Consider the following 57,521-nt stretch of genomic DNA (forward strand, 5'->3'; position numbering starts at 1 on the left):
GGGGGGGGGGGGGGGGGGGGGGCTTACTTGTACTTGTCGGCGACCTTCTGGGCCAGGTCCTGACCCTTGTCGAGGGCCTCCTTGACCGTCTGCCTACCGGCGATCGCGGCGCTCACTTCCTGCGAGACCTGCGTCCCGAGGTCCGTGAACTCCGGGATGCCGACGAACTGGATGCCGGGCGCCGGCCGCGGCTGCAGACCGGGGTTCTCCGGGTCGGCGTTCGTGATCGCCTGGTCGGTGACCTTGTAGAACGAGGCCGCGGCCTGCTGGTACTTCGGGTTGTCGTAGAGCGACTGGCGCTTGCCCGACGGCACCTTGGCCCAGCCGAGCTCGTTACCGACGAGCTCCTCGTACTTCTGGCTGGACGCCCAGGAGATGAACTTCCAGGCGTTGTCCTGGCGCTTGCTGGCCTTCTGGATCGCCCAGGCCCAGGTGTAGAGCCAGCCCGAGCTCTTGGTCTTGACGACCGGCGCCTCAACGTAGGCCAGCTTGCCCTTGACCGGCGAGTCGTCGGCCTCGAGCGAACCGGCGGCCGACGTGGCGTCGTACCACATCGCGGTCTTGCTCTGCTGCATGTTGTTCAGGCACTCGGTGAAGCCGGCCTGCGGAGCACCGGACTCGCCGTGCTTCGTCACCAGGTCCACGTAGAACTGCGTGGCCTGCTGGAACTCCGGCGCGTTGACCTTCGGGGTCCAGTCCTTCTCGAACCAGGTACCGCCGAACGTGTTGACGACGGTGGTCAGCGGCGCGAAGACCTCACCCCAGCCGGGCAGACCACGCAGGCAGATGCCACGCATGCCGGGCTGCGCGTTGTCGACCTTCGCGGCCAGGTCGGCGACCTGCTGCCAGGTCGGCTTCTCGGGCATCGTCAGGCCCTTGGCCTGGAAGACGTCCTTGCGGTACATGAGGAACGACGACTCACCGTAGAACGGCTCGGCGTAGAGCTTGCCGTCCTCGGCGGTCAGCGACTTCGTCATCGAGCCGAGGATGTCGTCCTGCTTGAACGCGGCGTCCTTGGAGACGTAGTCGTCGAGCGGGGCGAGCCACTGGTTCTTCGCGTACGACGGCACCTCGAAGTTCGAGATCGTCGCGACGTCGTACTGACCGGCCTGGCTGGAGAACTCCTGGCTGATCTTGTCGCGGACGTCGTTCTCCGGCAGCACCGTGTAGTTGACCTTGATGCCGGTCTCTTTGGTGAAGTTGTCCGCGGTCAGCTTCTGGATGTCGAGCATCTGCGGGTTGTTGACCATCAGGACGTTGACCGTGTTGCCGTCGCTCGACGTGCCACCGCCGCCGGCGCCGCTACAGGCGGACAGCGCCATCGACGCGAGGACAACAGCCGATACCGAAGCAACTACTCTGCGTAATGGCAATGCGCCTACGCGAGCCACGAGCGCCTCCGCTGGTGCAATAGGGGGTTGAGTACTACCGAGGGAATTACTGGGAGTCAGGGTCCGGTTGCGGGGACCCCGAGATCGAGGATCTGGACGCGCTGCGGGTCCGCCGTCGCCGCGACGTCACCCGCCGTGGACGCCAGGAGGCACGCGGCGGTGCCCCATGAGACCGCGGTGCGGAGTCTCAGCGCCGGGTCCGGGCCGCCGGCGAGCCAGCCGGCCAGGAGGGCGTCACCGGCCCCCGCCGTGTTCACCGGGGTCACCGGTGGAGCCACGCCGTGCAGTGCGTTCTCGGCGTCCACCCAGACCGCGCCGTCCGGCCCGAGGCTGACCAGGACGCCACCGCCGGTGTCGGCGGCCAGCGAGTGCGCGGCGTCGAGCGCGGCCCGGACGAGCGGCCGCCCGCCGGGCGGGAACGCGCGGGCGGTGAGCTCGGCGAGCTCCTCGACGTTCGGCGCGAGCAGGTCGGGGCCCGCCTCGGCCGCGGCGACCAGCGCCGCACCGGACGCGTCCACCGCGGTCTGCGCGCCGGAGCGGCGTCCGGCTTCGACGACGCGGCCGATCAGCTCGGCCGGGGTGCCCGGTGGGAGCGAGCCGCTGCAGACGACCCAGTCGGCGCCGAGCGCGAGGTTCTCGACGGCGGCGACCAGCGCGTCGGCGTCCGCGGGGGTGAGCGGATGGCCGGGCGCGTTGACCTTCGTGGTGCGGCCCGGTTCGAGCAGCGTCACGTTGGTGCGGACCGGGGTGCCGGTCGGGACGATCCGGTGCGTGAGACCCTCGGCGTCCAGCAGGGCGTTGAGCTGGGCGCCTTCCGGGCCGCCGGCGGGAAGGACCACACCCGTGCGGACGCCGGCCGCCAGCAGCGTCCGGGCGACGTTGACACCTTTGCCGCTGGCCTCGAGCGTGTCGGTGTCGGCGCGGTTGAGTTCGCCGAACCGGATACCCGCCAGCGCGTAGGTGCGGTCCAGGCTGGGGTTGGGCGTGACGGTGAGGATCATGCGCGGATCACCTGCGGCCCCAGCACGGAGTAGCGCTGCGCCTCCACCGCCGACAGGCCGGTGTCGGTGACGATCGTCTCGAAGTCGGCGACCGAGGCGAACCGGCAGAAGCTGTTCACGCCGAACTTGGTGTGCACGCCGGCGAAGACGCGCCGCCGGGACGCCCGGACCACCTGGGCCTTGACGTTCGCGACCGCGGGGTCGGGCGTGGTGAGCCCGTACCGGCGGGAGATGCCGTTCGCGCCGAGGTAGGCCAGGTCGATGACGAACCCGGAGAGCATCTGGGTGGCCCAGTGGTCGACGGTGGCCAGCGTGCGGCCCCGGACCCGGCCGCCGAGCAGGTAGACGGTCGTCTCCGGCTTCGTGGCGAGGTGGCTGGCGACCGGGATGCTGGCCGTGATGACGGTGAGCGGACGCCCCGGCGGTAACGCCTCCGCGACGAGCTGGGGTCCGAAGCCCTCGTCGATGAACACGGTCTCGGCGTCACCGAGGAGCTCCACGGCCGCGACCGCGATCCGGCGCTTCTCGGGCACCCGCAGCGTCGCGCGGTTGGCGAGGTTCGTCTCGAAGCCCGCGCTCTCCACGGGGTAGGCGCCGCCGTGCGTGCGGCGGACCAGACCGTGCTGCTCCAGCAGACGCAGGTCGCGGCGGACCGTCTCGGGCGCGACCGCCAGATCGGCGGCGATGTCGCTGACGTCGACCCGCCCGTCGCTCCGGGCACGGGCGAGGATGTGGTGTTGGCGTTCCTCAGCACGCATCCCCGGCCTCCTTTGGCGACTGCCCCGGCGGTCCGTTGCCGGGGCTGTTCTCGGTCTTGTGACCTGTTTAACACCTCCATTTAATGGCTCCAACAGGTTGAGTGGGCGGAATGCCGCCCGTTCCTGCCCGGATAACAGGATGGTCTCTTTGCTGGCCAGCCGCTGAGCAAGCGCTCTCAGGCGCCGGAGCGCCTGCCCGAGTCGGGGTTTTGTGATGCCCGTATGACGCCCGTCCGACTAAAACGGGCACCAGGCCGACCCGGGCACGATCACTCCCCGGTGATCGTTCCGCCCGCCGACCGCCCGGTGGACATCGAACCCATTCCGGCACTGGGTGACATTTCTCCGGCACCCCTCTCGAGCCTTCGCCGTAAGGTTTTCGGGAAGCACGTCGGAACGCTCGGTGTGACGGCGGTAACAAGGCTCTCGGCGCCGAACCGGAAGCCGAGAAGACTGACATACCGACGTAGCATCGGGAACAAAGTCCGGCAACAAGCTGCACCGCTCCCCGAGGTGTGGCAGAGGAGGACAGCCGAGTGAGCAAGCAGGTCCAGCGGTTGGACCGTGTGGTGATCCGGTTTGCCGGTGATTCCGGTGATGGGATGCAGTTGACCGGTGATCGGTTCACCTCGGAGACCGCGTCGTTCGGCAACGACTTGTCGACGCTGCCGAACTTCCCGGCCGAGATCCGGGCGCCGCAGGGCACGCTGCCGGGGGTGTCGTCGTTCCAGGTGCACTTCGCCGACCACGACATCATGACCCCCGGTGACCGGCCGGACGTGTTGGTGGCGATGAACCCGGCGGCGTTGAAAGCCAACCTGCCGGATCTGCCGCGCGGGGCGACGATCATCGTGGACACCCACGACTTCACCAAACGCGCCCTGGCCAAAGTCGGATACGCGGTCTCGCCGCTGGAGGACGGGTCGCTCGAGGCCTACCACGTGCACTCGCTGGAGCTGACCGACCTGACGTTGCAGGCCGTCGAGGGCCTGGGGCTCTCACGCAAGGACGCCGGGCGGGCGAAGAACATGTTCGCCCTCGGGTTGGTGTCCTGGCTGTATTCGCGGCCGGTCGAATCCACGGTGGGGTTCCTGGAGAAGAAGTTCGCCACCAAACCCGACGTCGCGCAAGCCAACGTGGCGGCGTTGAAGGCCGGCTGGAACTACGGGGAGACCACCGAGGACTTCTCGGTCACCTACGAGGTGAAACCGGCCCCGATGCCCTCGGGGACCTACCGCAACATCTCCGGCAACCTCGCCATGGCCTACGGGTTGCTGGCCGCCGGGCAGCGCGCCGGGCTGCCGTTGTTCCTGGGTGCCTACCCGATCACCCCCGCCTCCGACGTGCTGCACGAACTGTCGAAGCACAAGCGGTTCGGCGTGCGGGCGTTCCAGGCCGAAGACGAGATCGCCGCCATCGGCGCGGCCCTGGGTGCCTCGTTCGGCGGGGCGCTCGGGATCACCACCTCCTCGGGCCCGGGTGTCGCGCTCAAATCCGAGACCATCGGCCTGGCCGTCTCCCTGGAACTGCCGCTGGTGGTGGTCGACATTCAGCGCGGTGGCCCCTCCACGGGGTTGCCCACCAAGACCGAGCAGTCGGACCTGCTGCAGGCCATGTTCGGGCGTAACGGGGAGGCGCCGGTGCCGATCGTGGCGCCCCGCTCGCCCAGCGACTGTTTTGATGCCGCGATCGAGGCCGCCCGGATCGCGATCACCTACCGCACGCCGGTGTTCGTGCTCTCCGACGGGTATCTCGCCAACGGCTCCGAGCCGTGGCAGGTGCCGACCGTGGACGCGCTGCCGGATCTGGGCACGGAGTTCGCCACCGAGAAGAACCACGGCGAGGAGTTCTGGCCGTACCTGCGTGACCCGGAGACCCTGGCGCGGCCGTGGGCGATCCCGGGCACCCCGGGGCTGGAGCACCGTATCGGCGGCATCGAGAAGGCCGACGGGTCGGGCAACATCTCCTACGACCCGGCCAACCACGACCTGATGGTCCGCACCCGCCAGGCCAAGATCGACGGCATCGCCCGCTCGATCCCCGCCCTGGAGGTCGACGACCCGTCCGGCGACGCCGACGTGCTGGTGCTGGGCTGGGGCTCCACCTACGGCCCGATCGGCGCCGCGGCCCGCCGGGTCCGCAAAGCCGGGATGAAGATCGCGCAGGCCCACCTGCGCCACCTCAACCCGTTCCCGGCCAACCTCGGCGAAGTCCTGCGCGGCTACCAGCGCGTGGTCGTCCCGGAGATGAACCTCGGGCAGCTCGCGCTGCTGCTGAGGGCGAAGTACCTGGTCGACGTCGTCTCCTACAACCAGGTCCGCGGGCTCCCCTTCCGCGCCGAAGAACTGCAAGAAGTCCTCACCAACGTCATCACGCAGGCCGCCGGCACCACCGACACGGCCGATGAGATTGGGATCACCCGATGACCGAGCCCCAGCTGCCCTCCGAGCGGCAGGTGGACGAAGGCCGTGCCCCTGAGGCGCTGCAGTCCCCCAACCGTCGCGTACCGGCCGCCAAGGCCGGCACCGTCGCGCTGGACTTCCCGTCCCTGCGGCTGGTGCCCAAGACCGACACCCCGCAGAAAGCCGGCGACTTCAAAACCGACCAGGAAGTCCGCTGGTGCCCCGGCTGCGGCGACTACGCCATCCTGGCCGCCGTCCAATCCTTCATGCCCCAGCTCGGCCTCAAGCGCGAAAACATCGTGTTCGTCTCCGGAATCGGCTGCTCCAGCCGCTTCCCGTACTACATGAACACCTACGGGATGCACTCCATCCACGGGCGCGCCCCGGCGATCGCCACCGGCCTCTCCACCAGCCGCCCCGACCTCAGCGTCTGGGTCGTCACCGGCGACGGCGACGCGCTCTCCATCGGCGGCAACCACCTCATCCACGCCCTGCGCCGCAACGTCAACCTCAAGATCCTGCTCTTCAACAACCGCATCTACGGGTTGACCAAGGGCCAGTACTCCCCCACCTCCGAGGTCGGCAAGATCACCAAGTCCACCCCCATGGGCTCGCTGGACTACCCGTTCAACCCGGTCTCGCTGGCGTTGGGCGCGGAGGCCTCGTTCGTCGGGCGCGCGATCGACTCCGACCGCAAGCAGCTCACCAGCGTCCTGCAGGCCGCGGCCGAGCACGAGGGTTCGGCGCTGGTGGAGATCTACCAGAACTGCAACATCTTCAACGACGGCGCCTTCGAGCTGCTGAAGGACAACGCCACCAAGGACGACTGGACGATCCGCCTGGAACACGGCCAGCCGCTGCGGTTCGGCACGGAGAACGAGAAGGGCGTCGTCCGCGACGCCAACGGCAACTTCGAGATCGTCGACGTGACCCCGGACAACGAGAACACCCTCGTGGTCCACGACGCCCACGTCGACAACCCCGCCTACGCGTTCGCGCTCTCCCGCATCTCCACCCAGGACCTGCGTTACACGCCGGTCGGGGTGTTCCGCTCGGTCAAGCGCCCCACCTACGACGCCGAGATGGCCGCCCAGCTCGACACCGCCCAGGCACGCGGCGGCGCCGACCTCCAGCAGTTGCTCCACGGCAACGACACCTGGACCGTGGCGTAGAACTCACGTGATCGGGCGGTCGCAACCGCGACCGCCCGATTAACGTGGGATTACGTGACTGATCAGCGACGTGGGCTGCTCTTCGGAGTGGCCGCCTACGGTGCCTGGGGCATCTTCCCGCTCTACTTCCAGCTGTTGAAGCCGGCCGGTGCGCTGGAGATCCTCGCCCACCGCATCATCTGGTCGCTGGTCACCGTCGGCGTGCTGATCGTCCTGCTCCGCCGGTGGCGCTGGTTCCGCACCGCCGGTGCGCGGACGCTCGGCCTGCTGACGCTGGGCGCGGTGTTGATCGCGGCGAACTGGTACACGTACATCTACGGCGTCAACTCGTCCCGGGTGGTCGAGACCGCGCTGGGGTACTTCATCAACCCGCTGATCTCGGTGTTGCTCGGCGTCGCCGTGTTGCACGAGCGGCTCCGGCGGACGCAGTGGGTGGCGCTGGCGATCGGCGCGATCGCGGTCGTGGTACTCACCGTCGACTACGGGCGGCCGCCGTGGATCGCGATCACGCTCGCGTTCAGCTTCGGGATGTACGGGCTGATCAAGAAGATCGTCGGGGCACCGGCGGTGGAAGGGCTGGCGACCGAGTCGCTGGTGCTGCTGCTGCCGGCGCTCGGGTACGTCACGTGGCTGACCTGGCGGGGTGACGCCCAGTTCGGGCACGTCAGCGCCGGGCACACCGTGCTGATGGTGCTCTCGGGAGCGCTCACCGCCGGTCCGCTGCTGGCCTTCGCCGCGGCGGCGAACCTGGTGCCGCTCTCGACCATCGGGCTGCTCCAGTACCTGACGCCGACCCTGCAGTTCCTGCTCGGCGTCACGGTGCTCGGCGAGCACATGCCGCCGGCCCGCTGGGCGGGCTTCGCGCTGGTCTGGGTCGCCCTGATCGTGTTCAGCGCGGAGACGCTGGCCACCGCACGCCGAACGTCCGCCCGGCAGCGTGCCGCCGCGAAGGTCTAGCCGGCCAGCACGAGCTCCATGTTGAGGGCGGCCGCCACCGCTACTCCCTGTGCGGCCGCGGTGATCACCTGGGCCTGGAGGTCGGTGACGTTGCCGGCCAGCCACAGCCCGGGCACCGTGGTCGCACCCGTCGGCTCGGCCGGATAGGTCATACCCACCGCCTCGCCCATCGGATGCGCCACCGGCTTCAGTCCCAGGTCGTCCAGCACCGGCGACGAGGCCACCATCCGCGGGCCCACGACGATCGCGTCGCACCCGACCGACCGCCCGTCGGCCAGCCGCACGCCTCGCAACCGGTCGTCGTCGACCTCCAGCCGGTCGACGACGCCCGCGACCACCGCGATCCCGCGGCCGGTGAGCAGCGCCGCCTGCTCGGGCGCCGGAGCTTCGGTGGTGTGCGTCAGCAGGACGAGATCGTCGGTCCACTGCCGGAACAGAATCGCCTGGTGAACCCCCATCGGACCGCTGGCCAGCACCGCGATGCGCCGTCCGCGGATCTCCCAGCCGTGGCAGTACGGGCAGTGCACCACGTCCCGGCCGAACCGCTCGCGCAGTCCGGCGACGTCGGGCAGCTCGTCGGTGAGGCCGGTCGTGACCAGTAGGCGCCGGGCCTCGATCACGTCACCGTCGGCGAGCGTGACCTGGAACCCGTCCCCGCTCGTGCGTGCCGCTACCGCGCGGCCGGGCCGTACGGAACCGCCGTACCGGGTCACCTCGTCGCGTCCGGCCGCGAGCAGGTCGGCGGGGCTGACGCCGTCCCTGGTCAGGAAGTTGTGAACGCCCGCAGCCGGTGCGTTGCGCGGGTGGCCGTCGTCGATCACGACCACCGAGCGCAGCGAGCGGGCGAGCGTGGTCGCCGCACTCAACCCGGCCGGTCCGCCACCGATCACCACGACGTCGATTCGTCCATTGTGGGGCTGTGTCATGTAACCGATAGTGAGCGTGCTCTCGAGCGCCTTGCAAAGAATCTTGCCGATCGGGAAGGTGCGGGGATGAACGCGGACCCGGACGTCGGCGCACGGTTACGGAGCCTGCGGCGGGCACGGCAGCTCACGCTCGCCCGGCTCGCCGGGCTGACCGGGATCGCCGAGAGCACCCTGTCCCGCCTGGAGAACGGCCGTCTCCAGCCGACGCTGGCGCAGTTGCTGCCGCTGGCCCGGGTGTACGACCTCGGTCTGGACGAGCTGGTCGGGCTGCACCGGCCGCGGACCGAGGGGGTGATCCATCGCCACGGCGCGACGTTCGTGCCTCTCAGTAACCAGCGAGGTGGGATCCGCGCCTACAAGATGTTCTCCCCGGCCCGGGAGACCCTCCTCGAGCCCGATCCGCGCACCCACGAGGGTTTCGCCTGGGTGCACGTTCTGACCGGCCGGTTGCGGTTCGTCCTGGGCCGTGGGGACCTCGTACTGACCGCGGGCGAATCCGTCGAGTACGACACCAGCCTTCCGCACTGGATGGGGCACGCCGACCTCGACCCGATCGAGGCGCTGCTCCTGTTCGGGCCACAGGGCGAGCGCACCCGCCTACGAGCCCGCACCCGCACCTTGACGCGGCCCTAGGCCACCGCGTCGGCGTGGAGGGCCCGTTCGCGTTCGGTCTGGCCGGCGACCAGCGGGCCGACGTCGAGGATCAGGGCCACCTCGCCGTTGCCGAGTATCGTCGCGCCGCTGATGTACTTCGCCCGCGCGAACAGGGGCCCGAGCGGCTTGATCACGGTCTGGAACTCGCCCATCAGCGCGTCGACGACCAGCCCGGTGCGCTGACCGGACTGCTCGACCACGACGACGCTCTGCCGTCGCGCCGGCTGCCCGTCGATGTCGAACATCGACCGCAGCCGGATGAACGGCAGCACCTCCCCGCGCAGGTCCATGACGTTGCGGCCGGCCTCGGCGACCGGTAGTTCGACGCACTCGGTGACCCGGTCCAGCGGCACGATGAAGAACCGCGACCCCACCCCGACCAGGAACCCGTCGATGATCGCGAGCGTCAGCGGCAACCGGAGCCGCATCGTGGTGCCGACGCCGACCTCGGTCTCCACCTCGATCGTGCCGCGCAGCGCGGTGACGTTCTTCCGGACGACGTCCATGCCGACGCCCCGGCCGGACAGGTTCGACACCGCGGCCGCCGTGGAGAACCCCGGCTCGAAGATCAGCTCGTAGATCTCGGCGTCGGTCAGCGCGGCGCCCGGCTCCACCAGGCCCCGCTCGATCGCCCGCTCCAGGATGCGGTCCCGGTCGAGCCCCTTGCCGTCGTCGGCCACCTCGATCACGATGTTGCCGCCGTCGTGGAACGCGTTGAGGCGCAGCGTGCCGCGGGCCGGTTTGCCCCGCCGGAGACGCTCGGCCGGTGACTCGATGCCGTGGTCGAGCGAGTTGCGCACGAGGTGGACCAACGGGTCGCCGATGCGTTCGACGAGCGCCTTGTCGACCTCCGCGTCGCCGCCGGTCACGATCAGGCCGACTTCCTTGCCCAGCTCGTGGCTCACGTCGCGCACGACCCGCTCGAAGCGGCGGAACGTCGTCCCGATCGGCACCATACGCAGCGACAGCGCGCTGTCACGCACCTCCTCGACCAGGCGCATGACCTCGCTCTGCGCCTCCGCCATCCCCGCGCGGTCGTTGCCTTCGTCCAGGCACACGACGCCGGCGCTGGCCTGGGCGATCACGAGTTCGCCGACCAGGTTGATGAGCCGGTCCAGCCGCGCGGCGTCCACCCGGAGCGTCTGGGTGTCCTGCTGGGCGCGGGTCTCGCCGCTCCGGCGCTGCTTGCGCAGTGCGGCGTCGACGACCTGGCGCGGAACGATGTTGAGCTCGACGAGGATCTCGCCGAGCGGCACCATCGTGTTGCTGCCCCGGGAACGCTCCTGCTGGAGGTTCATCGCGTCGGTGATCTCGCGCTCGGTGGCGGCGCCGCTGCGGATCAGGATGTCGCCGATCCGGTCGCTCTCCGGCAGCGTCCCGATGAGCCGCACGTACGAGTCGACCTGGGCGTCGCCGGGCGTGATCCGGATGTCGCTGTCCTCGCGGACGAACTCGAAGACGCTCTCGATGTCGGCCTTGGGCACCGAGGTCTCGTACTCCACCTCGAAACCGAGGTAGCAGGTCTCCGGGTCCATCTCGTCGAGCGCCGGCAGGTCGTCGGAGACGACGGTCAGGTTGGTGATCGTGCCGACCGTGGACAGGTAGCGGATGAACGCGAGCGGGTCCATGCCGTTGCGGAGGCTGTCGGGGCCGAACCGGAGGCCGAGGTGCCAGGCTTTCTCCTCGTCGGCGAGCGGCTCCGGCGCGGGCGCGGGCGCCGCCGTCCCGGGAGCGTTCCCGGGCAGGAACGGCTCGAGGCGGCTCAGCAGCACCGCCCCGGTGCTCAGCTCCTCCGGTGTCGCGTCGGCCCGGCCGTGCGCGACCGCCTCGACCAGGCTCAGGATGTGGTCGCCGCACGGCAGCAGCGCGCTGACCAGGTCCGGGGTCACCGACAGCTCGCCCTGCCGCACCAGGTCGAGCAGCGTCTCGATGACGTGGGTGAACTGCACCATGTGGTCCAGGCCGAACAGGCCGGACGAGCCCTTCAGCGTGTGGATCGCCCGGAACAGCGAGTTGACGCTCTCGGCCTCGACCGGCGTCTCCTCCAGGCGCAGGATGCCTTCTTCGACGTCCTGCACGAGTTCCCGCGCCTCGGTGATGAAGATGTCCAGGGACTCGTCTTCGAAGCTCATCGCAGCTCCGCGTTCAATCGGGTGAATTCGAGCAGGTCGCGGACGACCGGGCTCGGGTCGGACAGCGTCGCGTCCGCCCGCCGGGCGGCCAGCAGCAGCTGCAGCCCAGCGGTGTCGACGTCGGACACCGCGGACAGGTCCAGCTCGAGACCGGTCCCGGCCTGCAGGTAGGGCATCAGCCGCTCGCGGGTCTCGGCGGCGGTGACGATCGTCAGTTCGTCGCCCAGTTCGAGCCTGGTCACGGCGCGATCAGCTTCTGCACGGCCGCCAGCATCTGCGGCGGCTGGAACGGCTTGGTGACCCAGGCCTTGGCGCCCGCGGCCTGCGCGGCCTTCTTCTTGTCCTCCTGCGACTCGGTGGTCAACATGATCACCGGCGTGAACTTGTACGCCGGGAGCTTCTTGACCTCCTGGACGAACGTGATGCCGTCCATGTTCGGCATGTTCACGTCGGAGATGATCAGGTGGACGCGCTGACCGGTCAGCTTGGAAAGCGCGTCCTTGCCGTCGACGCCGGCGATCACCTCGTACCCGGCGCCCTTCAGCGCGATCGTGACCACCTGCCGCACGGAGGCCGAGTCGTCGACTATCAGGATCGTCTTTGCCATGGCTGTGCCTCCTGGAGCTGGGCCCCCGTCAGAAGAACGTGATCTCGGATTCGCGCTGTACGACCGCACCGCCCGACTCGTGCGCCAGGCGCTCCTCCTCCATCGTGTAGTCGGCGGCCAGGGCGTCGAGCAGGCCTTGGGCGTCCAGCGGAAGCGGCTCACCGGACTCGGTCGTCGGGACGTCCGCGACGACCGTCGGTAGCTGCGCGATGTTGTCACGCAGGTGTTCGAGCACCTGGCAGAGCCGGTCCTGGAACTGGAGCTCGACGAGCGACGACGCGATCTGCGCGCGGATGCCGACGGCCGCGGACTCGAGTTCCCCCGACGACTGCTGGAATCCGGCCACCACCGAGTGCAGGTCCTCGAGCACCTCGTTGACGTCGCCGTTGGCCTGGCTGACGGCGAGGTCCTCCCGCTCGGCGCCGTCCTGGGCGTTGGTGATCACCGAGTCGATCGCGGCCCCGATGCCGGCGACCTTGTCGGTGATGCGGCTGCTGGTGTCGAGCGACCGCTCCGCCAGGTGGCGTACCTCGAGCGCGACGACCTCGAACGCGGCACCGGCCTCGCCGACGCGCACGGCCTCGATCGCGGCGTTCAGCGCCAGCAGGTGGGTCTGCGACGCGATCGCGGTGACCTCGTCGGCCATCTGCTTGAGCTCGCCGGTCAGGTCGTCGAGCGTCCGGAGCTCCTCCAGCGCCTGCCGCTTCATCGCCACCGCGTTGTCGAGCGTGTTGACGACGTCGCCGAGCCGCTCCCGGCTGCGGTCGAACACCGCGGCCGAGTCGCCGTGGAGCACTCCGGCGGACGAGTCGAGCACCGTGTCGAGGTTGTCGACGATGCCGGCGAACTGTTCGGTGACACCGCTGATCGCGGTCTCCATCTGGGCCCGCGACGTGTCCACCTGCGCCGACCAGACCGGGGCCACGGCACCGGCGAAGTCGACGACGCTGCGGTGGAACTCGTTCGCGGCGCTGGATGCGGGGGGCGCCTCCCGCGCGTTCAGCCGCTTCCCCACGGGTACGCCGACGCCCAGCCCGACGACGAGCGCGGCCAGCGCGATCAACCACTCAGCCATGTTTGTGGATCACCTCCGGGATCGCGGAGAGCGGTGCCTCCCGGTCGGCCGCGCCCAGCAGCACGGCCTCGTGCGGCATGCCGTACACCAAGCTGGTGGCCTCGTCCTGCGCCACCGTGTGCGCACCGGCGTGACGCATCTCCAGCAGGCCGCGGGCGCCGTCGTCGCCCATTCCGGTCATGATGATGCCGAGCGCGTTGCGTCCGGCGGCCTTCGCCACCGAGCGGAACAGCACGTCCACCGAGGGCCGGTGCCGGTTGACCAGCGGTCCGTCGAACACCCGGACGCGGTACTGCGCGCCGTCGCGACGCAACTCCATGTGCCGCCCGCCGGGGGCGACGAGGGCCCGCCCGGTGAGCACCCGGTCCCCGTCGACGGCCTCGGACACCTCGACGTCGCAGAGACCGTTGAGGCGGGCCGAGAACGCGGCCGTGAACTTCTCCGGCATGTGCTGCACGATCACGATCCCCGGGCAGGTCACGCGGAGGGCCGTGAGCACCACCTCGAGCGCCTGGGTGCCGCCGGTGGACGTGCCGATCGCCACGATCCGGTCCGTGGTCGTCGCGAGCGAGCCGGACGCCGCGGGCGGCGCTCCCACCGCGACCGGCTGGCGTACCGCACCGCGGACGTTGCTCGCGGCCGCCGCACGCACCGCCGCGACGATGTCGCCGCCCTCGTCCTGGATGAACTGCTTGAGCCCGCTGGTCGGTTTCGGGATCACGCTGACCGCCCCGGCCGCGAGCGCGTCCATCGTGGTCTCCGCGCCGCGGGTGGTCATCGTCGAGCAGATCACCACCGGCGTCGGGCGGGTGGCCATGATCTTCTTGAGGAACGTGATGCCGTCCATCCGGGGCATCTCGAGGTCGAGCACGACGACGTCCGGCCAGCTCTTGTTCATCCGTTCCAGCGCGAAGATCGGGTCGGAGGCCGCCCCGATGACGTCGATCTCGCCGCTCTCGGCCAGCCGCGCGGTCAGCGCCTGCCGCACGACGGCGGAATCGTCGACGATGAACACGCCGATCCGGGGCCTGCTCATGCCGTCACCTGGTCACCGACGGTGTGGGCGGAGTGCTTCATCCAGACGCCGCCGTCGGCGAGGTCGAACAGGATGTGACGCGCGCCGGTGCCGCCCAGATGCGTCGCCGTGACCTCGAAGCCGTGGTGCTCGAGCAGTTCCAGGCCGATGTCGATGTTCTGCTGGGGAATGTCCACCGCGCGCTGGCTGCGGGGGAACTGGTTGCCGCCGCCGAACATCTTGACCTGGTACTCGTGCGGCAGCGTGTTGGTGCGCCGCAGCTCGCGGAGGAACAGCTCGATCGCCTCGTCGGCGTAGCGGCCGGAGAGCTCGCCCGGCACCCGCGCCCGGCGGCGGGGATTCATGTAGTGGCACATGCCGCCGATGTGCAGCCGCGGGTGCCACATCGAGATCGAGATGCACGACCCGAGCAGCGTCCGGATCCGCGTGCCTTCGGACGCGAAGCAGAAGTCACCCGGATTGAGGATCACGTCGTCCGCTCTAAACATCGATGGGACGTCGGTAAACCGAGGGTTCGACCAGTTGGAGCCGCGACGTGACGCCCTTGAGCGTCTCGGACAGGCTGACGATCAGGTGCCCGCCCGGTTGGAGCATCGCCTCCAGCCGCTCCAGCAGCGCGATCTTCGTGTCGGCCCCGAAGTAGATCATCACGTTGCGCAGGAAGATCACGTCGAAGCGCCCCAGACCCTCCAGGTTGTCCATCAGGTTGGCGCGCACGAACGTCACCCGGGCCCGCAGCTCGGGGGCGATCGCCATCTGGCCGGTGTACTCCTCCCGGCCCTTGCGGCAGTACTTGCGCAGCAGCGGCAGCGGGATGCGCTCGGCCGCCGCGATCGGGTAGAGGCCCCGCTGCGCGCTGGCGACCACGCGCGCGGACACGTCGGTGCCGACGACCTCCCACGGCGTGCCCGGCAACGCGTCGGCCAGCACCATCGACGCGGTGTACGCCTCCTCGCCGCTGGAGCTGGCCGCGCTCCAGAGCCGGAACGGCCGGCCGGCCGGGTGCTGGGGCAGCACCTGCTCACGCAGGAAGTCGAAGTGGCGCGGCTCGCGGAAGAAGAACGTCTCGTTCGTGGTGAGCAGGTCGATGGCCTGGTGGATCTCCGGCTCCTCCGGCCGGGTCAGCAGGTCCAGGTACTCCCGGTACGACGAGAGGCCGAGCTGTCGCAGCCGCTTGTCGAGCCGGCCCATCACCAGCGTCTCCTTGCCCGATGACAGCCGGATGCCGGTGCGGCGCAGCAGCAGGTCGCTGATCTCCGCGAACTCGGCGCGGGTGATCGGCTTCGGACGGTTGTCGGTGAGCGTCATGACGCCTCGGCCACCGCGTTCTGCAAGTTCACCATGTCGGCGATCGACAGCACCCGGCTGACGTCGAGCACGATGACGAAGTCGTCGCCCGCGCCGTCGTCGCGCTTGGCCATGCCGCTGATGTAGTCGGCGCGGATGCCTGCCCCGAACGCGGGCGCCGGCTCGATCTCGTCGTCGGCGAGCCGGACGACCTTGTTGACGACGTCGACGAGCACGCCGATGTCCTGGGTGGACTCGGAGGCCTCGTCGTCGTCGGTGGCCGTCGGCGTCGGGATCCGCACGATGATGATGCAGGTCCGGCGCGCGATCGTGGTCACGCCGCGTCCGAAACGGATCGCCAGGTCGATGACCGGCACCACACGTCCGCGCAGGTTGATCACACCGCGGATGAAGTCGGGCATCATCGGCACCGGCGTGAGCTGGCGGTGCTCGAGGATCTCGGTGACGTTGAAGATGTTCAACGCGTACATCTCACCGTTGAGCGTGAACCTCAGGTAGCGGTCGGACCCGGCGGCGCTCGCCCCCGGACGCGGTTCGGTCTGCGTGCTGCTCACCGCTACCTCCGCTCAGAACCGGTCGAATTTGCTGTCGTCGACGTCGGAGGGCCCCGACCCGACCGGCAACGCACCCGCGGGGGTGAGCCGGGCACTGCCGGTGCTGCGCTTCGGCGTGGCGTAGGTGCCGCCGCCGTAGCTGACCACCGGTGGGCGGCGGCGCGCGTTCGACGTCTGGAAGAAGCCCATGACCTCCTGCAGCTGCGCGGTCTGGGCCGACATCTGCTCCGCGGTCGCGGCCAGCTCCTCGCTGGAGGACGCGTTCGTCTGGGTGATCTTGCTGATCTGGCTCATCGCGGTGTCGATCTGGCGGATGCCGGACGTCTGCTCGCTGCTGGCCGCCGCGATCTCCTGGACGAGGTCGGAGGTCCTGGTGATGCCGGGCAGGATCTCCTGGAGCAGCTGACCGGCGCGCTCGGCCGTGTGCACGCTGCCGGCCGCCAGTTCGCTGATCTCGGCCGCGGCGACCTGGCTGCGCTCGGCGAGCTTGCCGACCTCGGTCGCGACGACCGCGAAGCCCTTGCCGTGCTCACCGGCGCGGGCGGCTTCGATCGTCGCGTTGAGCGCCAGCATGTTGGTCTGGAACGCGATGTCGTCGATGATCGAGATCTTGCTGGCGATCTGCTTCATCGCGTCGACGGTCTGCAGCACCGCGCTGCCGCCCTCGGTGGCGTCGGCGGCGGCCTTGGTCGCGATGCCCTCGGTGACCCCGGCGTTCTCGCTGTTCTGGGAGATGCCCGCACCCATCTGCTGGATGCTCGCGGTGGTCTCCTCGACGCTCGCGGCCTGCTCGGTGGCGGCCTGCGACAGCGACTGCGACGCGCCGCTGATCTGGCTGGACGCGCTGTTGAGCTGGTCGGTGGACTCGATGACGGTGCCGACGGTCTCGGACAGCTTCTCCAGCGCGCTGTTGAGCGCACCGCCCATCTGTCCGACCTCGTCCCGGCTGTCGACCGCCAGCCGCTGGTCGAGGCGTCCGTCGGCCAGACCGTCGAGTACACGGACGGTCTCGCGCAGCGGGCGGGAGATCGAGCGGGTGATCAGCTGCACCACCAGGAACGTGGCGACGAGCGCGACGACGATCAGCCCGATCGTCAGTATCCGGGCGCTGGCGTAGGCGTCGGCGGACGCGTCGAGCTTGGCTTTCGCGTCGGCGTCCTGCAGCGCCACGAGCTCGTTCAACGCGGTGATGAGCGTGTTCGCCAGCGGGGTCGTCGTCGACTTCCGGTAGGCGAGGAACTCGGTGTACTGGTTCGCCGCGGCGAGCGGGATGGCCCGGTCGGTGAGCGCCTTCTGGTAGGCCTGCCAGGCGTTGACGAATGCCGCCCGTTCGTCGGCGCCGCTCCCGACCTCGGTCTCGGTGAAAGCGGCCCAGGCCGCGTTCACCTCGCCGAGCGACTTCTCGGTCGCGGCCTTCTGCTCCTGGGTGTCGGCGGGCGTCTGGGCCACGGCCAGGTTCAGGACGTCCCGGCGCACGTCGGCGACCTTCGTGTTCACCGTGTTGATCAGCTGGATGTTGCGCAGATTGTTGCTGTAGAGCGATTTGAGCCGGTCCTGGGTCTGGCCGAGCTGGACCAGCCCGTACAACCCGACCGCCAGGAGCAACACGCACACGAGCGCTGCGAGGGACCGCAGCTTCCATGCAACCGGAAGGTGCCGGAAAGCAAAGCCGCCCGAGCGGCGCGCTTCGACAGACGTCTCGGCCATTACTGAGCTCCTCCATCGTGATCCCGCGTCGCATCCCCCCATCGGCTCCGGTGTCAATCGCCTGAGTCGTTCGGAGCAGTTCGGGAGCAAAAACGTTGTCACCTCTCAGTAACATTGTTACTGTCGAACGCATGGACACTTGGACCGTGCTCGACGGCACCGCCACCGCCACCCTGCGTGCCTCGCTCGACGCCACCGGCACGCTGCGCGCCGACCCCGCGCAGGACGTGTTCGGCTGGCACCGGTCGGCGCCCGGCTGGTGCCGCGGGGACGCGTGCATCCCGAACTTCCGCGCCGCCGGGCTCGAGACCGGCGACGGGCTCGACGTCGCCGCGTTCGCCGAGCTGGCCGGGCTCGTGGTGGCCGTCGACCCGGCGGCGCGGGCCCTGGCGACCGCGCCGGACGCCGTGGCTCGCGGACGGGCGCTGACCGGCGCGTACGCACCGGAGCTCACCCTGCCGTCGGTCACCGGTGAGCGGGTGGCCCTGTCGTCGCTGCGGGGAACCAAGGTCGCGCTCGTGTTCTGGGCGTCGTGGTGCGGGTGCCGGTACGACCTCGGCGCCTGGCAGGAGCGGCACGCCGAACTGGCGCCGTACGGGTTCAGCGTCGTGACGATCGCACTCGACACCGACGTGGCGGCCACGGCACCGTGGCACGCCGAGGCCGGGACCACCCACCCGGCGCTCGTCGACGTCGACGGAGCGGCTGCCGACGCGTTCGACGTCGTCAACGTGCCGACCGCGGTGTGGCTCGACGAGGAGGGCCGGATCGTCCGCCCGCAGGACTCGCAGACCGCGACCGACACGTTCCGCGACTGGAACGGGTTGAGCGCGGAGGCGTCCGGGGAGGCGCTGCGCCGCTGGGTGCGCGACGGAGACGCCGGCCTCACCCCGGAGCAGGTCCGGGAGCACCTGCGGCTGCCGTCGCAGGCCGACCAGCGTGCCCGCGCGGAGACCCGGCTGGCCGGGTGGCTCGCCGCGAACGGGCACGCCGAGGCGGCCGAGCACCACTTCGCGCTGGCCGCGGAGGCCGCGCCGCACAACGTCGCCCTGCGCCGGGGCGCGATGCCGCAGCGGGGCGTCGACCCGTTCGGGGACGAGTACTTCCGACTGGCGGCCGCGCTGGCCGACGCCGGGGTCCCCCTCCACCGGCCCCTACCCTGATCGTGATGACCACGGACACGCCGTACCGGCGCGCACAGGCGGCCGGGCAGGAGGCGCTGCGCCGCACGGTGCTGGACGCGGCGAGTGCACTGCTCGTCGCCGAGGGGCCGCAGGCGCTCACCATGCGCCGCATCTCCGGCGAGATCGGCTGCTCGACGACGGTGCTCTACACGATGTTCGGCGGGAAGGACGGCCTCGCCGAGGCGCTGTACCGGGAGGGGTTCGCCCGGCTGCGGCGCCGGCTGGCCGAGGCCGTCGACGCCGCCGGCGACGACCCCGCGGACCGGTTGGCCGCCACCGGCCGGGCCTACCGGGAGAACGCGCTGGCCGAGCGCGCGTACTACGGCGTGATGTTCGGTCAGGCGATCCCGGGCTTCACCCCGTCCCCCGAGGCCGTCGCGGAGTCGAAGCACGCGTTCGACGTCCTCGCCGACGCGGTGGCGAGCCTCCGCGAGCGAACCGGCGCGGCCGACCTCGGGCCGGTGGACGCCACCGATCTGCTGTGGGCCACCGCGCACGGCGTCGTCAGTTTCGAACTGGCCGGTCACTACGCCGACGAGGCGACGGCCGCGGCCACCTACCGGGCCGCGCTCACCGCGGTGAGCACCCATCTCGGACTGCGGTGAGCTCACGGACGTATCGGTCCACTTTCACCGAACGACCAGATCGTTTCGCGTCCGGGCCTACCGTGTTCTGCGAAGGATGCCATCCACGGGAGGCGCATTGCGCGCGGGATCGGTGATGCGCCGCGGTTCGGAAAGCACCGGGCGCACGGAGTCACGGCGGCGCGGACGGCGCCGCCGTCAGGTGACGATCGCGATCGTCGCGGTCGCGGTGCTGCTGGCCGGGATCGCTGTCGTCCTGGTCCGGACGCTCGGCGACGAGACCGAGCGGCCGGCCGAACGCGCGTCGAAGCGGTACGGGTTCACCACCGACGACGGCGCGGCCTGGGCGCCCGAGGCCGGGCAGCTCACGATGACGAAGCGGGGCCGGGCGCACCAGATCGGGATCCGCTTCCGGTTCCGGACGGCCGCGGCGATCGAGCGGCTCGACGGCTACGGCCTGGAGCTGCGGCTCACGGTCCGCACGGTCGGACCGTGCGGGGCCGCGCAACGGTGGACGGGCGCGGACTCCTCGACGGGCGTCACCGGCTTACCGGACGACACCCAGCCCTACCTGGCTGTCGGCGAGGGACAGACCTGCACCGAGACGCTGGTGCGGATCGGCGCTCTGCACCCGGAGCACTTCTCCCCCGGCCGCGACTACGCGCTCACGGCCCTGGTGCCGGCCGGCTCGGCGGCGGCGAGCGGCGCGACGCTGACGATCGCCCGGCGCGACCGGGTGGAGTGCGCCGGCTCCGGGGAGGGCGTGGCCCCGGCCAACTGCGTGACCGGCACGGTCGCGTCCGACGGGGAGAACGTCGAGGAGCTGGTCAGCGCCGACCACGGCTGGGCGTTCGGCGGCTCGGGCTGCCGTCGCTGGTACACCGACGCCACGACGAGCTTCCCGTGCCTGCCCGACGAGGGCGCACGCATCATGACGCTCGGCGACAGCATCACCTCGGGCGCGATCGGCGACCACACCTGGCGGTACTGGGCCTGGCAGCGGCTCGACCCGGCGTCGCGGCCCACCTGGGTGGGCAGCAGGACCGAGACGTGGACCGGCGACTACGCGGTGCCGCACACGCAGTGGGGCAGCCGGCACGACTCGCAGGCCGGCGTCGCCGCGTCGACGGTCGTCGGCTGGGTGCCCGGCCTGATGCGGTCGGAGCGACCCGACCTCGTCCTGATCGACCTCGGCACGAACGACACGCTGGCGATCCAGGGCTCCACCGCCGCCGACGCCGCGGCCAGCCTGGACCGGATCGTCGCCGAGGTGCAGGAGGCCAACCCGCGGGCCCAGATCCTGCTGGGGCAGCCCGACGGGCACCGCGAAGTGGCGCCGAACGTCATGGCCGAGCTCGCGGTGCGCCTGGCCGGGGTGGCCCAGGCCCGCACGACGAGCGACTCGCTGGTCAGCGTCGTCGACCTGCGCTCGGGCTGGAAGCGTGACCTGCACACCTGGGACGGGACGCACCCGACGCAGGCCGGCGAGTTCTTCATCGCGAGCCGGTTCGTCAACCAGCTCGCGCACACGTACGCGTACGGGCGGGTGTTCGGGCCGGTCCCCGGGCCGCCGGTGCCGGCGACGCCGAAGGACGTCAAGGCACTGGCCCAGAACGGCGCCCTCCTGGTCGCCTGGCAGCGGGTGCCGCAGACCGCCGAGTACCGCGTCTACCTGCGCGACTCCACCGCGGGCGGAGAGTTCGAGCTGGCCGGACAGGGCTCGCGCGACCTGCAGTGGGGCCGCCAGGGGCTGATCCTGGGACACCAGTACGACTACTACGTCACGGCGGTGTCGTCCGGACGGGAGAGCCCGCCATCGACCATCGGATCGGTTCGGGCTGTGTGACCCAACACGTTGGTTAGCGCTTCGAACAATTCAGGTGTTCGCTGGGACGCGTGCCCGAACTGTCCCGTCGTCACCGACTCGCCGTCCTCGCGACGTGTTGTCTCGCCCTGTTCCTCGTCGGGCTGGACAACACGATCGTCAACGTCGCCCTGCCCTCGCTGGGCCAGGAGCTCGACGCGCCGCTCTCCGGCCTGCAGTGGACCGTCGACGCCTACCTGGTCGTGCTCGCGTCGCTGCTGCTGCTCGCCGGCTCGATGGGTGACCGGTTCGGTCGTCGCCGGGTGTTCCAGACCGGCCTGGTGCTGTTCACGCTCGGCTCGCTGCTCTGCAGCCTGGCCCCGAGCCTGGGCTGGCTGATCGTGTTCCGCGGCCTGCAGGCGATCGGGGGCTCGATGCTCACGCCGGTCGCGATGTCGATCATCACGAACACGTTCACCGACGCACGCGAGCGCGCCCAGGCGATCGGCGCCTGGGGTTCGGTGGCCGGGATCAGCATGGCGCTCGGCCCGCTGGTGGGCGGCCTGCTCGTCGACACGATCGGCTGGCGGTCGATCTTCTGGATCAACGTGCCGGTGGGGCTGATCGGGGCGTTGCTGACGCACCTGATCGTGCCGGAGTCGAAAGCCGCCGTGCCGCGACGGTTCGACCCGGTCGGCCAGGTGCTGGTCGTGGTGGCGCTGGCGTCGGCGACGTACGGGCTGATCGAGGGCCCGACGACCGGGTGGGCGTCGGTCGAGATCCTCGGGCTGCTGTGCCTGGCCGCCGTGGCCGTCGCCGCGCTGGTGTTCTACGAGCGACGCCGTGAGCAGCCGCTGATCGACGTCCGGTTCTTCCGCAGCGTGCCGTTCGCCGGTGCGAGCGTCGTCGCTGTGCTGCACTTCGCGGCGCTGGCCGCGCTGCTCTTCCTGAACACGCTCTACCTGCAGCAGAACCGGGGCTACTCGGCGCTCGCGGCCGGTGCGCTGACGCTGCCGCTGGCGTTGGCCGCCGTGGTGGCCTCACCGCTGGCCGGACGGCTGGTCGGGCGGATCGGGGTGCGGGTGCCGATGATCCTGGCCGGCGCGGCGGTGCTGGTCGCCGGCGTGCTCCTGTCGTTCCTGAGCGGATCGACGCCGCTGGTGCTCCTCGCGGTCGCCTACGCGGTCTTCGGCCTCGGGCACGGGCTGGTGAACACGCCGATCACGAACACCGCCGTCTCGTCGATGCCGAAGGCGCAGGCCGGGGTCGCCTCGGCGACGACGTCGGCGGCCCGTCAGATCGGCCAGGTGCTCGGCGTCGCCGTGGCCGGGACGCTCACCGCCGGGGCCGCCGCCCAGGACCCGGGGTTCGCGGAGGCGACCCATCCGGCCTGGTGGCTGGTCGCGGTGATCGGCGCGGTCGTGGCCGGCACCGGGGTGCTCACGACGACCCGCTGGGCCTCGCGCACCGCGGCACCGGACGCTCCGGTGCCTATTGCGGCCTGACGTGCACCACGTCGCCGGCGGCCACCGCGGTGGTGCCCACGATCAGGCGACCTTCTTCGTCGATGTCGGTGGCGGTGCCTTCCAGCGTCTGCCCGGCCGGGAGCGAGACGCGTACCTCCTGCCCCAGCGTGTCGCAGTGCGCCCGGTAGGCGTCGCGCAGGCTGTCCCCGGCTCGCCACGCGTCATACCGCGCGGCCAGCTCGTCCAGGATCGCCGCGAGCAGCACCTCGCGGTCGAGCACCGGCGCGCCGGCGAGCGCCAGCGACGTCGTGTCGGGGCGGTCCGGCGGCAGCTCGTCGGCGGTGAGCGTCACGTTCAGCCCGATGCCCAGCACCACGGCATCCCCGGTGGCCTCGGCGAGGATGCCCGCGGCCTTCTTGCGGTCGGGGCCGACCAGCAGGTCGTTCGGCCACTTCAGGCGGGCCTCGACGCCCGGCAGGGCCGCGACGCACGCGACGCCGGCCAGCAGCGGCAGCCACCCCCACCGCTCCCGCGGCACCTCCATCGGCCGCAGCAGCACCGAGAACGTCAGCCCGGCGCCGGGCGGGGACGTCCACGTGCGCCCGATCCGGCCGCGCCCGGCGTCCTGCGCCTCGGCCACCAGCACCGTTCCCTCCGGCACCCCGCGGGCGGCGACCAGGTCCGCGTTCGTCGATCCGGTGCGTTCGACGACCTGCACGTCGCGCCAGAACGGAGCCCGAATACGTTCCCGCAACGTTGCACGATTCAGTGCGTTCCTACCGTTGTCCACACCACGCACCGTAAAGAGTGATCCACGCCTTACTTCACTCAACCACCGAAGAAACTGCTTTAGGCTCGCCAACGCGCCGCTGCGGAGGAGGGCACTCAACGATGACTCTCGAAGCCACCCAGTCGTCGGACCCGGTCGACGGTCCGGACATCCACACGACGGCCGGCAAACTCGCCGACCTGGAACGACGGGTGGACGAGGCGGTCCATTCCGGGTCCGCCCGCGCGGTCGAGAAGCAGCACGCCAAGGGAAAGAAAACCGCGCGCGAGCGCATCGACGCACTCCTCGACGAGGGTTCTTTCGTCGAACTCGACGAGTTCGCCCGGCACCGCTCCACCCAATTCGGCCTGGAGAAGAATCGCCCCTACGGCGACGGCGTGATCACCGGTTACGGCACGATCGACGGCCGCCAGGTGTGCGTGTTCAGCCAGGACGTCACCGTCTACGGCGGCGCGCTCGGCGAGGTCTACGGCGAGAAGATCGTCAAGGTGCAGGACCTCGCGATGAAGATCGGCTGCCCGATCATCGGCATCAACGAGGGCGGCGGCGCACGCATCCAGGAAGGTGTCGTCTCGCTCGGCCTGTACGGCGAGATCTTCCAGCGGCACGTGCTGGCCTCCGGCGTCATCCCGCAGATCTCGCTGATCATGGGCGCCACCGCCGGCGGGCACGTGTACGGCCCGGCGCTCACCGACTTCGTGATCATGGTCGACCAGACCTCGCACATGTTCATCACCGGTCCCGACGTGATCAAGACCGTCACCGGCGAGGAGGTCTCGTTCGAGGACCTCGGGGGCGCACGCACCCACAACACGAAGTCCGGCAACGCCCACCACATGGCGGCCGACGAGGACGACGCGCTGGAGTACGTCAAGTCGCTGCTGTCGTACCTGCCGAGCAACAACCTCGACGAGGCGCCCGCGTACGAGGACTCCGGCGCGCCGGACGGCGAATTCCTGGACGAGTTCATCCCCGACTCGGCCAACCAGCCGTACGACATGCACCGGGTGATCGAGGCGATCGTCGACGACTCGGAGTTCCTCGAGGTGCAGGCGCTGTTCGCGCCGAACATCCTGATCGGCTTCGGCCGGGTCGAGGGCCGTCCGGTCGGCATCGTGGCCAACCAGCCGATGCAGTTCGCGGGCACGCTCGACATCGACGCCTCCGAGAAGGCCGCGCGCTTCGTGCGGTTCTGCGACGCGTTCAACGTCCCGGTCATCACGCTCGTCGACGTCCCCGGTTTCCTGCCCGGCACCGGCCAGGAGTGGGACGGCATCATCCGCCGCGGAGCGAAGCTGATCTACGCCTACACCGAGGCCACGGTGCCGAAGGTCACGCTGATCACGCGCAAGGCGTTCGGCGGCGCGTACGACGTCATGGGCTCCAAGCACCTGCGTGCCGACCTCAACCTGGCCTGGCCCACCGCGCAGATCGCGGTGATGGGCGCCCAGGGTGCGGCGAACATCGTCTACCGGCGGGAACTGACGTCGATCGACGATCCCGAGGAGCAGGCCGTCCGCCGCCAGGAGCTGATCGCGGAGTACGAGGACACGCTCTTCAACCCCTACATCGCGGCCGAACGGGGCTACGTCGACCAGATCATCCGGCCGTCGACGACCCGCGTCCAGATCGCACGGGCACTGCGTATGCTGCGCGGGAAGCGGGACACGTTGCCTCCGAAGAAGCACGGCAACATTCCGCTGTAACGCTGTGCGCGCAGAACTTGCCGCATGGTTGCTCCGCACCGGACGATGGGGACGTGATGACCACCCAGGACGACGAGCCGGTTATCCGGGTCCTTCGAGGCGTGCCCACGGCTGAGGAACTCGCCGCGCTGGTCGGCGTGCTCGCGGCCCGGTCCACGGCGGTCGCCTCGCCTCCGCCGCGTCCGCGTGAGCTCTGGGGCAGACAGGAAGCACGGATCGGTGCGCCGCTCGTCGCGGGTCCGGGGGCGTGGCGCGCCTCCGGGCTCCCACGATGAGCCTTTCGATCCGACCACTCCGGCGGGACGACGTCGAGGGCTGCCTGCGGGTCATCGCGTCCCTGCCTCGCTTCTTCGCGGTCAGCGACAGCGCGGCGGCCTCGGCCGAGCCGCTCGACGTCGAGCCGGAGAAGGTGGGCGCGCACCGTCCCAAGGTCGGCGCGGCGCGGAGTTCGCACCGGGTCACCGCGTCCCATCCCGTCCGCCCGGCCCGCGGCCGGCACGGGATCCCCGACGAGGAGGACGAGCCGGCGCCCGGCGGTCGGAGCATCGCCCAGGCCGCACGGGACCTCGGTACGCAGGGTGGTCTGGTCGCGCTCGGCCCCGGCGGCGACGTGATCGCGTTCCTCACCTGGAAGCGGCACGGCGACAAGGCCGCGGAGATCACCTGGATGGCCGTCCACGCGGCGCTGCGGCACCGTGGGGTGGGTACGACGCTGGTGACCCGCCTGGAGCGTCTGCTCGCCGCGCAGGGGTTCCAGAACATCTCGGCGATCACGTCGGCGTCGTCGCACACGTACGAGCCCACCCGGCAGTTCTGGCGTGGCCGCGGGTACGCGCCGGTGCTGCAACTCGAGGACCTGTGGGAGACCGATGTGGCGCTCGTGCTCACGAAGTCGCTGACACCGTGACGCGCCTCGTCCTGGCGTCGCAGTCACCGGCCAGGCTCGCGTTGCTGCGCGCGGCCGGGTTCGCGCCCGAGGTCGTGGTGTCCGGTGTGGACGAGTCGGGCGCCACCGGAACGCCCACCGAGATCAGTCTCTCGCTGGCCCAGCTCAAGTGCCGCGCGGTCGTGGCCACGCTGTCCGCTCCGGACGCCGTCGTCGTCGGCTGCGACTCGGTGCTGGAGATCGACGGGGTGGCCTACGGCAAGCCCAAGGACGCCGCGGACGCGATCGCGCGCTGGCAGTTGATGGCCGGGCGCACCGGCGTGCTGCGCACCGGCCACTGTGTCGTCTTCGACGGCCGGGAAGTCTCCGCCGTGGCCTCGACGACGGTGCGGTTCGCCAGCCCGAGCGGGGACGAGATCGCGGCGTACGTCGCCAGCGGCGAGCCGCTGTACGTGGCCGGGGCGTTCACGATCGACGGACGGGGCTCGATCTTCGTCGACGGCATCGACGGGGACCACACGAACGTCGTGGGGCTCTCCCTGCCGCTGTTCCGCCGGCTGCTGGCCGAGCTGGGCCTCAGCGCGGTCGAGCTCTGGGGCTGATCACCACCACTCCGGCGATCGCAACCAGGAAGAGCGCGGGCACGACGAGGAACGCGCCGTGCGGGCCGACCAGGTCGGCCAACGCGCCCAGGGCGAACGGACCGCTGCCGACCGCCAGACCGGCCGCGTAGGACGCGTACCCGGCGGCGCGGTCGGGCTGGCCGTCCGACGCCTGCATCGCGAGATCCATCGCGAGCGGGTACGTGGGGCCGAGGCCGAAACCCAGGATCGCGAGGCCGACGATCGCGACGACCGGTGACGTCGTCACCCAGAAGACGGCCCCGCCGATCAGGGCGATGCCCAGCGCCGGGAGGAGCAGCACGGCGCCCGGGGCGCGGGCGGCCGAGACGGCGCCGACGATCCGCCCACCGCACATCCCGCCGACGACCGCCGTCACCGCGGCCGTGGCGAGCGCCGCCGTCGAGCCGGTGCGGTGCCGCAGCACATCGGACGCCCACAGGGTGGTCGCGAACTCGGCCGCGATGCAGCACAGCATGATCACCCACGTCACCCAGAACCGCCTCGGCAGTCGCGCTTTCCCGACGGCGGGAGTCTCGACGGCGGGGGTTCCGGCGGCGGGGGTTCCGGCGGCGGGGGTTCCGGCGGCGGGGGTTCCGGCGGCGGGGGTTCCGGCGGCGGGGCTTCCGGCGGCGGGGCTTCCGGCGGCGGGGCTTCCGGCGGCGGGGGGTGGCGGGCCGGGGTCGGGCGGTTGATCGGTGGCGGTGGGCAGGCCGGTGGCGGTCGCGCGGGCGAGCACGGCGATCACGGCGGCCAGCACGCTGGCCACGAGGAGGGCCGGCCGCCAGCCGAAGCCCTGGTCGAGGGAGAACCCGATCGCCAGCGGAGCCACCAGCCCCACACCGCAGGCGATCGCGTTGCCCTCGGTGAGCGCGGCGCCGGAGAACGCGGGCCCGTGGATGCTGAGCAGCGTCGGCGCGATGCTGTTGACCAGGATCGCGCCGACCGTGCCGATACCGAGCGTCGCCGCGATCGTCACCACCGGCACCGACGGCACCACCGCCAGCACGACGATGCCGAACGCCAGCCCACCGAGCGCCGTCCACAGCGTCCGCGCACGCCCGATCCGGCGGGTCAGGAACGGGTACAGTGCGCCGGCCGCGAGCGCACCGACGGCGAGCGCGGTGCCGTGCAGGCTCGCCACCGCCCGGCTGGTGCCCTGTTCGTCACGCAGCAGCGGCACCACCGGCCCGAAGCCGTAGATGAACCAGCCGTAGAACCCGAGGACGGCGTAGACGAGATAAGTAGCCCGGGTCCGCGTCACTGCACCCAGCCTACGGTGGTTCCATGACGCACCGAAACGAGTGGATGCCGGAGGAGTTGCACGACTACACGATCGCGATCGGTCCGCCGCTCGACGACGTGGCGCGGGACCTCATCGCCGAGACCGGCGAACGGTTCCCCGGTCCGGCCCAGATCCAGATCCCACCGGAGCAGTCCGGGTTCCTCACGCTCGTCACGCAGCTGGTCGGCGCGCGCTCGGCGCTCGAGGTCGGCACGTTCACCGGCTTCTCGTCACTGGCCATCGCCCGCGGCCTACCCGCCGACGGGCGCCTGCTCTGCCTCGACGTGAACGAGGAGTGGACGTCGGTGGCGCAGCGGTACTGGGAGCGGGCCGGGGTAGCCGACCGCATCGACCTGCGGATCGGCCCGGCGCTCGACTCCCTGCGCGCGCTACCGGCGGAGCCTTTCCTCGATCTGGTGTTCCTGGACGCCGACAAGGAGAACTACCTCGCGTACTGGGAGGAACTGGTGCCGCGGGTGCGCCCCGGCGGGGTGTTGCTCGTCGACAACGTGTTCTTCCACCTGTCGGTGCTCGAGGAGGCCCCGACGCGGCCCGGCGGAGCGGCGGTCAAGGCGTTCAACCGCCGGGTGCGCGACGACCCCCGGGTGACGCACGCCGTCCTGCCGCTGGGCGACGGCGTGACGATGGCAAGGCGCGTGTCTTCGGAGTAAGTGTCGGTACGTGTCGATACCGTAACTACATGCGGATCGCGCTGGGGTTGGTAGCGGTAGTCACCGTGCTGGCAGTGACGGGCAGCGGTCCGGGGCCGGCGCCGGTCCTGGCCGCTGACACCGAGGTCACCGCGGGCGCCACCGTCGAAACCGAACCGGTGGCGCACTCCGGCGACGCCGCTGACGACCCCGCGTTCTGGTTCGACCCGAACGATTCGTCGCGCTCGATGATCGTCGGCACCGACAAGAAGGGCGCGCTGGAAACCTACGACCTCGCCGGCAGGCGGCTCCAGCGCATCCCGAACGTGTTCCCGAACAACGTCGACGTGCGCGGCAACGTCGTGGTGGCCGCCGACGACGACACCGACGAGGGTGTGCTGCGCATCTACCTGGTCGATCCGGCCACCCGGCGCCTGTCGTCGGCCGCGGTCGTCCCCACCACCGTGACCGCGCACGGCGTGTGCATGTACCGCTCCCCCAAGACCGACAAGCTCTACGCGTTCCCGAACGCGGTGTCCGGCCGGGTCGAGCAGTGGGAACTGACCGTCCGCGGCTCGAAGGTCACGGCGAAGTCCGTGCGGTTGTTCAACCTCGGCCGGGCCGTGGAGGGCTGCGTCGCCGACGAGGCGTCCGGCGCCCTCTACATCGGTCAGGAGAAGGTCGGCATCTGGCGCTACGGCGCCGAGCCCGACGCCGGCCGCACCCGCACCCTCGTCGACGGCGCCCGCCCCGAACGCGACGGCCACATCCAGGCCGACGTCGAGGGCCTGGCCATCGCCGGTGACCGGCTGTACGCGTCCTCCCAGGGCAGCAGCGACTTCACCGTCTACGGCCGGATGGACAACAAGTACCTCGGGCGCTTCCGCGTAGCGAACAGCGGCGGCGTCGACGGCTGCCAGGACACCGACGGCATCGACGCCACCAGCCGCCCCCTGGGCCCGGCGTTCCCGACCGGCATGTTCGTCTGCCAGGACGGTTACAACGTGCAGGGGTCGTCGGTGCAGCGCCAGAACTTCAAGTTCGTGCCGCTCGACCGAGTGGTCCAACCCATCGGCGAACAACCGATCCCGTATCCCTGACCGTGGCCCCTGATACGCAAGTGATTAACCGTGGGTCACCGACTCCAGCTACTCCACTGTGTTGTTTCCACAAAGTCTGGCCAACCACCCTTCATTCCGCGTAGGTTACGCTAGCTTTAGGCGAATAGCGTGGTACGGAGGATCGCGAATGACCGAACCGCTCTCTGATTTCGACTCCGAACTGGTGGATGTTTCCGGGTTAGATCTAAGCCTCAACGGCCTGGAAGGTTCAGTACTGGACATCGCGCTGGCACGGCTAGATCGGGAAGCGATGCAGCGGGAGCAAGCGACGACAGGGTTCAACTCGAGCATCTGACGAGCTCGGGTACCGATCAGAGTCGGTAACGTTCCGGGGGCCGACGTATGCGCTCGATCGACAGCGAAGTACGCGCGCGGCCGGAATGGCCGCTCGATATCCTCGACGTTCGAGGCTTGATCCGGAACGGCTGGCGCCCGACTCCGATCACCCACTACGTGCTCAAGATCAACAGCCGCTGCAATCTCGCCTGTTCCTATTGTTACATCTACGAGAAGGGCGACGAGAGCTGGCGGGCACGCCCGCGGCGAATGTCGGAAGACACCTTGAGCGCCGCGGTAGCTCGAATCGCGGAACATACCGCCGAGCACTCCGTCGAGCGCGTGAACATCGTTTTTCACGGCGGCGAACCGCTCCTGTCCGGCGTCGAATACATCGGCTCCGCCGTCACTCGCGTGCGCGAGTCGCTTCCGTCCGGAACGACGCTCGCGGCGACCGTGCAGACCAATGGTGTGCTCCTCGACGAGGCGACCCTGGACGGTCTCCTGCGCCACGCGGTCCGAGTCGGGGTGAGCGTCGACGGAACCCCCGAGGCGCACGACCGGCAGCGACGTTTTGCGGATGGCCGCCCCAGTTCGACCGAGGTGGAGGCGGGCATCCGGCGCCTCGCCGCGCCGAGATACCGCGCGATCTACGGCGGTCTGCTCTGCGTCGTCGATCTTGCCGAAGACCCAATCGGCGTGTACAAGTACTTACGCTCGTTCGGCCCGCCGCGAATGGATTTCCTGCTGCCGCACGGCGACTGGCACAACCGCCCACCGGCACGCGCGGACGACGGTACCCACCCGTACTCGGACTGGCTCACGCGAATCTTCGACCACTGGTACGTGTCCGGGCCACCGCGGCCCGGTATCCGGCTTTTCGAGGAAATCATCCACCTCCTGCTCGGTGGGAACAGCCGCACCGAAGCCGTCGGTGTGTCACCGGCCGCCACGCTGGTGATCGAGACGGACGGCGCCATCGAGCAGGTCGACTCACTGCGCTCCGCCTATCCCGGCGCAGCCGCCACCGGTCTGCACATCCTCCGGGATCCCGTTGACGCGGCGCTCCTCCACGCCGGCGTGGCCGCCCGGCAGATCGGCGTCGACGCGTTGGCTGACGAATGTCGTCGATGTCTATTCGCGCGAATCTGCGGTGGTGGTTTTTACGGCCACCGGTATCGCGCCGGTCACGGCTTCCGAAATCCATCGGTCTACTGTCCCGACCTGTTCGCGTTGATCGATCACATCCGCACCCGGATCGACGTCGACCTCCACGCTCGTCGAAGGGCTCGGTGACGTGGTCTATCACCGACTACCGGCGCCGGTGTTCCGCAGCATCGCGCTCGGCGGCGCCGATGAGACCGGAGCACTGCCGGCCGGTCAGCTGAGCAAACGACTGCTCCTTCTGCACGCGGTGAGGCGTCGTCTCGAAACGCTCGATTCAGATGCTCTGCCGCCCGATGTTCTCGCGGCGAACTGGTCGGGGTTGACCCGTGCGCGGCACGCCGATTCCACCGAAGTGGACCGCCTGCTCCTGTATCCGCCGATCGGCACGTGGGGAATGCGTCTTCTCCACCGGCTACAGCGCTCCGAACCACTCGACGACTCAGACCTGGACGACATCGGCTATCTCGGAGGGCTGGCCACGGTCGCGTTGATGAGCGCTCAGTTGCCGGGCGAAACCGTGATCCGGGTTCGATCGGACGGCACCTCGAGCTTCCCGCGGCTGGGGCGGTTCGGGTCGCTCGGCGAGCCCCGCTGGTTGACGGCGACCGTCGTTCCCGACCGTGGCCTCGTGCGTCTTCGGGAGGAGAGGACCATCATCGCCGTCGCCGGCGACGACCCGCGCTGGTCGGCCGTCCGGCAGCTGCAGAGCAACAGTGCCGGACAAAGGCTGGTCGTCACCCTCGACGACATCGATCCTTACCGCTCACCCGAAGAGGTCCCCTCGGACGAGCGACTCGCCGACGTCGCGGTCGCACGCTGGCAAACGTGCCTCGACGAGGCCTGGAACATCCTCGTCAAACATCACCCGACGCGTGCGGCCGCGATCTCACGTGACATCACGTCGCTGACGCCGTTACGGTCCACCGCACGTGAACCGCAGCTGAGTGCCTCGTCCGGCGAAAGCTTCGGCGGCATCGCGCTGACGACGCCCCGCCACGGCGAGGGCATGGCCGAAGCACTGGTACACGAGCACCAACACATCAAGCTCTGGGCCCTGCTCGCGTTGGTGCCGCTCGTCGACTCGGCGGACGAACGGCTGTTCTACGCACCCTGGCGTGCCGATCCCCGCCCGGCCGGCGGGCTGCTGCAGGGCGCCTACGCGTTTTTCGGGCTCGTCGATTTCTGGGAGGTCGAACGGCACCGGCGGCGCGGGGTACTCGGGCGCATGGCCCATTTCGACTTCGCCCGCTGGCGCGGCGCCGTCGACGAAGCCCTGCGCACCCTCGAGGACGCCGGCGTGCTGACCGACACCGGACGTGTATTCGTGGCCGACATGAGATCGGCGCTGGCTCCGCTGCTCGCCGCTCCGGTTCCGACGCCGATGACGGAACTCGCCGAGGAGGCCGACCTGGAGGCCCGTCTCGGCTGGCGGCTGCGGAACCTCCCGGTGAGCCGGCGGGACCTCGACGCGCTGGTTCGTGCTTGGCGCGACGGCAGGTCGTGCCCACCCGACGCCGTCCGGTCCGGCGCTCCCCGCCCGGGGTCACGCGGAAGCCGGCCCACCGGTCGCCAGTGGCTCGCACGCGAACGCCTCATCGCCGACGACGAGACCTTCGACGACGTGCGGACGCCGTCGCCGGGCCCGCAACCGGCGGACTACGCGTTCGCCCGCGGCGATCACACCTTGGCCGCAAGGCTCTACGCGGAGTCGGTGAGCTCGCCCACTGCTCCGTTCGACTCGTGGACCGGCCTGGCCCTGGCGCACGCCCGTGCGCACTCGGCCGCGGCGGGGGCGCTCGTCACCTACCCGGAAGTCGTCCGAGCGCTGTGGGACGCCCTCCAGCCGGAGGCGCCACCGCCCGAGTCGCTGGCCGAGTGGGTGGCCAAGGGATTAGACCGGCGGCGGCTCGATCACTGACGACACCCGACCACCACGCGCCGCGGTGGCGACGTCGTAGTGATCGGTGCCGAGCACTTCAGCGAATCGTCGCAGTGCGTCGGAGCGCAGCGCCTCACCCTCGGCCTCCGCACCGGTCTTGCTCAGGTCCAGCCCCAGGTTGAGAGCCGCGCCGAGCGTGTGGGGATGATCGGACCCGAGGGCAGCCTGGAGCTGGGGCGCGATGAGTTCGCCGACTTCGCGGGCTTCCTCGGCTCGGCCCAGCTCGGCCAACGCGGTGGCGAGGTTGGTCAGGCAGATGAGCGTGTAGTGATGTCCACTTCCGACCGTCGCCTCCAGGCCGGCCCGGGCAGCTTCCAGGTAGTCGCGGGCAGCGTCGTAGTTCTCCAGCGAGAACTGGGCAATCGCGAGGTTGATGCGGGCGGCGTGCACGAACGGGTGGTTTTCCGTCCAGACGTCGCCGTACCTCGTCACCGTGCTGTTCAGCAGTTCCACCGCCTCGGTCAGGTCACCCGAGGGCAATCCCAACGAGCTGGCGAGGCGGAGCGCGTTGCCCAGGTTGATGCCGGCCGCGAGCGCGTCCGGGTGTTCTTCACCGAACGCGGAACTGCGATACTGGTTGTACGCGGCCCGGGCCTTCTCCAACGCCGGTTCGATCTTTCCGGCCAACCGCTCGACGATCGACACGTCGCGCGCGTGGAGCAGAACCCACGGGTGGTCGGCCGCCAGCGTCCGTTCCGAGACGAGCCGGCCGTAACGGTCCGACGCGAGCTTCGCACGCTCCAGGCCCTCGCCGTACCGGCCTTCGTGGCGAAGAGCACGCGAGATCGCGGCGAGCGAGACGACGACGCTCGGGTGGTCGTCACGACCGTAGAACGCCAGCCGCTCCTCATAGTTGGTCTCGTGGAGCTCGCGGGCGACCCGGTACCGACCGGTCAGCTCACTGTCGACCGCGAGGTTGTTCCGGACGTTGAACGTCAACCCGTCGTCCTCGCCGAAGACACGCAGGTGACGGTTTAGCAGGTCTTCATCCAGATTGAGCGCCGCCTGGAACTCGCCGCGCGCCCGGAGGTCGGCCCCGTAGGCGTTGGTGACGAAGAGCGTGTTCTCGTTGTCCTCAGGAAGCGCGACACGCATGATGTCCAGCGTCGCGCGACGCAGCTCGTAAGCGTCCTCGTAGCGGCCCAGACCCCAGAGGACGTCGGCCTTCTGCGCCTGCAGGATCAAGACATCGGGATCCTCCGGGCCGGAGTCCTCGCGCCAGCGGTCGAGCGCCTGGTCGATCAGGGCGTTGCACGCCTGATACTCACCGGTGGCGTACAGGTACTGCGCGACGTTGCGGACGAGGCGACGCACCTTCGCGTCGGCGGAGCCGGCCGCGTCCGACGGGGTGAGGTGCTGGTAGAGCTCCTGATACCGCGGCCAGCTCGAGAGCTGCAGCGGCGAGTCGGGGTCGCGTTCGGCGAGGAGCAGGTGGACCTCGTTCCGGATCTGGGCGGTCTGCTCGTTGGTGAGGCCCTCGCGTACCAGGCGTTGGATCAAGCGGTGGACCTGGACCGTGCGCCGGTTGTTGTCGATGCGCGCCAAGGCGTACCGGCCGAGCTCGCGCATCGCGCGGCTCACGATGATCGGGTCCTGGAGGTTTTCGCCGAAGGGGCCGGTGAGCACTCGCGCGCCGCGGCTGAGGAGGTCGCGCGGGATCGGCTCGGGGCCGAGCAGGGCACAACGCTGCAGGAGCTCCAGCGCGAACGGGTTCTGCCGGCTGACGTGACCCATCGAGAAGCTCAACGCGGCCGCCACCGGTACCGGGTAGTCCGTGGGCGGGTTCTCCGCGAGGACGCGCCCGGCCTCCTCCTGCAGGGTCTTCAGGTAGTCGTTCACCGGCAGGCCGGTTTCCACCATCAGAGCGCCGGCTTGCTCAAGAGCCAGTGGGAGATCGCCGAGTTCCTCGGCCAGTCGCTCGGCGTCCTCGTCGGCGATTCCCGGTACCCGACGGTGGAGGAACTCCAGACTCTCCGCCCGAGCGAACACGTCGACCTCGACCGTGTCGGCCACGCTCTGCCAGCGATGATTTCGAGAAGTCACCAACACGTGCCCATCAGCCTGCCCCTGGGGAAGGAGCTCCCGGAGATCTTCCGGCTGATCAGCATTGTCGAAAATCAGGAGCCACCGGGCGTAAGGCTCGCCGCGACGCAGTGCGTCCAAGACGGCGGTGACGGCTTCCTCCGTGCGGCCGAAAGCCAGTTCCTGCAACCCGAGGCGGGGCGCCAGCGCGGCCAGACCGGACCGGGCGATCGAGGGCTGGTCGGCGGAGATCCACCAAACCACTTGGTACCTATTGCTATTGCGATAGGCGTACTCGGCCGCAAGCTGCGTTTTTCCGACACCACCCAAGCCGTGGATGGCGTACGGAAGCACAGCCGCCTGCCTCAATTCGGTCAGCTGCGCGCGCAACTGATCGAGCAGGGCCTCGCGGCCGGTGAAATTCTTGTTTCGCTGCGGGACGTTTCCCCAGACCACAGGTATGTCACGCGCCGGCGCACTGGTCTCCGTCACCGAGTTCGTCCCATCACCTCGACCCCGCTTGCACACAGCGTACCCAAGCAGTGACAGGCTTCCGGCAACACCCGGGAATCTACCAGGAGGCGGTTACACGGGCCGAGCGTCGCGTGCATGACGTTGAGTGAATCGGTCTTCGATGGAGCAGGGTCTGCCACACTGGTGCGACCGGTGCCGGGATAGGCACGCCGTTGTCGTGTCCTCGTTCTGTGGCCCCCGAAGGGAGCGGTGTTGCCGGCGGTACAGGACTGGGACTGGGAACGGCTCGTGGAACAGCTACGAGAAGGCGAATGCATCCCGTTCATCGGCGCTGGAGCCTGCGCGGGAAGCCTGCCGACCGGAAGTGCGCTCGCGGCGAGATACGCCGATGAGTACGAGTATCCGTTTGCCGATCGACACGACCTAGCGAGAGTTACCGAGTACGCAGCCTACAAAGTAGGTGACGCCGTGGACCTCAAGCGCAGGGTCGCTCGTGACCTTGCCGCGTACCGGTCACCTGATTTCGACGACCTCGACACACCACACGGCTTACTCGCGCGCTATCCGATCCCGTTGTTCCTCACCACGAACTACGACACGTTCATGACCGAGGCACTGGACCGGCGGAGCAAAGCCGCCACCACCACGGTCTGCACCTGGCACCGGGAGTCCGCCGGCCGAGCCGCGGACCCCCGCCCCGACACGCCCGTGGTCTTCCACCTGCACGGGGCAATCACCGAGCCCGCGTCCATGGTGCTCACCCAGCACGACTACGCGCGATTTCTCCTGGCGCTCGCGGTCGACCAGGGGTTCGACAAAAAAGCGCTGGTGCCGACGAAGATCCGGCCGTTCCTCACCCACCGGCCGCTGCTCTTCATCGGCTACAGCCTGCGCGACTGGTCGTTCCAGGTGCTCTGGCGCGGGCTGACGCAACTGTTCGGCCGGGAGGAACAACGCCGGCACATCAGCATCCAACTCGTCGACGGTTTGCACGACGACAGCCCGGACACTCACCGACGGGCGCAGAGCTTTCTGGAGCACCAGCACGAAAAGCAGCAGATCTCGGTGTTCTGGGGCTCGACGTCCGAGTTCTGCCGCGAGCTCAACCGGCGACTGGGTAATCCTCATGGCCGCTGACCAGGACGACCCGTACATCGGCCTGCGCCCTTACGGCAGCGCTGACCGGGGCAAGTTCTTCGGACGCCAGGGCGAGGTCGACGACATCCGCGATCTCTGGTTGAGCAGCCGCTTGCTCGTTCTCTACGGCGAGTCGGGGGTCGGCAAGACGTCCTTGCTCAACGCCGGAGTAATTCCGTCGCTGATCGATCAGAACGCAAAGTTTCCCGTCGACATTCTTCCGGTCGGCCGAATTCTGCCGCCCGGCGTCGTGCTCCGGCCGGATCCCGGCGCCCCGAATCCGTACGTGGTGCGGTTGCTCTCGTCGTGGTCACCCGACCGGGCGCCTTCCCAACTCGTCGGGAAGTCGATCAAGCAATTCATCCTCGAGTGGCCGAAAACTTACGACAAGTACGATGTACAACTACCGATTCTCGCCGCCATCGATCAATTCGAACAGGTTTTCACCGACGAACGGGCCGACCTCGGCGCGGTCGAGGTCTTTCTCCGCGACCTGGCCGACGCCGCCCGCGCGGATCACCGGCTGCACATCCTGGTGTCAGTGAGAGCGGAACAGCTCGCTTCCCTCTTGGACCACGAGCGGGCCATCGCCGACCAGCGGACCCGCTATCGCGTGTTCCCCCTCAACCCGGACGCGGCCCTGGAGGCCGTCACCGAACCACTGCGTTCCACCAACCGGTCGTTCGCCCCGGGCGCGGCCGAGCACCTGGTGGAGGACCTCCGTACGACGACGACCACGACGTCGGTCGGGGAGACCGTCCGGATCCGCGGCGCGACCATCGAACCGGTCCACCTCCAGGTTGCGTGTTCTGGTCTGTGGAGGTCACTGCCTAACGAGGTCACCCGCATCACCACCGACTATCTCCAGTCCCAGGGTGGGGTCGACCACCTGCTCCGGGACTTCTGCGAGAACGCGGTGACCGCGGTCGCCACCGAATGTGGACTCACCCCGGGGGTGATCTGGAGCTGGCTGGCGCGCTACTTCGTCACCGATCGCGGAACTCGAGGTACGATTTCGGAAGGAATAGCCGAAACAGGCGACTTGCCCAATAAGGTGGCGCAGCGACTCGAGGCGCACCGGATCCTGAAGAGCGTCGAACAGTCCGGCGACCGTCGGTACGAGCTGGCGCACGACCGGCTACTCGCGGCCGTCGACGACCGAGCCCGGGACTGGTGGGGGCCGGAAAACAATCGGGCCGATCCCAGCGCTCGGGGCTACCTGCGCCAGGCGCGAGCAGCACTCGACGAGGGAAGGCAGACGCTGGCCGAGAACTCTGCGCTCGAAGCGGTCCGGCTCAGCGGCCCGTCGGCTCCGGCCGTCCGGGGGGAGGCACTGGCCGTGCTGGCCCGCGTCAAGGCCGCGGACGGCGAGGTGAACGAGGCCATCGCGCGGTACCGCGACGCGATCGACGTCTATCTCCAGCTGGCCGACGGCCCCGCCGTCGGACGTCTCCGGGCCGACCTCGGCCGACTGCTGCGCGACAGCGGGGACGAACTCGGCGCGATGGACGAGTTGCGCATCGCGGTCGAGCTCCTGCCCGCGGACATCTCGGCGAAGATCGATCTCGCCGGGGTGCTGCGCACGCTCGGTCAGTACGACGGCGCACTCGGCATGCTGACCGCCGCGCTCATCGTCGCCCCCGACCGGGTCGACGCGCTGCGCGAGCGCGGTCTGATCCACGCCGACCGCGGCGCCGCCCGCGAGGCGCTGGCCGACCTGCGGGCCGCCGTCCGGCTCGATCCGACGGTCGCCGACCGCGCTGACGTCCGTGCGGCACTCGCCCGATTCGAGGGGCAGTCCTAGCGCCACCCCGCGAGAATGGACCTGGGCTCCAACGGGGAGGCAACAGATGCGTGGGGTGGCTCGGCGGGTTTCGGCGGACATCGCTGCGCTCCGGCACCTCGACGCTTATGTCGTCTCCGCGCTCGCGTTGGTCTTTGCCGTCGTCACCGTCGTCAACGACGCGATTCCGGTCGACCTGCGCTGGGCCGTCGCCCTCGCCGGGCTCGGGGTGCTCGTCTACCGCACCACCGCCCCCAAACCCGCGATCACGATCGACCAGTTGCTCCAGGACCGTCGAGGGTTCGAGGCCACCCCGGCCGCCGCGCGGCTCCGGAGAGCTCGCGAGGTGTGGCTGTTCGCGCCGACCGGCATCAACTTTCTGTCCGAGGAGAACCTCGCGGCGTTACGCGAAGGGGTGCTCCGGCGGTCCGACGGGAGCCTCCGGGTCGTGGTGCTCGACCCGGCTAACGAGGCCGCGATGGCGCTCGCGGTTCGTCAGCTGGACAACTCGATCACGTATCCGCTGCAGGAGTTCGGGGCCTGCCACGAGCAGGTGATCCAGCGGCTGGAGACGATCGCCTCCACGTGGCCGAAGGCCGGCACGTTCGAGTACCGGTTCCTGGACTACAACCCCGGATTCAGCCTCGTGGCCGTTGATCCCACGGGTAAGGACGGCCGGGTCATCGTCGAATTCCACGGTTTCCGCAACGAGGCGACGTCCGGCCGAATGCATTTCGAGCTCACCGCCGCCGACAGCCGGAGATGGTTCCTGTACTGGACCAATCAGTTCGAGCAGATGTGGGCCGCGGCCCGCTCGCCTGACTGAACCGAATCAGACAAACGCGAGGAACGTCACCCTTATTCTCGACCGCTCGTGCGCCATGATTACCAGCGGGTACAACTATTCGGCTACCACACAGCCGCCACCGCAGGCGACGACGAGGGAGACGAGCGTGCACAAGGTTCTCATCGCCAACCGGGGTGAGATCGCGGTTCGCGTGGTTCGCGCCTGCCGTGATGCGGGGCTGGTCAGCGTGGCCGTCTACGCCGACTCCGACCGGGACGCGCTGCACGCGCGACTGGCCGACGAAGCGTACGCGCTGGGCGGCGACACCCCCGGCGACTCGTACCTGCGTATCGACAAGCTGATCGACGTCGCCACGCGGTCGGGGGCCGACGCGGTCCACCCCGGCTACGGCTTCCTCTCCGAGAACGCCGACTTCGCGCAGGCCGTGATCGACGCCGACCTCACCTGGATCGGCCCCACGCCGGACGCGATCCGCGCGCTCGGCGACAAGGTCGAGGCCCGGCACATCGCCACCGCGGCGGGTGCGCCGCTGGTTCCCGGCACGAAGGACCCGGTCGCCGGCGCGGACGAGGTCGTCAAGTTCGCCGAGGAGCACGGCCTCCCGGTCGCGATCAAAGCCGCGTTCGGCGGCGGCGGGCGCGGCCTCAAGGTGGCGCGGACGCTGGAGGAGATCCCGGAGCTGTTCGCCTCGGCCGTACGCGAGGCGGAAGCCGCGTTCGGGCGCGGCGAATGCTTCGTCGAGCGCTACCTGGACCACCCGCGTCACGTCGAGGCCCAGGTGCTGGCCGACCAGCACGGCACCGTGGTGGTCGTCGGCACCCGCGACTGCTCGCTCCAGCGGCGTCACCAGAAGCTGGTGGAAGAGGCACCGGCGCCGTTCCTGAACGACACGCAGCGCACGAACATCCACGACGCCGCCAAGGCCATCTGCAAGGCCGCCGGGTACCACGGCGCCGGCACGGTCGAGTTCCTGGTCGGGGTCGACGGCACGATCAGCTTCCTCGAAGTGAACACGCGCCTGCAGGTCGAGCACCCGGTCAGCGAGGAGACCGCGGGCGTCGACCTGGTTCGGGAGCAGTTCCGCATCGCCGACGGCGAGCCGCTGCGCTTCACCGAGGACCCCACGCCGCGCGGCCACTCGTTCGAGTTCCGCATCAACGGTGAGGATCCGGGCCGCAACTTCCTGCCCGCTCCCGGCGCGGTCAACTCGTTCGTGCTGCCCACCGGGCCGGGCGTCCGGGTCGACACCGGCGTCGAGCCGGGTTCGGTGATCGGGGGGAACTTCGACTCGCTGCTGGCCAAGCTGATCGTCACCGGTTCCACCCGGCAGGAGGCGCTCGAGCGTTCCCGGCGAGCCCTGGACGAGATGCAGGTCGACGGCATCGCGACCGTGCTGCCGTTCCACCGCGTCGTGGTGCGCGACCCGGCGTTCGCGCCGGCGGACGCGAACGAGCCGTTCAGCGTCCACACACGATGGATCGAGACCGAGTTCGACAACCAGATCCCGCCGTACTCCGGGGGCGCCCCGGAGATCGCGGAGGACGCCGAACGCGAGACCGTCGTCGTCGAGGTCGGGGGCAAGCGGCTGGAGGTGTCGCTGCCGGCCGGGCTCGGGGTGTCGGCGAGCACGCCGGCGGCGAAGAAGCCCAAGAAGCGCGCCGGCGGGGCCAAGTCCGGCGCGGCCGCGAGCGGCGACTCCGTGGTCTCCCCGATGCAGGGCACGATCGTGAAGATCGCGGTCGCCGACGGGGACGAGGTCGCCGAAGGTGACTTGGTCGTCGTCCTCGAGGCGATGAAGATGGAGCAGCCGCTCACCGCTCACAAGGCCGGCACCGTCTCGGGCCTGTCGGCCTCGGTGGGTGACGTCATCGCGAGCGGCGCAGCGGTCTGCGAGATCACATAGTCAGTCGGTGTACTCGGTGATGCTCTCGACGAGCGTGGCGAGGAACTCCTTCGGCTTCTCGATGTGGGGCGCGTGCCCGGTGTCGCTGATCACCAGTTCCTCGTAACGCCCGCCGGCGAGCACGTACCGGTCGAGCACGTGCCGGGTCTGCGACACCATCGGCTGCGGTGGCGCCACCTCGTCACCGGGCCACCCCGGCACCGCGCCGATCTTCCCCAGGTAGGCCAGGTCGAACAGCGAGGTGTCGGACACGATCACGTCCGAGTCACCGCGGATCCAGTAGATCGGCGGCTTCGGCTCGATCACGTCCAGGTCGTCGACCCGGAAGAACGTCGGCGCCATCGTGTTGAGCACCCCGCGTGTCCCCGGCAGCGCGCCGGGCCACTCGGGCGTGACCTCGGCCGTGCCCGGGTAGTTGTCGTCGCCGGTGCGGGTGCTGAGCATGGAACTCACCCAGCGGTCGGCGTCGTCGGGCTCGGGCGTGAAACCCGACTTGACGTAGCTGCTGAGCAGCACCGACCGCGGGGAGACCGCCGCGTCCGCGGTGCGGTCACCGGTGGCGAGACGCTGGACGAACTCACCGTTCGCGCTGCCGGCCCCGGAGCCCAGCCCCGGCGGGTCGAGGTGCGTGCCGTCGACGCCTTTCGTGCCGCCGAACCCGTACGGCGAGACCGGGTTGACGAGCGTCGCCGTGCGGACGACCGCCGGGTGCTCGCGCAGGATGTGCAGCACCACGCCGCCGCCCATGCTCCACCCGACCAGGTGCACGCGGTCCAGTTCCAGCGCGGCCAGCAGCCCGAGCACGTCGTCGCTGAAGTCACGCAGGCCGCGGGTGGCGTCGACCGGGAGTTGGTCGGTGTCGCCGAAACCGCGCAGGTCCACGGCGATCGGCCGGAACGTAGCCGGGAGGTCACGCATCGCGTACTGCCAGAACAGCGACGACGACACGTTCCCGTGGACGAAGACGACCGGCTCGCCGTCGGTGCGGTGCTCGACCTCGAGGACGTTGACCGTCAACCGCTCGGTCGGAACCCGGCGGGTGGTGATCCCGGGCAGCAACAAGTCCATCACTGCGCTCCGTTCTGGATGGCGACGGCGACCGCTTCCGCATACTGCGGCGCGAACAGAATCGTGTAGTGGTTGCTCCCCGGCAAGCGCTCGACCGTGATGTGGTACGTCATCGGGCGCGCCAGCCGGCTTCGAGCGCCAGCGCTTTCGAGAGGCCTTCCGGCCCGTGTTTCGCCGCGGCCGTGGCCAGCGCCTCCGCACAGGCGAGCCCGATGCCACTGGCAGCTCCGGTGACCAGCGCGGTCTTACCGGCCAAACTCATGGGCGCTCCCGCGAGAACCGAACTCCATGTCGGTTTTCACACTCACACCACCGGTCCGGCCCGTCAACGGGCCGTACGTCCTACTCGAACTCGTGTTGCATGAGTTGCCGGGCCGCCTCGGTGAGGGAGCCGGAGAGCGACGGGTAGATCGAGATCGTCTGGGCGATCTGGTCGACCGTGAGGTGGTTCTGCACCGCCATCGCGACCGGCAGGATGAGCTCGCTCGCCCGCGGCGCGACGACCACGCCACCGATCACCAGGCCGGACGCCGGGCGGCAGAACAGCTTCACGAAGCCGTCGGTGAGCCCCTGCATCTTCGCCCTGGGGTTGGTGCCGAGCGGCAGCGTGACCGTGCGCGCCGGCACTTCACCGGCCTCCATCGTCGTCTGGCCGAACCCGACCGTGGAGATCTCCGGGTCGGTGAACACGTTCGCGGCGACCGTGCGCAGCCGCAGCGGTTGCACGGCCTCGCCGAGCGCGTGCGCCATCGCGATCCGGCCCTGGGCGGCGGCCACCGACGCGAGCATCAGGACCCCGGTGACGTCACCGGCGGCGTAGATACCGGGGACGTTGGTGCGCGACACCCGGTCGACGGTGACGAACCCGCCGCCCCCGGTCTCGACGTTGCTCTCCTTCAGCCCGAGATCGGAGGTGTTCGGCACCGAACCGATCGTCATCAGCGCGTGGCTGCCCTCGACCGTGCGGCCGTCGGTGAGCCGGACCACGATTCCGTCGGCCGTACGTTCGACCCGATCCGCGCGGGCTTTATAGAGAATCGTCATCCCGCGCCGGGCGAACACCTGCTCGATCAGGTTGGCCGCGTCGGAGTCCTCGTGCGGCATCACCCGGTCACGGCTGGAGACGAGCGTGACCTGGACGCCCATCGCGAGGTACGCGCTGGCGAACTCGGCGCCGGTCACACCCGATCCGACCACCACCAGGTGGGTCGGCAACTCCGGCAGGTCGTAGACGTCACGCCAGGTCAGGATGCGCTCACCGTCGGGCTCGGCGCCCGGGATGATGCGCGGCGTGGCGCCGGTGGCGAGCAGGACGTTGTCGGCCTCGACCTGGTACGGCGTGCCGCCGGACGGCTCGATCGTGACGACGTGACGCAGCTCGACGCGGCCGTCGAGCCGGGCGAACCCGGTGACCACCTCGACGCCGGCCGCGGCGACCGTGCTGCGGATGTCGGCCGACTGCGCCAGCGCCAGGCCCTTGACCCGGCCGTGCACGGCGGCGGCGTTGACCTTCACGTCCTCGGGTTCGCAGGCCATGACGCCCACCGAGTCACCGTGCCGGAACGCGTTCGCGGCATCGGAGGAGGCGATGAACGTCTTGCTGGGCACGCAGTCGTAGAGCACGCACGCGCCGCCGAGCCCGTCGCGTTCGACGAGCGTCACCTCGGCACCCAGCCGGGCAGCGACGAGCGCCGCCTCATATCCGGCGGGACCGCCACCAATGATCACGATGCGCGAGGACACGACAAAAACCTTAGTCGACGTCAGTCGGGGAACAGCCGCCCCACCGTCCCGGTTAGAGTGCCCACCCATGGGCCTCTACGCCGCCTACGGGACGAACATGCACCCGAGCCAGATGCAGGAGCGCTGCCCGCGCTCCCCGAGCGCCGGAATCGGCTGGCTCGAGGGATGGCGGCTGACGTTCGGTGGTGAGGAGCTCGGCTGGGAGGGAGCGCTCGCCACGATCGTCGAGGCTCCGGACGAGCGGGTGTTCGTCGCGCTGTACGACGTCAGCGAGTTCGACGAGCCGACGCTCGACGCCTGGGAGGGCGCCGACCGCGGCCTCTACCGGAAGCTCAAGGTGCGTGTGCACACGCTCGAGGGCGAGGCGCTGGCCTGGCTGCATGTGCTCGACTCGTTCGAGGGTGGCCTCCCGTCGGCGCGGTACCTCGGTCTGATCGCCGAGGCCGCCCAGGCGGCCGGCGCCCCCGACGACTACGTGAGCGCCCTCCGCGCACGCCCCTGCAACTCAACCGAGCTCTAGCACCCAGTGCTCGGCCAGCCCGTTCGGGTCCAGTGAGTCCTCCCGGCTCGTGCGGTCGAGCGTGAAGCCGGTCTTCGCGTAGATCGCCCTGGCCGCGGTGAGCGCGTCCTGCGTGTGCAGCACCAGGCGCGCGTGCCCCGCGGCGCGCGCGTACGCCACGCACTCCTCCACCAGGCGGACGCCGAGCCGCTGACCACGCGCGGCCGGCTCCACCAGGAGGAGCCGCAGCCGCGCGGTGCCGGCGTCCTCCGCCACGTACGCGATCGACCCCACCAGCCGCCCGGCGCGCTCGGCCACCCAGACGCGTGACTGCTCCGAGCGCCCGAGCAGGTCGGCGACGATCGCCGCGACCGCCGCCTCGAAGCCCGGCCAGCCGTACTCCGCCTCGTAGATCTCGGCGTGCCGGGTCAGCACCCAGCCGAGCTCGCCGATCCGCGCGGTACGGATCGTGACCTCGGGCTCGGACTCGCGGAAGAGCAGGCCGACGACGGTGTCGAGCGCGGTCACCAGCGCGCCCCGGTCGGCCGGCCCGAGCGGATCGAGCAACTCCGCGACCTGCGAATCGGCCCGGGAGGCCAGTTGCGCGGCGACCTCGCGCCCGGCGTCGGTGACCGCGACGAGCTGACGGCGCCGGTCGTCCGGATCAACCGTGCGGGTGAGCAGCCCCCGCTCCGCGAGCCGGTCCAGCAGACGGGTGGTGTAGCCCGGGTCGAGCTGCAGCCGGCCGCGGAGCTCCACCACCGGCTGCGGGGAGCGCTGGGTGATCTCGTAGACCAGCCGGGCCTCCGGGAGCGTCAGGCCCGAGTGCAGGTAACTGTCGTCGAGGAGCGCGGTCACCTCGGTCCACGATCGGTTGAACCGCCGGATGCTCGCGATCTGGGTTGCCGTCATGACCGGATCATCGCGCATTCTTTGACGGAGTCAAAGGTTATCGGTGATAAAGAAGAACCGTGGCCGAGAAGGACCGGCTGGCGCGCTACCGGGCGATGCGCTCCGCCGACCGCACGCCCGAGCCCGTGCCGGACGATGCTCCGGCGCCGAGCGTTGGAACGAGATTCGTCATCCAGGAGCACCACGCGCGCTCGCTGCACTGGGACTTCCGCCTCGAACGCGACGGCGTCCTCGTCTCGTGGGCGATCCCGAAGGGCCTGCCACCCGACCCGAAGCAGAACCACCTCGCGGTGCACACCGAGGACCACCCGCTCGACTACGCGAGCTTCGAGGGCGCGATCCCGGCCGGCGAGTACGGCGGCGGCAACGTCACGGTCTGGGACCACGGCACGTACGACCTGGAGAAGTGGACCGAGCGGGAGGTGAAGGTCGTTCTCCACGGGACACGCTCGAACGGGCGATATGTCCTGTTCAAAACCGGGAAAGACTGGATGATCCACCGCATGGATCCGGTTCCGGAAGGGTGGCAGCCGCTCCCCGAGCTGGTGCCACCGATGCTCGCCACGCTCGGCGCACTGCCCGGCGACGACGCCGAGTGGGCCTACGAGATGAAGTGGGACGGCGTCCGACTCGTGCTGTACATCTCCGGTGGACGGGTCAAAGCACTCACCCGCAACCACCGTGACGTCACCAGCAACTATCCGGAGCTGCACCAGCTCGCCGCGTCGGTCGGCATCCGGCAGATGGTGGTGGACGGCGAGGTCGTCGCCACCGACGCGAACGGGCGGATCAGTTTCGGCGCGCTGCAGAACCGCATGCACGTCTCGCGACCGACCAAGAAGCTGCTGGCCGACTCACCGGTCACGTTCCTGGCCTTCGACCTGCTCCACCTCGACGGCGAGCCGCTGCTCGAGCGGCCCTACGCCGAGCGAAGAGCACTCCTCACCGAGCAGGGGCTCAAGGGCGCGCACTGGTCCACCCCGCCGCACTTCGCCGGCGGTGGGGCCGACGCGGTGGCCACCAGCCGCGCGCAGGGCCTCGAAGGGATCGTGGCCAAGCGGCTCACGAGCAAGTACCTGCCCGGCAAACGCACCAGGGACTGGGTGAAGGTCAAGAACATCCGCACCCAGGAGGTCGTCGTCGGCGGCTGGCGTCCCGGCGCCGGACGCCGGGAGGGGCGGGTCGGCTCGCTGTTGCTCGGCATCCCCGGGCCGGACGGGCTGGAGTACGTCGGGCACGTCGGCACCGGCTTCACCGACGCGGTGCTCGACGACCTGACCCGGCGCCTGCTGCGCACCGAACGCAAGACGAGCCCGTTCGCGAACCCGCTCCCCCGCCCGCACGCGAAGGACGCGCGGTGGGTGACGCCGAATTTGGTGGGCGAGGTGGCGTTCGGCGAGTGGACCGGCGAGGGCCTGCTCCGCCACCCGGCGTGGCGCGGCCTGAGATCGGACAAGAAGCCCGGCGACGTCCGCCTAGAGGGCGCGTTCCCGGAGCGCGATCAGCGCGGTGTTGACCAGTAGGCGAACGCCGATACCGATCGCTTTCTCGTCGACGTCGAACGAACCCTGGTGCAGGTCGAGCGCCTCGCCCGGCCGGCCGACGCCGAGCCGCGCCATCGCACCCCAGGAGTGCTCGAGGTACCAGGAGAAGTCCTCGCCGCCCATGCTCTGCTGGGTGTCGACGAGCGCTTCCGGGCCGAGCGTCTCGAGCGTCGCCTCGCTGAGCACGCCGGCCGAGTGCGCGTGGTTGACCACCGGCGGCATGCCGCGGTTGTACTCGACGTGGGCGACCGCACCGGTGGGCGCGACGACCTGGTGCACGAGCTGCTCGATCAGCTTCGGCGCCAGCTCCCAGGCCGCGTGGTCGAGGCAGCGCACCGAACCGCTCACGGTGCCGCTCTGCGGGATCGCGTTCGGCGCCACCCCGCTGTGCACGGCCCCGAACACCAACGACAACGCCGAGCGGACGTCCACCCGGCGGGCCAGCAGCGCCGGCACGTCGGTGACCACCCGGGCCAGCGCGGTGACCAGGTCGACGGTGAGGTGCGGGCGGGCGGTGTGGCCACCGGGCCCGGACAGGTCCACCTTCACGAAGTCGGCCGCGGCGGTGATCGCGCCGGTGCGGAGTCCGACCTGGCCGGTCAGCGTCCGTGGGTCGCAGTGGAGCGCGAAGATCTCCTCGACGCCCGCCATCCGCCCGGCGTTGATCACGTCGAGCGACCCGGACGGCAGCGCCTCCTCGGCCGGCTGGAACAGCAGCCGCACCCGCCCCGGCAGCGCATCCCCCAGCGACGCCAGCGCCAGCCCCGCGCCCAGCACGACAGTGGTGTGGACGTCGTGCCCGCACGCGTGGCACACACCCTCCACCGTCGAGCGGTACGGCACGTCCTTCACGTCGGGCAGCGGCAGCGCGTCGAGATCAGCACGGAGAGCGACCATGTGCTCACCCGAACCGATGTCGCAGGAGAGCCCGTTGCCCTTGGGCAACATCACCGGGTGCAGGCCGGCCTCGGCGAGCCGTTCGGCGACGAGCGCGGCGGTGGGCTGCTCGGTGTTCGACAGGTCAGGATGTGCGTGCACATGCCGCCGGAAGCGGATGAGCTCGTCTTCGTGCGCTGCGACCCAGGCGTCCAGGTTCACCGGGAAGGGCCGTCTGCAGTCGCCGTTGGGCCGCTTGGCATCGGCAGAGTGTACCTCCCTGTTCCAACACGGGGTGTGACCGGTCGGTTCCGACTTCATCACCCGACTGATACGGGTTCTGAACTGCGCGAACAGGGCTTTCGTGTAGGTAAGCGACGGCGACTGTGCCCTACCGCACTTGCCCCACGCCGTCTGGTCCGAGACCCTTCAAGGACGGTGATCGGGTCCGGGCTGGCACGATTGGACCCGAGCGCTAGGACGGGCGAGTAGAAAAGGTGAGCGTGGACGCACCCACCCCGGTAGACGGCACCTCGGCCGCGAACGCGCCCGACGGCCGAACCGTCGGCAGACGCTACACCCTGCGATCTTCCGTGGGGTCCGGTGGCATGGGTACCGTCTGGCGCGCCTTCGACGAGTTGCTGCGCCGCGAGGTCGCGGTCAAGGAAGTGCTGCTCCCGGCGGGTATCCCGGCTCCGGAGCGCGCGGTCCTGTGCGAGCGGACGCTGCGCGAGGCGCGTGCCGCCGCGGCCCTCAACCACCCGGCGGTGATCCGGGTCTACGACGTCGTCAACGACGGCGACCGGCCGTGGATCGTGATGGAGCTGCTCGACGCCGCGAGCCTGGCCGACACCCTGCGCGACGAGGGCCCGCTGCCCTACGACCGGGTCGCCGAGATCGGACTGGCCGTGCTCGGCGCGCTCGAAGCCGCGCACCGGGTCGGGGTGCTGCACCGCGACGTGAAGCCCGGCAACGTGCTGCTCGGCATCGACGGCCGGGTGACGCTCACCGACTTCGGCGTCGCGCGGTCACCGAACGAGTCGCCGCTCACCAGCACCGGCCTGCTGCTCGGCTCGCCCCAGTACATCGCGCCGGAGCGGGCCCGCGGGCGCTCGTTCGGCCCGCCGAGCGACCTGTTCTCGCTCGGCGCCACGCTCTACACCGCGGTCGAAGGCCGGCCCCCGTTCGACCGCGGCGACCCGCTGCCGACGATGACCGCGGTCGTCGTCGAACCGCCGGACCAGATGGCGTTCGCCGGGCCGCTGGCGCCGGTGCTGCTCGGCCTGCTCGAGAAGGACCCCGAGCAGCGCTGGGACTCGATCAAGACACGTAACGCGCTGCGTACCGTGCTGTCCGGCGGGCGCATCACGTCGCTCGACGGCGGCGGTGGACGCGCGCCCCGCCAGCCGGCCGGCCCGGCCGACCGGGCACAGCAGCAGCCGCAAGGACCCGCTCGCCGCCGCCCGGACGCGCCGAGCCCGAGCTCCGGCGCGCCCGGCATGCCGCCTCCGCCGCCGCCCGGTGGTGCGGCGTCGAACCGGCCCGCTCCCCCGGCGCCTCCGGGTGCTCCGCCCGCGCCGCCCGGCGCGAAGCCGGCCGCCGCCGCGGACGGCACCCCCGGCCAGCGCGGCACCGCCGAGGGCACCGCGGCGATGGCCGTCAACCCGTTCACCACCGACGGGGTCCCGTCACTGCCACCGCCCCAGTCCGACGACGCCGCCGCGAAGGCGGCGGACCACCGGCCGGGGACGCACGGGCAGGCGGCCCGGCCCGGCGCCGGGCGGGCGACCGTGCGCGGCAGCGTGTCGGTGCCCGGCCAGCAGGCGCCGCAGCCCGGTCAGCAGGCACCGGCCCAGCAGGCCCCGGGGCAGCCGCCGGCTTCGGGGTACGCGCGGGTGCCCGGGGTGGCACCGGCACCGCCGCACGGGCAGCCGCCGGGCCCGCACCCGCAGAGCGCCGGCTACGGGCCGTCGACCTACGGCGCCCCGTACGGTGGTTCGACCGGGTACGGCGAACCACCACCGCCGCAGAACTCCACGGCTCCGCTCCCGTCGGCGCCGCCGTCGGCCAACCCCCGCCGCTCGGCGTACATGGGTGGGCACACGATGGTGTCGCCGTCGCCGGGCCTTCCCGATCACCACGCCCCCGACGGCCGGCGCCGCACGATGCTCGTCGTCGCCGCGATCGTCGTCGCGGTGATCCTGATCGGCCTGATCAGCTACCTGGTGAGCGTGATGGCCTCGGGCGACGACAACGCCTCGGCGGGCAAGTCGACGACCTCGGCCACCGCGGGCGCCACCGTGCCGCTCAAGTCCTACGACTACCCCGACCGCGGTTTCACGCTGAAAGCTCCGGCCGACTGGTCGGAGAAGAAGGCCGAGACCTACGTCGACTACGACGGTCCCCAGGGCGACAAGCTGCGCGCGCTGATCGAGAGCGGCTCCTCACCGGAGCAGCACCTCAAGAGCGCGGAGAACTACCAGAAGCAGCGGCTCTCCAAGGGCCAGATCACCGCGTTCGAGACCGTGTACCAGCGGGAGAGCACCAAGAAGCTCGGTGGACGGGACACCTGGGAGTGGGAGTTCACCTACACCGAGAGCAACGTACGCAAGCACCGGGTCTGGCGGGTCGCCGTCGTCGACGGCAAGGCCTACAACCTGTACCTGACCACCGCTGACGGCGACTTCTCCGAGCGCTTGCCGCTGTACGACCAGATCACCGCGTCGTTCACGTTCGACCGCCCCTGAGGTGCGCCGACCTCGCAACGGGTAGCGTGCTCTGGCGTGACGACGACGACCGATCCTTCCAGCCCCGAGTTCCTCGCGACCTCCGCGGCCACCGCGCTCGGCGAGGCCACCGGCGTGCGCAAGCACGACGTCGCGCTGGTGCTCGGTTCGGGGTGGGCCCCCGCCGCCGACCAGATCGGCGCGGCCGACTCCGAGGTCCCGCTCGACCGCCTCGTCGGGTTCGCCCCGCCGACCGCGCTCGGGCACGTCGGCTCGGTGCGCTCGCTGACCGTCGGCGAGAAGAAGGTGCTGATCTTCCTCGGCCGCACCCACCTGTACGAGGGGCGTGGGGTGGAGCCGGTCGTGCACGGCGTGCGGGTGGCCGCCGCGGCGGGCTGCGGGACGATCGTCCTCACCAACGCCGCCGGTGGGCTGCGTGCCGGGATGTCGGTCGGTCAGCCGGTGCTGATCAGCGACCACCTCAACCTGACCGGCCGCTCCCCGCTGGTCGGGGCCACGTTCGTGGACCTCACCGACCTGTACTCGCCGCGCCTGCGTGCGCTGGCCAAGGAGATCGACCCGTCGTTGGAGGAGGGCGTCTACGCCGCGCTCCCCGGGCCGCACTACGAGACGCCGGCCGAGATCCGGATGCTCGGCACGATCGGCGCCGACCTGGTCGGCATGTCGACCGCGCTGGAGGCCATCGCGGCCCGTGCGGCCGGCGCCGAGGTGTTCGGCCTGTCGCTGGTGACGAACCTGGCCGCGGGGCTGGCCGGCAAGCCGCTCTCCCACACCGAGGTCATCGAGGCCGGCCAGGCGTCCGCCACCCGGATGGGCAAGCTCCTGGGCGAGCTCATCGCGCGGGCCTAGTCCAGCTAGTCCAGGTCGGGGAAATCCTCCTCGCGGTACTCGTGGGGACGGCGGTGGTCGCCGCGTTCACGTTTGCGCAGTTCGATGCGGCGCACCTTGCCGGAGAGCGTGCGGGGTAGCGGCCCGAACTCGAGGCGCCGGACACGCTGGTACGGCGGCAGGTGCGAGCGGGCGTAACGCAGGATCTCGCGCGCGGTCTCCGGGCCGGGCCGGTACCCGTCGGCGAGGTCGATGTACGCCTTCGGCAGCGCGTCGGCGGCCTCGGGCGTCGGCACCACCGCTGCCTCACCGACCGCCTCGTGCTCGGCCAGCACCCCTTCGAGCTCGACCGGCGAGATCCGGTGCCGTCCGTGCGTGAACACGTCCTCGACCCGGCCGAGATACCGCAGGTACCCGCACTCGTCGGCGACCGCGACGTCGCCGGTGCGGTAGTACCGGCCCCGGGTGACGGGCGCCCGGCCCGCGACGGCCGGCTCCACGGCGTCGAAATAGTGCGACATCAGCCCCAGCGGACGCCGGGTCAGGTCGAGGCAGATCTCGCCCTCCTCGCCCGGCGCGGCCGGGTAGCCGCTCAACGGGTCGACGAGCACGACGGGGCAGCCGGGCAGCGGGCGGCCCATCGCGCCGAGCGTCACCGGCTGCCCCGGCGTGTGCGCCACCAGCGCGGTCGCCTCGGACTGCCCGTAGCCCTCCCGGATCGTGAGCTTCCAGGCCTGCCGGACCCGGTCGACGACACCGACCCCGACCGGCTCGCTGATCGTGACCAGCTCACGCAGGCGCGGCAGCCGATCGCGCCACTCGGCCAGGTCGGCGGCCGCGGCCAGCGTCCGCCAGATCTTCGGCGGCGCGCACATCGTCGTCACCCCGTACTGCTCCAGCAGCGCGAACAGGGTTTCGGGAGCGGGCGTCGGCGCCGCGTGCACCAGGACACAGGCCCCGGCGTTCCAGGGCGCGAACACGTTTCCGCACAGGTGCTTCGTCCAGCCGGGCGAGGAGATGCTCAGGTGGACGTCGCCGGGGCGCAGGCCCGCCCAGTACATCGTCGTCAGATGCCCCACCGGGTACGAGACGTGGGTGTGGACGATCGCTTTCGCCCACCCGGTGGTGCCCGGGGTGAACAGGATGAGCAGCGGATCGTCGGCGCGGGTCGGTCCGTCCGGAGCGAAGTCGCCGGTCTCGGCGTAGCAGTCGTCGTAGCCGAGCCAGCCCTCCACCGGCTCGCCCACCGCGATCCGGGTGCCCGCGGCGGGCAGCCCCGCGGCGCGGTCGGAGCGCACGATCAGGTGGGCGACGTCGGCCCTGGCCATGCGTCCGGCGACTTCGGACGGCGCCAGCAGCGGCGAGGTGGGCACCGCGACCGCACCCAGCTTCATCAGCGCGAGCAGCGATTCCCACAGCTCCACCTGGTTACCGAGCTGCACCAGCACCCGGTCACCCCGGCGAACCCCGCGCCGGCGCAGCCAGCAGGCGAGCCGGTCGGAGCGCCACGACAGCTCGCCGAACGTCAGGCATTCGTCGTTCCCGCTCGCGTCGACGATCCACAGCGCCCGGTCGTCGGCGTGCCGGGTGGCCAGGTATCCGTCGAACCAATCCAGCGCCCAGTTGAACTCGCTGAAATCCGGCCACTCGAACCGGCGGATCGCCGCCGGGTAGTCGGCGGCGGTCTCCATGAGCAGATCTCGGGCAACCCGGAACGCCCAGCCCGGATCGGTCGGTGTCACTGGCCGCTGCCTGACCTTTCTGGCCTCTGAACAGGGGTCAACCTCGGGCCAGGGTAAACGTCGGAAGGATTGCCCGCGGCCCCGCGACACCGGCGTGCGTCCGGGCGTCTCAATGAGTAACGATGGGCGCATGACCGAAACGTCCAGCTGGACCGGCCCCGAAGTCGCGGCACTGCGTCATCGCACCGAAGAGTGGATCGCCGACGACCCCGATCCGGTGACCCGCGCCGAGCTCCAGGCCGTGCTGGCCGGGCTACCGGGCAGCCTGGACGACCTCGCCGACCGGTTCGCCGGACCGCTCACGTTCGGCACCGCCGGCCTGCGCGGCCCGGTGCGTGCCGGGCCCAACGGCATGAACCGGGCGGTGGTGCGCGCGGCCGCCGCGGGCCTGTGCGCCTATCTGGACGACCAGGGCTCCAGCGGGCCGGTGGTCATCGGGTACGACGCCCGGCGCGGCAGCGCGGACTTCGCCGCCGAGACGGCCGCGGTCGTGACCGGAACCGGCCGGGCCGCGCTGCTGCTGCCCCGACCGCTGCCGACGCCCGTGCTGGCCTACGCCGTGCGCCGGCTCGACGCCGCCGCCGGCGTGATGGTGACCGCGAGCCACAACCCGCCCGCCGACAACGGCTACAAGGTCTACCTCGGCGACGGCGCGCAGATCGTCCCGCCCGCCGACCGGGAGATCGAGGCGCGGATCCGCGCGGTCTCGCAGCTGGCCGCGGTGCCGCTCGGCACGGCCGCCCAGTCGGTCGACGAGCACGTCGTCGAGGAGTACGTCGCCACCACCGTGCAGGCCGTGATCCGTACCGACCCCGGTGCCGACGCCCGGCGCGCGGCCCTGCGTGTCGCGTACACACCGCTGCACGGCGTCGGGCGGGTGCTGGCCGAGCAGGCGTTCGCCGTCGCGGGGTTCGCGGCGCCGCACGTCGTGGCCTCGCAGGCCGAACCGGACCCGGCGTTCCCGACGGTCGCTTTCCCCAACCCCGAGGAGCCGGGCGCGGTGGACGAGCTGCTCGCGCTGGCCTCGTCGGTCGACGCGGACATCGCGATCGCCAACGACCCGGACGCCGACCGGTGCGCGGTGGCGGTCCCCTCCGGTTCGTCCTGGCGGTTGTTGCACGGCGACGAGGTGGGCGCGCTGCTCGCCGACGCGCTGCTGCGCAACGGCGTCAAAGGCACCTACGCGACGACGATCGTGTCGTCGTCGCTGCTCTCGACGCTGGCGCCGGCCCGCGGTGCCCGGGCGGCCGAGACGCTCACCGGGTTCAAGTGGATCGTCCGGGCCGCCGACGACCTGGCCTTCGGGTACGAGGAGGCGCTCGGGTACGCGGTCGCGCCGGGCGTCGTCCGGGACAAGGACGGCATCTCCGCCGCCATCGCGATCGCCGACCTGGCCGCCGCGCTCAAGGCCGACGGCAAGTCGCTCGGCGACCGGCTGGACGAGCTCGCGATGGAGTTCGGGCTGCACGCGACGTCGCAGCTGTCGGTGCGGGTGTCCGACCTGCGGGAGATCGCGGCGCTGATGGCGCGTATGCGGTCGGCGCCGCCGTCGTCGCTGCTCGGGCGGGCGGTGACCGAGGTGCACGACCGGCTCCCCGACGCGGACGTGCTGACGCTGCGCGCGCCCGGCGTTCGGGTGGTGGTCCGCCCGTCGGGCACCGAGCCCAAGCTCAAGGCCTACCTCGAGGTGGTCGTGCCGGTTTCGTCCGGGGTCGCGACCGCGCGGGAAGCCGCGGCCGAGCACCTGGCCGCGCTGCGCGACGAGGTGGCCCTGGCGCTCGGGGTGTGACCCGACATCGAAGTGGGGTGATTCCGCGGCGGAATCACCCCACTTCGATGTCGGTCGCGTCAGACCGAGCCGAACTGGCGGTCGCCGGCGTCGCCGAGGCCGGGGACGATGTAGGCGCTGTCGTTGAGGCGCTCGTCGATGCTGGCGGTGACCACGCGGATCGGGAGGTCGGCCTCCTCCAGGCGGCGGATGCCCTCCGGGGCGGCGAGCGCGCAGATCACCGTCACGTCGGTGGCTCCGCGCTGGGTGAGCAGGCCCACGCAGTGCTGCAGGGAGCCGCCGGTGGCCAGCATCGGGTCGAGCACGAACACCGGGCGGCCGGTGAGGTCCTCCGGCAGCGACTCCATGTACGCGCGGGGCTGGAACGTCTCCTCGTCGCGGGCGAGGCCGACGAAGCCCATCGACGCCTCCGGGAGCAGCCCGAACGCGGCCTCGGCCATGCCCAGGCCGGCACGCAGCACCGGGACGAGCAGCGGCGGGTTGCCGAGACGGATGCCGGTGGTGCGCGCGACCGGCGTGTGGATCGGGAACCGCTCGATCTCGATCTCGCGAGTGGCCTCGTAGACGAGCATGAGCGTCAGCTCACGGAGCGCGGCACGGAAGACGGACGGCTCGGTGCGCGCGTCACGCATCGTGGTGAGCCGGGCACTGGCGAGCGGGTGATCCACAACTAGCGTCTGCACGTCGCGACGGTACCGCCCCAGGTCAGGCTGTGGCTCGCAGGGTCTTCAGGCGATGGCCCGCAACGGTGTCGGGGTGCGCTTTCCGGCGCGGGCGCGGTGGTAGACGGCCTCGATCGCGGCGCCGTACGCGTCGGGGGTGTGGCGCAGCGCGGCGGCCCGGCACGCGGTGGCGGTGGCGGCGGCGAGGGCGGGGTCGATGAGCAGCGCGGCGATCGCGGCCGCGAACCCGTCGCCGGAGGCGCAGACCGCGGCACCGGCCAGCGGGCCGTGGGCGTGCAGGACGGTGTCGCTGAGCACGACCGGCAGCCCGGCCAGCGCGGCCTCCTGCAGCACCAGGCCCTGGGTGTCGGTGAGCGACGGGAACGCGAACACGTCGGCGGCGGCGTAGGCCTCGGCCACGTCGGCCGCCGGGAGCTGCCCGGTGGTCACCACCCGGTCGCCGACGCCGTGCGTACGCAGCAGGCCGGCGAGCCACCGCGGCTCGTACACCGCCCCGACCAACGCGACCCGCACGTCCGGGAGCGACGAGGCCAGCGTCGCGGTCGCGGCGAGCAGCGCGTCGACGTTCTTCTCCCGGTTCACCCGGCCGACGAACAGCACCAGCGGGGCGTCGCCGGGGATGCCGTAGCGGTCGCGGAACGCGGCCCTCGCTCCGGCGGGCGCCGGACGTTCACGCACGCCGGTCGGCACCTGGACGACCCGCGCCGGGTCGATCGGGAGCGGCGAGCGCCGGAGCACGGCCGCGGTCGGCACGACGACGACGTCGGTGCCGCCGAAGAACGCCGCGTTCGCCGCGTCGAGCAGCCCGCACCGGGTGGCCGACCGGCGCTCCGACCGCCAGGCCCCCGCGGCCCCACGCACCACCCGCAACGCCGCCCGCCGCCGCTCCGGCGTCCGCGCGCCCACCAGGAACGTCCCCGACGCCGTCCCGGCGGGCGGCCGGTCGGTGTCGCCGAACGGTGACGGCCCGGCGAGGCGGCGGGCGTAGGCGGCCCGGATCACGCGGAGTGCGGTGGTGGGGATCTTGTACGCCTCCAGGTAGGCGTGCAGATCGGTGTGATAGGTCTGCACCAGCGGCAACCCCAGCTTCGCCGCCGCCAGCACCCCGAGCAGCCCGGCCGGCCCCGGCGTGTGCACGTGCACCACGTCGGGCGAGACGGCCGCCACCCGCGCCACCTGACGCGACCGCGGCCAGGTGGCCAGCCGCAGGTCGGCGACACCGCACGGCACCGAGGGCAGCCCGACGACCGGGAACCCCACCGGGGTCCGCGCGGGGTACTCCGGCGCGAACAGCACGCTCTCGTGCCCGCGCTCGGCCAGCGCGCCCGCCAGCGTGCGGATCGACGTGATGACGCCGTCCCGTCGGGGCAGGAACGTGTCCGAGAAGTGCGCGATGCGCAGGCCCGTCATGGCGACCGAACGTAGGGGCCGCGGGCGGCTAACGGCAGAAGTTGCCGTGACCGGGGCGGTAACGCGCTGCGTAGGATCGTCGTCATGTCAGTCACCCCGGTGCTGGATATTGGCCAGTCCGAAGCGTCGTTGCGCCGGTTCCTGCACGGCCTGCCCGGCGTCGACGAGGTCGGCGCGAAGGCCAGGGCCGCGCGCCTCGGCACCCGCTCGATCAAGACGTCGGCCAAGGCGTACGCGCTCGACCTGACGATCCGCATGATCGACCTCACCACGCTGGAGGGCGCCGACACGCCGGGCAAGGTCAAGGCGCTCTGCGCCAAGGGCCGCCACCCGGGCGACGACGCCCCGCCGGTCGCGGCGATCTGCGTCTACGGCGACATGGTCCCGTCGGCGGC

The 57,521-nt window shown here is 70.7% G+C and carries 51 protein-coding genes (1 of these 51 only partly in view); 27 read left to right on the plus strand and 24 right to left on the minus strand.

From position 1 onward, the window contains the following. Positions 1-23 precede the first annotated feature (23 nt). From ABD437_RS06725 to ABD437_RS06735, 3 genes are all read right to left on the minus strand, one after another. Positions 24-1,322, minus strand: a complete 1,299-nt coding sequence (locus ABD437_RS06725) for an ABC transporter substrate-binding protein (protein ID WP_344647854.1) — start codon at positions 1,320-1,322, stop codon at positions 24-26. A 125-nt stretch (positions 1,323-1,447) separates the two neighbouring features. Next, positions 1,448-2,392 (minus strand): 1-phosphofructokinase family hexose kinase, encoded by a 945-nt coding sequence (locus tag ABD437_RS06730; protein ID WP_344647855.1) that lies wholly within the window; start codon positions 2,390-2,392, stop codon positions 1,448-1,450. Beyond that, positions 2,389-3,150 (minus strand): DeoR/GlpR family DNA-binding transcription regulator, encoded by a 762-nt coding sequence (locus tag ABD437_RS06735; protein ID WP_344647856.1) that lies wholly within the window; start codon positions 3,148-3,150, stop codon positions 2,389-2,391. Before ABD437_RS06735 ends, ABD437_RS06730 begins: the two co-directional genes overlap by 4 nt. Before the next feature lie 515 nt (positions 3,151-3,665). Between ABD437_RS06735 and ABD437_RS06740 the strand changes: the two genes are divergently transcribed. Genes ABD437_RS06740 through rarD form a run of 3 tightly spaced genes read left to right on the plus strand, consistent with a single transcriptional unit; the run spans position 3,666 to position 7,681 of the window. Continuing rightward, entirely contained in the window at positions 3,666-5,576 is a 1,911-nt protein-coding gene (locus ABD437_RS06740; protein WP_425558098.1) for a 2-oxoacid:acceptor oxidoreductase subunit alpha, read from the plus strand. Then, complete coding sequence (locus tag ABD437_RS06745) at positions 5,573-6,724, plus strand: 2-oxoacid:ferredoxin oxidoreductase subunit beta (protein ID WP_344647858.1); 1,152 nt, start codon at positions 5,573-5,575, stop codon at positions 6,722-6,724. The genes ABD437_RS06740 and ABD437_RS06745 overlap by 4 nt, the downstream gene beginning before the upstream one ends. A gap of 54 nt (positions 6,725-6,778) precedes the next feature. Further along, complete coding sequence (gene rarD, locus ABD437_RS06750) at positions 6,779-7,681, plus strand: EamA family transporter RarD (protein ID WP_344647859.1); 903 nt, start codon at positions 6,779-6,781, stop codon at positions 7,679-7,681. Here rarD and ABD437_RS06755 read toward each other — a convergent pair. Then, entirely contained in the window at positions 7,678-8,607 is a 930-nt protein-coding gene (locus ABD437_RS06755; protein ID WP_344647860.1) for an NAD(P)/FAD-dependent oxidoreductase, read from the minus strand. The genes rarD and ABD437_RS06755 overlap by 4 nt on opposite strands. Positions 8,608-8,673: 66 nt before the next feature. On the opposite strand from ABD437_RS06755, the gene ABD437_RS06760 reads away from it, so the two are divergent. Next, positions 8,674-9,240: an XRE family transcriptional regulator gene (locus tag ABD437_RS06760; protein WP_344647861.1), complete on the plus strand. Its 567-nt coding sequence runs from the start codon at positions 8,674-8,676 to the stop codon at positions 9,238-9,240. Here the strand turns inward: ABD437_RS06760 and ABD437_RS06765 are convergent. Genes ABD437_RS06765 through ABD437_RS06805 form a run of 9 tightly spaced genes read right to left on the minus strand, consistent with a single transcriptional unit; the run spans position 9,237 to position 17,722 of the window. Then, the gene (locus ABD437_RS06765) at positions 9,237-11,393 is read right to left on the minus strand and encodes a chemotaxis protein CheA (protein ID WP_344647862.1); all 2,157 of its coding nucleotides are present in this window, start codon (positions 11,391-11,393) and stop codon (positions 9,237-9,239) included. The genes ABD437_RS06760 and ABD437_RS06765 overlap by 4 nt on opposite strands. Then, positions 11,390-11,635 (minus strand): STAS domain-containing protein, encoded by a 246-nt coding sequence (locus ABD437_RS06770; protein ID WP_344647863.1) that lies wholly within the window; start codon positions 11,633-11,635, stop codon positions 11,390-11,392. Before ABD437_RS06770 ends, ABD437_RS06765 begins: the two co-directional genes overlap by 4 nt. Beyond that, positions 11,632-12,000, minus strand: a complete 369-nt coding sequence (locus tag ABD437_RS06775) for a response regulator (protein ID WP_344647864.1) — start codon at positions 11,998-12,000, stop codon at positions 11,632-11,634. Before ABD437_RS06775 ends, ABD437_RS06770 begins: the two co-directional genes overlap by 4 nt. Positions 12,001-12,028: 28 nt before the next feature. Continuing rightward, a complete protein-coding gene (locus ABD437_RS06780) occupies positions 12,029-13,075 on the minus strand; it encodes a methyl-accepting chemotaxis protein (protein ID WP_344647865.1) in 1,047 nt (348 codons plus the stop codon). After that, positions 13,068-14,111: a protein-glutamate methylesterase/protein-glutamine glutaminase gene (locus ABD437_RS06785; RefSeq protein ID WP_344647866.1), complete on the minus strand. Its 1,044-nt coding sequence runs from the start codon at positions 14,109-14,111 to the stop codon at positions 13,068-13,070. Before ABD437_RS06785 ends, ABD437_RS06780 begins: the two co-directional genes overlap by 8 nt. Beyond that, positions 14,108-14,581, minus strand: coding sequence for a chemotaxis protein CheD (locus ABD437_RS06790; RefSeq protein WP_344647867.1), 474 nt, complete (start codon positions 14,579-14,581; stop codon positions 14,108-14,110). Before ABD437_RS06790 ends, ABD437_RS06785 begins: the two co-directional genes overlap by 4 nt. Before the next feature lie 10 nt (positions 14,582-14,591). Continuing rightward, positions 14,592-15,419 (minus strand): CheR family methyltransferase, encoded by an 828-nt coding sequence (locus tag ABD437_RS06795; protein ID WP_344647868.1) that lies wholly within the window; start codon positions 15,417-15,419, stop codon positions 14,592-14,594. Next, positions 15,416-15,973, minus strand: coding sequence for a chemotaxis protein CheW (locus tag ABD437_RS06800; protein WP_344647869.1), 558 nt, complete (start codon positions 15,971-15,973; stop codon positions 15,416-15,418). Before ABD437_RS06800 ends, ABD437_RS06795 begins: the two co-directional genes overlap by 4 nt. 12 nt (positions 15,974-15,985) lie before the next feature. Next, entirely contained in the window at positions 15,986-17,722 is a 1,737-nt protein-coding gene (locus ABD437_RS06805; protein WP_344647870.1) for a methyl-accepting chemotaxis protein, read from the minus strand. A gap of 89 nt (positions 17,723-17,811) precedes the next feature. Between ABD437_RS06805 and ABD437_RS06810 the strand changes: the two genes are divergently transcribed. The 4 genes from ABD437_RS06810 (at position 17,812) to ABD437_RS06825 (ending at position 22,757) form a co-directional block, all read left to right on the plus strand. Then, the gene (locus tag ABD437_RS06810; RefSeq protein WP_344647871.1) at positions 17,812-18,843 is read left to right on the plus strand and encodes a redoxin domain-containing protein; all 1,032 of its coding nucleotides are present in this window, start codon (positions 17,812-17,814) and stop codon (positions 18,841-18,843) included. Positions 18,844-18,848: 5 nt separating this feature from the next. Then, positions 18,849-19,469, plus strand: coding sequence for a TetR/AcrR family transcriptional regulator (locus ABD437_RS06815; RefSeq protein ID WP_344647872.1), 621 nt, complete (start codon positions 18,849-18,851; stop codon positions 19,467-19,469). A gap of 181 nt (positions 19,470-19,650) precedes the next feature. Next, positions 19,651-21,294, plus strand: a complete 1,644-nt coding sequence (locus ABD437_RS06820; RefSeq protein ID WP_344647873.1) for a GDSL-type esterase/lipase family protein — start codon at positions 19,651-19,653, stop codon at positions 21,292-21,294. A gap of 50 nt (positions 21,295-21,344) precedes the next feature. Then, a complete protein-coding gene (locus tag ABD437_RS06825) occupies positions 21,345-22,757 on the plus strand; it encodes an MFS transporter (protein ID WP_344647874.1) in 1,413 nt (470 codons plus the stop codon). Here ABD437_RS06825 and ABD437_RS06830 read toward each other — a convergent pair. Next, positions 22,744-23,472, minus strand: a complete 729-nt coding sequence (locus tag ABD437_RS06830) for a biotin--[acetyl-CoA-carboxylase] ligase (RefSeq protein WP_344647875.1) — start codon at positions 23,470-23,472, stop codon at positions 22,744-22,746. The genes ABD437_RS06825 and ABD437_RS06830 overlap by 14 nt on opposite strands. Positions 23,473-23,609: 137 nt before the next feature. On the opposite strand from ABD437_RS06830, the gene ABD437_RS06835 reads away from it, so the two are divergent. The 4 genes from ABD437_RS06835 to ABD437_RS06850 are packed head-to-tail and all read left to right on the plus strand — an operon-like array spanning position 23,610 to position 26,702. Continuing rightward, complete coding sequence (locus tag ABD437_RS06835; protein ID WP_344647876.1) at positions 23,610-25,214, plus strand: acyl-CoA carboxylase subunit beta; 1,605 nt, start codon at positions 23,610-23,612, stop codon at positions 25,212-25,214. 56 nt (positions 25,215-25,270) lie between these two features. Next, complete coding sequence (locus ABD437_RS06840) at positions 25,271-25,489, plus strand: acyl-CoA carboxylase subunit epsilon (protein WP_344648170.1); 219 nt, start codon at positions 25,271-25,273, stop codon at positions 25,487-25,489. Next, a complete protein-coding gene (locus ABD437_RS06845; RefSeq protein WP_344647877.1) occupies positions 25,486-26,121 on the plus strand; it encodes a GNAT family N-acetyltransferase in 636 nt (211 codons plus the stop codon). The genes ABD437_RS06840 and ABD437_RS06845 overlap by 4 nt, the downstream gene beginning before the upstream one ends. Continuing rightward, the gene (locus ABD437_RS06850) at positions 26,118-26,702 is read left to right on the plus strand and encodes a Maf family protein (RefSeq protein WP_344647878.1); all 585 of its coding nucleotides are present in this window, start codon (positions 26,118-26,120) and stop codon (positions 26,700-26,702) included. Before ABD437_RS06845 ends, ABD437_RS06850 begins: the two co-directional genes overlap by 4 nt. On the opposite strand, the gene ABD437_RS06855 is transcribed toward ABD437_RS06850, so the two are convergent. Further along, a complete protein-coding gene (locus tag ABD437_RS06855; protein ID WP_344647879.1) occupies positions 26,677-27,984 on the minus strand; it encodes an MFS transporter in 1,308 nt (435 codons plus the stop codon). The genes ABD437_RS06850 and ABD437_RS06855 overlap by 26 nt on opposite strands. Before the next feature lie 23 nt (positions 27,985-28,007). Between ABD437_RS06855 and ABD437_RS06860 the strand changes: the two genes are divergently transcribed. The 5 genes from ABD437_RS06860 to ABD437_RS06880 all read left to right on the plus strand — a co-directional run bounded on the left by ABD437_RS06860 (position 28,008) and on the right by ABD437_RS06880 (position 33,137). Further along, positions 28,008-28,676: an O-methyltransferase gene (locus ABD437_RS06860; protein ID WP_344647880.1), complete on the plus strand. Its 669-nt coding sequence runs from the start codon at positions 28,008-28,010 to the stop codon at positions 28,674-28,676. A gap of 29 nt (positions 28,677-28,705) precedes the next feature. Next, a complete protein-coding gene (locus ABD437_RS06865; protein ID WP_344647881.1) occupies positions 28,706-29,755 on the plus strand; it encodes a phytase in 1,050 nt (349 codons plus the stop codon). Positions 29,756-29,903: 148 nt separating this feature from the next. Continuing rightward, positions 29,904-30,071 carry a hypothetical protein gene (locus tag ABD437_RS06870; RefSeq protein ID WP_344647882.1) on the plus strand — a complete coding sequence of 56 codons (168 nt, stop codon included), beginning with the start codon at positions 29,904-29,906 and terminating at the stop codon, positions 30,069-30,071. A gap of 47 nt (positions 30,072-30,118) precedes the next feature. After that, positions 30,119-31,348 (plus strand): FxsB family cyclophane-forming radical SAM/SPASM peptide maturase, encoded by a 1,230-nt coding sequence (locus ABD437_RS06875; RefSeq protein ID WP_344647883.1) that lies wholly within the window; start codon positions 30,119-30,121, stop codon positions 31,346-31,348. Position 31,349: 1 nt separating this feature from the next. Then, the gene (locus ABD437_RS06880) at positions 31,350-33,137 is read left to right on the plus strand and encodes an HEXXH motif domain-containing protein (protein ID WP_344647884.1); all 1,788 of its coding nucleotides are present in this window, start codon (positions 31,350-31,352) and stop codon (positions 33,135-33,137) included. Here ABD437_RS06880 and fxsT read toward each other — a convergent pair. Next, positions 33,111-35,672: an FxSxx-COOH system tetratricopeptide repeat protein gene (gene fxsT, locus ABD437_RS06885; RefSeq protein ID WP_344647885.1), complete on the minus strand. Its 2,562-nt coding sequence runs from the start codon at positions 35,670-35,672 to the stop codon at positions 33,111-33,113. The genes ABD437_RS06880 and fxsT overlap by 27 nt on opposite strands. 234 nt (positions 35,673-35,906) lie before the next feature. Here fxsT and ABD437_RS06890 point away from each other — a divergent pair, with 234 nt between their 5' ends. From ABD437_RS06890 to ABD437_RS06905, 4 genes are all read left to right on the plus strand, one after another. Then, positions 35,907-36,791, plus strand: a complete 885-nt coding sequence (locus ABD437_RS06890; RefSeq protein WP_344647886.1) for an SIR2 family NAD-dependent protein deacylase — start codon at positions 35,907-35,909, stop codon at positions 36,789-36,791. Beyond that, positions 36,781-38,595, plus strand: coding sequence for an nSTAND1 domain-containing NTPase (locus ABD437_RS06895; RefSeq protein WP_344647887.1), 1,815 nt, complete (start codon positions 36,781-36,783; stop codon positions 38,593-38,595). The genes ABD437_RS06890 and ABD437_RS06895 overlap by 11 nt, the downstream gene beginning before the upstream one ends. Positions 38,596-38,641: 46 nt before the next feature. Beyond that, positions 38,642-39,400, plus strand: a complete 759-nt coding sequence (locus ABD437_RS06900; protein ID WP_344647888.1) for a hypothetical protein — start codon at positions 38,642-38,644, stop codon at positions 39,398-39,400. Between the two features lie 127 nt (positions 39,401-39,527). Beyond that, a complete protein-coding gene (locus ABD437_RS06905) occupies positions 39,528-41,285 on the plus strand; it encodes an acetyl/propionyl/methylcrotonyl-CoA carboxylase subunit alpha (protein WP_344647889.1) in 1,758 nt (585 codons plus the stop codon). Here the strand turns inward: ABD437_RS06905 and ABD437_RS06910 are convergent, their stop codons facing one another. The 3 genes from ABD437_RS06910 to ABD437_RS06920 all read right to left on the minus strand — a co-directional run bounded on the left by ABD437_RS06910 (position 41,286) and on the right by ABD437_RS06920 (position 44,096). Then, complete coding sequence (locus ABD437_RS06910) at positions 41,286-42,353, minus strand: alpha/beta fold hydrolase (protein ID WP_344647890.1); 1,068 nt, start codon at positions 42,351-42,353, stop codon at positions 41,286-41,288. Positions 42,354-42,462: 109 nt separating this feature from the next. Continuing rightward, complete coding sequence (locus ABD437_RS06915; RefSeq protein WP_344647891.1) at positions 42,463-42,615, minus strand: hypothetical protein; 153 nt, start codon at positions 42,613-42,615, stop codon at positions 42,463-42,465. Between the two features lie 80 nt (positions 42,616-42,695). After that, complete coding sequence (locus ABD437_RS06920; RefSeq protein ID WP_344647892.1) at positions 42,696-44,096, minus strand: NAD(P)H-quinone dehydrogenase; 1,401 nt, start codon at positions 44,094-44,096, stop codon at positions 42,696-42,698. Between the two features lie 67 nt (positions 44,097-44,163). On the opposite strand from ABD437_RS06920, the gene ABD437_RS06925 reads away from it, so the two are divergent. Then, positions 44,164-44,616: a gamma-glutamylcyclotransferase family protein gene (locus tag ABD437_RS06925; RefSeq protein ID WP_344647893.1), complete on the plus strand. Its 453-nt coding sequence runs from the start codon at positions 44,164-44,166 to the stop codon at positions 44,614-44,616. On the opposite strand, the gene ABD437_RS06930 is transcribed toward ABD437_RS06925, so the two are convergent. After that, the gene (locus tag ABD437_RS06930) at positions 44,602-45,507 is read right to left on the minus strand and encodes a bifunctional helix-turn-helix transcriptional regulator/GNAT family N-acetyltransferase (protein WP_344647894.1); all 906 of its coding nucleotides are present in this window, start codon (positions 45,505-45,507) and stop codon (positions 44,602-44,604) included. The genes ABD437_RS06925 and ABD437_RS06930 overlap by 15 nt on opposite strands. 59 nt (positions 45,508-45,566) lie before the next feature. Here ABD437_RS06930 and ligD point away from each other — a divergent pair, with 59 nt between their 5' ends. Next, positions 45,567-47,030 carry a non-homologous end-joining DNA ligase gene (ligD, locus tag ABD437_RS06935; RefSeq protein ID WP_344647895.1) on the plus strand — a complete coding sequence of 488 codons (1,464 nt, stop codon included), beginning with the start codon at positions 45,567-45,569 and terminating at the stop codon, positions 47,028-47,030. Here the strand turns inward: ligD and ABD437_RS06940 are convergent. Continuing rightward, a complete protein-coding gene (locus tag ABD437_RS06940) occupies positions 46,983-48,248 on the minus strand; it encodes an amidohydrolase (RefSeq protein WP_344647896.1) in 1,266 nt (421 codons plus the stop codon). The genes ligD and ABD437_RS06940 overlap by 48 nt on opposite strands. A 287-nt stretch (positions 48,249-48,535) precedes the next feature. Here ABD437_RS06940 and ABD437_RS06945 point away from each other — a divergent pair, with 287 nt between their 5' ends. Together ABD437_RS06945 and ABD437_RS06950 are read left to right on the plus strand one after the other, a co-directional pair. Beyond that, positions 48,536-50,674, plus strand: a complete 2,139-nt coding sequence (locus tag ABD437_RS06945) for a serine/threonine-protein kinase (protein ID WP_425558099.1) — start codon at positions 48,536-48,538, stop codon at positions 50,672-50,674. A 36-nt stretch (positions 50,675-50,710) separates the two neighbouring features. Then, positions 50,711-51,523, plus strand: a complete 813-nt coding sequence (locus ABD437_RS06950; protein WP_344647897.1) for a purine-nucleoside phosphorylase — start codon at positions 50,711-50,713, stop codon at positions 51,521-51,523. A gap of 5 nt (positions 51,524-51,528) precedes the next feature. Here ABD437_RS06950 and ABD437_RS06955 read toward each other — a convergent pair whose 3' ends face one another. Next, on the minus strand, positions 51,529-53,244 hold the full coding sequence (locus ABD437_RS06955) for an AMP-binding protein (RefSeq protein WP_344647898.1): 1,716 nt from the start codon (positions 53,242-53,244) through the stop codon (positions 51,529-51,531). 130 nt (positions 53,245-53,374) lie between these two features. Here ABD437_RS06955 and ABD437_RS06960 point away from each other — a divergent pair, with 130 nt between their 5' ends. Beyond that, positions 53,375-55,033: a phospho-sugar mutase gene (locus tag ABD437_RS06960; RefSeq protein ID WP_344647899.1), complete on the plus strand. Its 1,659-nt coding sequence runs from the start codon at positions 53,375-53,377 to the stop codon at positions 55,031-55,033. Between the two features lie 59 nt (positions 55,034-55,092). Here ABD437_RS06960 and upp read toward each other — a convergent pair whose 3' ends face one another. Together upp and ABD437_RS06970 are read right to left on the minus strand one after the other, a co-directional pair. After that, positions 55,093-55,716: a uracil phosphoribosyltransferase gene (gene upp, locus ABD437_RS06965; protein WP_344647900.1), complete on the minus strand. Its 624-nt coding sequence runs from the start codon at positions 55,714-55,716 to the stop codon at positions 55,093-55,095. 45 nt (positions 55,717-55,761) lie between these two features. After that, positions 55,762-57,126, minus strand: coding sequence for a glycosyltransferase (locus tag ABD437_RS06970; RefSeq protein ID WP_344647901.1), 1,365 nt, complete (start codon positions 57,124-57,126; stop codon positions 55,762-55,764). 84 nt (positions 57,127-57,210) lie between these two features. On the opposite strand from ABD437_RS06970, the gene deoC reads away from it, so the two are divergent. Further along, positions 57,211-57,521, plus strand: partial view of a deoxyribose-phosphate aldolase gene (gene deoC, locus ABD437_RS06975; protein WP_344647902.1) — the beginning only. 622 nt of this gene lie beyond the right edge of the window; only the first 311 of its 933 coding nucleotides appear in the window; it begins with the start codon at positions 57,211-57,213; the stop codon falls past the right edge of the window.

The organism is Cryptosporangium japonicum (genome assembly GCF_039524755.1).
In the GTDB taxonomy this organism is placed as follows: Bacteria; Actinomycetota; Actinomycetes; order Mycobacteriales; family Cryptosporangiaceae; genus Cryptosporangium; species Cryptosporangium japonicum.

Coding starts and splice junctions, on each gene's coding strand:
- ABD437_RS06725 (WP_344647854.1), bottom strand. CDS start 1,322: ATGGCGCTGTCCGCCTGTAGCGGCGCCGGCGGCGGTGGCACGTCGAGC.
- ABD437_RS06730 (WP_344647855.1), bottom strand. CDS start 2,392: ATGATCCTCACCGTCACGCCCAACCCCAGCCTGGACCGCACCTACGCG.
- ABD437_RS06735 (WP_344647856.1), bottom strand. CDS start 3,150: ATGCGTGCTGAGGAACGCCAACACCACATCCTCGCCCGTGCCCGGAGC.
- ABD437_RS06745 (WP_344647858.1), top strand. CDS start 5,573: ATGACCGAGCCCCAGCTGCCCTCCGAGCGGCAGGTGGACGAAGGCCGT.
- ABD437_RS06755 (WP_344647860.1), bottom strand. CDS start 8,607: ATGACACAGCCCCACAATGGACGAATCGACGTCGTGGTGATCGGTGGC.
- ABD437_RS06760 (WP_344647861.1), top strand. CDS start 8,674: ATGAACGCGGACCCGGACGTCGGCGCACGGTTACGGAGCCTGCGGCGG.
- ABD437_RS06765 (WP_344647862.1), bottom strand. CDS start 11,393: ATGAGCTTCGAAGACGAGTCCCTGGACATCTTCATCACCGAGGCGCGG.
- ABD437_RS06775 (WP_344647864.1), bottom strand. CDS start 12,000: ATGGCAAAGACGATCCTGATAGTCGACGACTCGGCCTCCGTGCGGCAG.
- ABD437_RS06780 (WP_344647865.1), bottom strand. CDS start 13,075: ATGGCTGAGTGGTTGATCGCGCTGGCCGCGCTCGTCGTCGGGCTGGGC.
- ABD437_RS06785 (WP_344647866.1), bottom strand. CDS start 14,111: ATGAGCAGGCCCCGGATCGGCGTGTTCATCGTCGACGATTCCGCCGTC.
- ABD437_RS06795 (WP_344647868.1), bottom strand. CDS start 15,419: ATGACGCTCACCGACAACCGTCCGAAGCCGATCACCCGCGCCGAGTTC.
- ABD437_RS06805 (WP_344647870.1), bottom strand. CDS start 17,722: ATGGGGGGATGCGACGCGGGATCACGATGGAGGAGCTCAGTAATGGCC.
- ABD437_RS06810 (WP_344647871.1), top strand. CDS start 17,812: ATGGACACTTGGACCGTGCTCGACGGCACCGCCACCGCCACCCTGCGT.
- ABD437_RS06815 (WP_344647872.1), top strand. CDS start 18,849: ATGACCACGGACACGCCGTACCGGCGCGCACAGGCGGCCGGGCAGGAG.
- ABD437_RS06835 (WP_344647876.1), top strand. CDS start 23,610: ATGACTCTCGAAGCCACCCAGTCGTCGGACCCGGTCGACGGTCCGGAC.
- ABD437_RS06840 (WP_344648170.1), top strand. CDS start 25,271: ATGACCACCCAGGACGACGAGCCGGTTATCCGGGTCCTTCGAGGCGTG.
- ABD437_RS06845 (WP_344647877.1), top strand. CDS start 25,486: ATGAGCCTTTCGATCCGACCACTCCGGCGGGACGACGTCGAGGGCTGC.
- ABD437_RS06860 (WP_344647880.1), top strand. CDS start 28,008: ATGACGCACCGAAACGAGTGGATGCCGGAGGAGTTGCACGACTACACG.
- ABD437_RS06865 (WP_344647881.1), top strand. CDS start 28,706: ATGCGGATCGCGCTGGGGTTGGTAGCGGTAGTCACCGTGCTGGCAGTG.
- ABD437_RS06870 (WP_344647882.1), top strand. CDS start 29,904: ATGACCGAACCGCTCTCTGATTTCGACTCCGAACTGGTGGATGTTTCC.
- ABD437_RS06875 (WP_344647883.1), top strand. CDS start 30,119: ATGCGCTCGATCGACAGCGAAGTACGCGCGCGGCCGGAATGGCCGCTC.
- ABD437_RS06895 (WP_344647887.1), top strand. CDS start 36,781: ATGGCCGCTGACCAGGACGACCCGTACATCGGCCTGCGCCCTTACGGC.
- ABD437_RS06900 (WP_344647888.1), top strand. CDS start 38,642: ATGCGTGGGGTGGCTCGGCGGGTTTCGGCGGACATCGCTGCGCTCCGG.
- ABD437_RS06910 (WP_344647890.1), bottom strand. CDS start 42,353: ATGGACTTGTTGCTGCCCGGGATCACCACCCGCCGGGTTCCGACCGAG.
- ABD437_RS06915 (WP_344647891.1), bottom strand. CDS start 42,615: ATGAGTTTGGCCGGTAAGACCGCGCTGGTCACCGGAGCTGCCAGTGGC.
- ABD437_RS06925 (WP_344647893.1), top strand. CDS start 44,164: ATGGGCCTCTACGCCGCCTACGGGACGAACATGCACCCGAGCCAGATG.
- ABD437_RS06930 (WP_344647894.1), bottom strand. CDS start 45,507: ATGACGGCAACCCAGATCGCGAGCATCCGGCGGTTCAACCGATCGTGG.
- ABD437_RS06940 (WP_344647896.1), bottom strand. CDS start 48,248: ATGAAGTCGGAACCGACCGGTCACACCCCGTGTTGGAACAGGGAGGTA.
- ABD437_RS06945 (WP_425558099.1), top strand. CDS start 48,536: ATGGGTACCGTCTGGCGCGCCTTCGACGAGTTGCTGCGCCGCGAGGTC.
- ABD437_RS06960 (WP_344647899.1), top strand. CDS start 53,375: ATGACCGAAACGTCCAGCTGGACCGGCCCCGAAGTCGCGGCACTGCGT.
- ABD437_RS06970 (WP_344647901.1), bottom strand. CDS start 57,126: ATGACGGGCCTGCGCATCGCGCACTTCTCGGACACGTTCCTGCCCCGA.